Source organism: Comamonas denitrificans, assembly GCF_042654745.1.
Taxonomy (GTDB): domain Bacteria; phylum Pseudomonadota; class Gammaproteobacteria; order Burkholderiales; family Burkholderiaceae_C; genus Comamonas; species Comamonas denitrificans.
On sequence record NZ_JBHSEY010000038.1, the window covers coordinates 54,833 to 111,168 of the forward strand.

Sequence of the window (56,336 nt, forward strand, 5' to 3'; positions counted from 1 at the left end):
GCCTACTTTGAGTGCCTGCACGAACTCAAATTGATCGTCGATTTGATGTACGAAGGCGGCATCGCCAACATGAACTACTCCATCAGCAACAACGCTGAATACGGCGAGTACGTGACCGGCCCCGAAGTCATCAACGAAGAGTCGCGCAAAGCCATGCGCAAGGCCTTGAAGCGCATTCAGGATGGTGAATACGCCAAGATGTTCATCCAAGAGGGCAAGACCAACTACCCCAGCATGACCGCCCGCCGTCGCCAAAACGCCGAGCACGCCATCGAGCAAGTGGGCGGCCAACTGCGCGCCATGATGCCCTGGATTGCCAAAAACAAACTGGTGGACCAAACCCGCAACTAAGCAAAGCCCCCTGCTTTGTGAAGAAAGGCCACTGTGGTGGCCTTTTTTACGTTTGGCCAGTTTGTGTGGCCCAAGCCAAAAGCCTGCTGCGTAGAATAAGCCGGTTTTAACAACGGCCCTTGCCGGGTCGTTTTCTAGAGAGAAAAATTCTATGCAAGACAGTGATCGCGCCGCTGACATCATCGTACGCAAGCGCCGCAAGGGCATTTACATCCTGCCCAATCTGTTTACCTTGGCGGCCTTGTTTGGCGGGTTTTACTCTATCGTCATGGCCATGAATGGCAGTTTTACCCTGGCGGCCTACGGGGTGCTGTTCGCTATGTTGTTCGATAGTTTGGATGGCCGCGTGGCCCGCATGACGAATACGCAAAGCGCCTTTGGCGAGCAGATGGATTCGCTCTCGGACATGGTCTCCTTTGGCGTGGCCCCGGCGTTGATCGCGTATATCTGGGCGTTAAAAGGTTTGGGGCGTTGGGGCTGGATTGCTGCCTTTGTTTACTGCTCATGCGCTGCGCTGCGGCTGGCGCGGTTCAACGTCAATACCGGGGTGGTCGATAAGCGTTGGTTCCAGGGCCTGCCCTCGCCAGCAGCGGCCGCTTTGGTGGTGGGTTTTATCTGGGTGATGGACGATTACGGCGTGGTGCGTGGCCAAGATGGCACGATTACTTGGTACGCCATGAGCTGGGTGATGTTTGCGCTGACCTTGTATGCCGGGCTGACGATGGTGACCAATGCGCCGTTTTACAGCTTTAAAGACATCAACTTCAAGCGCAGCGTGCCTTTTGCGGTGGTGGTTTCGATCCCTTTGGTGATTGCTTTAATCAATATCCATGCGCCTTCGGTGCTGTTTGCGGTGTTTGCGATTTATGGTTTTAGTGGTTATGGCGTGTACCTGTGGCGCAAGGCCAAGGGCCAGCCTACCAGTGTGATCAGCACCTCCAAAGACGAACCGGACGAGCGCGGTCTGCACCAGTAACGCAGCGGCTAAGGGGGTATTGAAATGCGTATGCAGCTTGCGCTAAGCGCGTTGGCAGCGGCCTGGGCAGATATGCTAGAGTGCAGACCATGTTTACGCAGCAAATCACCCTACTACTACGCATGTCCTTTGGGCAGAGCTAGTAGCGCACGCGTTTTCATTCCCCTACTTTCTTGCGGCCCGTAGCTTTTAGCGACGGGCCGTTTTTGTTTTTTCGGGCCACAAGCCCTTTTTTCACCAGAGAGACACCACCATGTTGCACAACCCTGCTAGCAAATACCGCCCCTTTGCCCCCGTGAACTTGCGTGACCGCACGTGGCCCGATGCGCAGATCACCCACCCACCCATCTGGTGCAGCGTTGATTTGCGCGACGGCAACCAGGCCTTGATCGAGCCGATGGATGTGGAGCGCAAGATTCGCATGTTCGAGCAGTTGGTGAAGATTGGCTTCAAGCAAATTGAAGTGGGCTTTCCCTCGGCCTCGCAGACCGAATTTGACTTCATGCGCAAGCTGATTGAGGAGCAGCGCATTCCCGAGGATGTGACGGTGCAGGTGCTGACCCAGGCCCGCGAGCATTTGATCCAGCGCACCTTTGAGGCGTTGGAGGGGGTGCCCCGTGCCATCGTGCACCTGTACAACGCCACGGCCCCGGTCATGCGCCGTGTGGTGCTGAATATGAGCGAGGATGAAATCGTTGATTTGGCCCGCACACACGCGCAGATGTTCAAAGATTTTGCGGCCCGCTACCCGCAAACCCAATGGCAGTTTGAATACTCGCCCGAAATGTATTCGGACACGGAGTTGGAATTTTCCACGCGCGTTATCGATGCCGTGACCGAAGTCTGGGAAGCCTCGCCCGAGAAGAAGTGCATCATCAACCTGCCTACGACGGTGGAGCATTCCAGCCCCAACGTATTTGCCGACATGGTCGAATGGACCTGCCGCAACATCCAGCGCCGCGATGGTGTGATTGTTTCGGTACACCCGCACAACGACCGGGGTACGGGCACGGCAACGGCGGAATTGGCTTTGATGGCCGGGGCCGATCGCCTGGAAGGCTGTTTGTTCGGTAACGGCGAGCGCACAGGCAACCTGGATATCGTGAACGTGGCGCTGAATATGTACATCCAGGGCGTGAGCCCAGGCTTGGACTTTTCCAACATTGATGCCATTCGCGCCACGGTGGAGTATTGCAATCAGTTGCCTGTGCATCCACGCCATCCGTATGTGGGCGATTTGGTCTATACCTCGTTCTCGGGGTCGCACCAGGACGCAATCAAGAAAGCCTTTGCGGCCCGCAAGGAGGGCGATATTTGGGACATGCCCTACCTGCCCATCGACCCCAAAGACCTGGGTCGCAGCTACGAGGCGGTGATTCGCGTGAACAGCCAGTCTGGCAAGGGCGGGATTGCCTACCTGCTGGAAGCCGAATACGGCGTGCAATTGCCGCGCCGTTTGCAAATCGAATTCAGCCAGGTGGTGCAGCATGAAATGGATGCCCTGGGCACTGAATTTGCCGCTGCTGATTTGTGGAAGATTTTTGAGAAAGAGTACCGTCTGTTCAACGACCACGGCTTGCAGTACGCCATGCAGCAGGAAAAAGGCTTGGTCAAACTGCAAGGCAGCTTGCAGTGGCAAGGCCAGACCGTATCGTTGCAAGGCAGTGGCAATGGCGCGATTGATGCCTTTGTGCAGGCGCTTTCCAATGGCTTGGGCTGCACTTTGCGCGTGCAAGATTACAGCGAGCATGCCATTGGGCAAGGGGCCAATGCCCAGGCGATGGCCTACGTGGAGCTGCGCGTGAATGATGACCAAACCATTTATGGCGTAGGGACTGATGCGAATATCGTCTCGGCCTCGATGCACGCTATTCTTTCGGGCTTGCAGCGCTCCAAGCTGCAAGTGGCAGAGACCGCGTAAATTTAAGTCCATCGCGCAGCTTGTGCCAAGCAAGTCTTGCGCAATGGTGGTAACACGATGGCCCACCAGGGCCAAGGAGTTGGTATGGGCAGCGAACGTTTGATTATTTTTGATACCACCTTGCGCGATGGCGAGCAATCGCCCGGCGCATCCATGACGCGCGATGAAAAAGTGCGCATTGCCCGCCAGCTCGAACGCTTGCGGGTGGATGTGATTGAGGCGGGGTTTGCAGCGGCATCCAATGGCGATTTTGAATCGGTGCAGGCCATTGCCCGGGCGGTGAAAAACTCGACGGTGTGCTCGCTCTCGCGGGCCAATGACCGGGATATTTCCCGCTCTGCCGAGGCACTGAAGGATGCCAGCCGGGCGCGCATTCATACCTTTATTGCCACCAGCCCGCTGCACATGGAGAAAAAACTGCGCATGAGCCCCGAGGAGGTGCTGGAGCAAGCCAAGCGCAGCGTGCGTTTTGCCCGCAATTTGCTCGATGACATCGAGTTCAGCGCCGAGGACGGCTACCGCAGCGAACCGGACTTTTTGGCCCGCGTGGTTGAGGCGGTGATTGCCGAGGGGGCCACCACCATCAACATCCCGGACACCGTGGGCTATGGCATTCCGGAGCTGTACGGCAACTTCATCAAAAATCTGCGTGAGCGGGTGCCCAATTCGGACAAGGCCATCTGGAGCGTGCACTGCCACAACGACCTGGGCATGGCCGTGGCCAATAGCTTGGCAGGCGTGAAGATTGGTGGGGCGCGGCAGGTGGAATGCACCATCAACGGCCTGGGCGAGCGGGCGGGCAATTGCGCCCTCGAAGAAGTGGTGATGGCCATCAAAACCCGGCGCGATTATTTCAATTTGGACGTGAACATCGCCACCGAGCACATCGTGGCCAGCAGCCGCATGGTCAGCCAAATCACCGGCTTTGTGGTGCAACCCAACAAGGCCGTGGTGGGGGCCAACGCCTTTGCGCACGCCAGCGGCATCCACCAAGATGGCGTGCTCAAGGCGCGTGACACTTACGAAATCATGCGCGCCGAAGATGTGGGCTGGGCCGCCAACAAAATCGTGCTGGGCAAGCTCTCGGGGCGCAATGCCTTCAAGCAGCGCTTGCAAGAGCTGGGCGTGGCGCTGGAGAGTGAGGCGGCCATCAACACGGCGTTTGCCAGCTTTAAAGAGCTGGCCGATCGCAAGAGCGAAATTTTTGACGAAGACATCTTGGCCCTGGTGCAAATGGAAGGGGCCAAAACCGCCAAGGATATTTTTGACTTCGTCTCCCTGTCCCAGCACAGCGAAACGGGGGAGCCGCCGCACGCGGAAGTTGTCTTTCAACACCAGGGGCAAGAGGTCAAAGTCTGCGCCCTGGGCAATGGCCCGGTTGATGCCTGCTTTAAAGCCATTGAAAGCCATGTCAATAGCGGGGCAGAAATGCTGCTGTTCTCTATCAACGCCATCAGCACCTCGCCAGAGAGCCAGGGCGAAGTCACCGTGCGCCTGCAACGGGCTGGGCGCGTGGTCAATGGTGTGGGGGCGGATCCGGACATCGTCGTGGCCTCGGCCAAGGCGTATTTGAATGCCCTGAATCGGTTGTTTACCCTCAGCGAAAGTGTCGCGGCACAGGACGGGGCCGCCATATAATTTTCAGCCGTGCCGCAGCCTGCGGCACTTAGTATTTTCTCGTGGGGCGATGATGGTTTCAGGGAGTTGTGCGATGGGGCGTGCCAAGCGGGTAGGAATACCGGGGATCGGGCGCAAGCTCGGGCAAGTGTTGGCGATGGTGGTGCTGGGGGGGGCGCTGTTGGCCCCCAGCGCCTATGCGGCAAAAATCAAGACTGCTGCCTCCGCAGCGGTAGCGGCCAAAAAAGCTTCGGCCAAAAAAGCTTCGGGCAAAAAAGTTGCCACGCAGCGTGCCACGGCCAAAAAAGCAGCGGCCAAAACCCCGGCAAGGCGCAAAGCGGCAGTGGCCAAAGCGGCGAAAAGGCCCACAGGGCGACGCGCTGCGGTGGCCAAAGCTGCTGCAGCGGGCGTGGCCGTAGCAGCGGTAGCGCGGCCCTCGTTCGCGCAATTGGCGGGTTTGGACAAGGTGAGCGATCCGCTGGCGTTGGAGTCCAGCGTGGCCTTGGTCATGGACCAAGACACCAAAGAGGTGCTCTTGAGTAAAAACGAGCAGGCCGTGTTGCCCATTGCCTCGATCTCCAAACTCATGACCGGTTTGGTGGTGGCCAACGCCCAGCTGCCTTTGGATGAGGTGATCACCATCACCCAAGCCGATGTGGATACCGTCAAAGGCAGCCGCTCGCGCTTGGCCGTGGGCACGCAGCTGACGCGGGGCGAGTTGCTGCACCTGGCGCTGATGTCCAGTGAAAACCGCGCTGCCCACGCGCTGGGGCGCACCTATCCGGGCGGCATGGACGAGTTTGTCAAGCAAATGAATGTCAAAGCCAAGCTGCTGGGCATGACGGCCACGCGCTTTGTGGAGCCTACGGGCCTGTCCAGCGGCAACCAATCGAGTGCCCGTGATTTGGCCGCCTTGGTCAATGTGGCGCATGCAGAGCCCCTGCTGCGCTCGTTCTCGACCTCGCCCGGCGCAGAGGTCGAAGTGGGCAAGCGCACCTTGCAATTCAATAACACCAACCGCTTGGTCAAAAACGAAAATTGGGCGATCGGCTTGCAAAAAACCGGCTACATCTCTGAGGCCGGGCGCTGCCTGGTCATGCAAACCGAGGTGGCCGGGCGCAAGCTGATCATGGTGTTTTTGGACTCGGTGGGTAAATACAGCCGCTTGGGCGATGCCCAACGGGTGCGCGAGTGGGTGGAATCGAGCAACCACCATTTGTAAGCTACGGGCTTGAGTGCTTCTTTTAAAGGAGCTGTATCCGTTTATTTAAAGCTGTTTCAATGTTAAAAATGCATTGAAATCCTTTAAATTAAGCGGATACAGCTCCTTTTTTATTGAATAGACAATGCAAGCCTTTTCCGCCACGGCATTGCCCGTGCGCTAAGAACGCCTTTTGTCGTTACCCACAGGACAGACCATGGATAACCCGATTCTTACGCTCGAAGAGCGCGAGGCCATTAACGCCGGGCGTTGGTTCTCGACCCTCTCGCCCACGTTGAAACACGATATTTTGCGCTGTGCTTACGTCAAACGCTTCAAAGATGGTGCCTTGATCTGCGCCCGGGGCGAAGCCCCTGAGGATTGGATTGCCTGCGCCAAGGGCGCGGTGCGCGTCAGCTCAACGTCAATCTCAGGCAAGCAAATTACGCTGACCTATGTGGAGCCGGGCGTGTGGTTTGGCGAGGTGTCCATCTTCGATGGCGACCGGCGCACCCACGATGCCTATGCCCACGGGGCCACCACGCTTTTGTGCGTGGCCAAGGCCGACTTCAAGCGCATCTTGAGCACCCATGTCGAGTTTTACGAAGCCATGCTGTGGCTGCAGGCGCGGCGCATTCGGCAGTTGTATGGCTTGGTGGAAGACCTCAACACCCTGCCGCTGCGGGCGCGTTTGGCCAAGCAACTGCTGCACTTGGTGCGCAGCTATGGCATTCCGTGCCTGGAAAACGGCAAGGAGGTGCGCATTGGCCTGCAACTGGCGCAGGAGGAGTTGGCCCAGCTGCTGGGGGCCTCGCGCCAGCGCGTGAACCAAGAGCTCAAAGCCATGGAGCGCGAGCAAGCCATCCGGATCGAGCCCGGTGGTCTGGTCGTGCGCGATAGCGCTGCGCTGCTGGGCATTGCCGGGGCTGCAGCGTAGTTCTCACCAGCTGGCGCTGGGACGCGGCGCGTGGGTTCTGCAGGTCTCCAATCCGTAAAATCCCTTGAATACGAACGGCCGTGCGTGTTTTACGATGCGCGGTTATTCCCGTCGGGGATGGAGCACCACTAAGGAGACGCTGAATGCAAGGTTTGATGCAAAACCAACCGCTGTTGATTTCTTCCATGATCGAATTTGCGGCCCACTACCACGGCACGACCGAAGTGGTCTCGCGCCGGGTGGAGGGCGATATTCACCGCACCACCTGGGCCGCAGTGCGCCAGCGCGCTAAGCAATTGGCGCAGGCGCTGGATGCCTTGGGCCTGCCCCATGGTGCCCGGGTGGCCAGCATTGCCTGGAACGGTTACCGCCACCTGGAGATGTATTACGGCGTGAGCGGCTCGGGCCGGGTGCTGCACACCATCAACCCGCGCCTGCACTTTGAACAGGTGGCCTGGATTGTGAATCACGCCGAAGACGAGGTGCTGTGCTTTGACCTGAGCTTTTTGCCCCTGGTGCAAGCCGTGTACCGCCTGTGCCCCACGGTCAAGCAGTGGGTGGCGCTGTGCGATGCCGACAAGCTGCCCGCCGACAGCGGCATCCCCGGCCTGGTCAGTTACGAAGCCTGGATTGCCGCCCACGATGGCCGCTACCACTGGCCCCAGTTCGATGAAAACACCGCTTCCAGCCTGTGCTACACCAGCGGTACCACGGGCAACCCCAAGGGGGCGTTGTATAGCCACCGCTCCAGCACCCTGCACGCGTATGCCGCCGCTTTGCCTGATTCCATGGGCCTGTCGGCGCGGGATGTGATCTTGCCCGTGGTGCCGATGTTTCACGTCAATGCCTGGGGCATTCCGTACACCGCCGCGCAAGTGGGGGCCAAGCTGGTGCTGCCTGGCCCGGCGCTGGATGGCAAATCCCTCTATGAATTGATGGAGGCCGAAGGCGTTACCTTTGCCGCCGGGGTGCCCACCATCTGGCAAATGCTGCTGGGCCACGTGCAGCCGCAGCAGCTGCGCTTTAGCAGCTTAAAGCGCACCGTGATTGGCGGCGCAGCCTGCCCGCCGGCGATGATTGCGGCCTTTGAAGATGATTTTGGCGTGCAGGTGCTGCACGCCTGGGGCATGACCGAAACCAGCCCCTTGGGCGCAGTCTGCACTTTCAAGGCCGGGCAAATGGCCCTGCCGAAAGAGGAGCAGCGCAAGATCAGCGCCAAGCAAGGCCGGGCGATTTATGGGGTGGAGATGAAAATCGTCGGTGGCGATGGCCGCGACCAGCCCTGGGATGGCAAGACCTATGGCGATTTGCTGGTGCGCGGGCCGTGGATTTTGCAGCAGTACTACAAAGGCGAAAGCCCGCTGGTCGTTGATGAGGCGGGCCTGGGCTGGCTGCCCACGGGCGATGTGGCCACCATTGATGCCGATGGTTTCATGCAAATTACCGACCGCAGCAAGGACGTGATCAAGTCCGGCGGCGAGTGGATCAGCTCGATTGACATCGAAAACATCGCCATGGGCCACCCCGCCGTGGCCGTGGCCGCCTGTGTTGGCATGGCGCATCCCAAATGGGACGAGCGCCCCATCGTGGTGGTAGCTACCAAGCCTGGGGCCAGTGTTACGCGCGAAGAACTGCTGGGGTTTTACGAGGGCAAGTTGGCCAAGTGGCAAATTCCGGATGACGTGGTGTTTGTCGATGCCATTCCGCTGGGCGCTACGGGCAAGATGCTCAAAACCAAGCTGCGCGAAGTGCTGGTGGGCTACCAATTGCCCGATTTGCGCTGACATGCCCCCTGTGCGCTCATCCATCAGCCGCTAATGGGTGCAGCCCTGGACAGCGGCAGCCCCAGGTGGAGCGGGTAGCCTAGGCTGCGGATGGCGTGGACCGAGGCCAGGCGCTGCTGGTTTGCCGATGCGTTGTGCGCAGTGTGGGGCTGCGGCGGGCGTTGCATAAAGCCGTGGGTGGTTTGCTGCTGGCCATCGTCAAACATCAAGGTGCGCTCGGGCCAGCGCAGGGCGGCCAGCTTAAAGCCGTGGGTGGCTTGCTCTTTTTTGCGGGCCTGGGCGCGGGCACCGACCGAGTAATCCACGCAGAAAACATTCTGCCGCTGGCCGTGCCAGGCGAAGGGGGCCACGTCGGCAAACAAGCCTTCTTGGGTGCAATGGTGCGGGTCAATGCGCCGCCAGTAGTGGCCAATGACGACGGGGGTGGCTTCGGTGTAGTGCTCCCACCATGCCTGGCGCTGCACAAAGCGCCATTTGTTGCCAGCAAAAAAGGGCTCGGTCGCGGGGTCTTCTAACCCGCAGGTCAGCACTTTGAGCGGGTTGAAGGTGGATTTGTTGAGCTCGTTGTCGCAATGGGCCTGCAAGAAGGGGGGGCGGTGCTCGCCGTGCTCCAGATTGTGCGGCCACAGTTCGCGCTCTTGGGCCATGCGCTCGGTAATACGCTGGGCCTGGGCGGCCTGGGCGGCTTGCGCCTCCCATTGGTCGTAGGCAGCGCGCAGGCCCCCCAAGGGCTGGCGGCGGGCTTGCTCCACGGCTGCGCTACTCCAGGCGGCGTGGACGATGCGTAGGTCTTCGCGCTCCAGCGCCACGGGCAGGTCGCGCAAAAAGTGCACGATGGCGCTGCGCTCGGCCGGGTCGTGCGGGCGGGCAAAACAGGGGTATTTGCGCAAATCGCTTTGCAGGCGGGCATCAAAAAACCAGCCCGAACCATCTTTGGGGTCGTTGCGCAGCAGGTTGATCTCGTGGTTGCCCGCAATGGCCACGGCTTTGCCGCTGGTGACCAGCTGGTGGACGATACCGATCACCCCAGGGCTGTCCGGGCCGCGATCGACAAAATCGCCCAAGAACACCAGAGTGCGACCTTCTGGGTGATTGCCTCGGGCGTCATAGCCGAGGTGACGCAGTAGCTGCAGCAGTGCCGCTTGCTCGCCATGGATATCACCGACGATATCCAAGGGGCCAGACGGTAGAGTTTGTACCAGGCTCATGGACAGTCCTCAATAAGACTTAATGTTGCACTGCAGCATACTCTTTTTTGTTGCTATCTGAAACACTAGGGGTATGGGGAACTACCTAGAGTTTTTACTAGTGTAGTCACGCAAGCGCTCGTAACGGACAAAGCGCAGGGGCCAGCCTTGGGCGCTGGTGGCATCGCGGTGCTGGACGGCGTGCCATTCGGGGCCCAGGGTGGGGGCAAAGGCATCACCGTCAAAGTTGTGCTGGATGTGGGTGACCTCGACCGCATCGGCCAGCGGCAGCGCCTGGGCGTAGATTTGCGCCCCGCCGATGACCCAGACGGTGGCGCTGTGCCGGGCCGCTTCGGCCAGTGCCTCGGGCAGACTGTGGGCCGCGATGGCTCCGGCGGCTTGCCAGGCGGGGTTGCGCGTGACGACGATGTTGGTGCGCCCTGGCAGGGGGCGAAAGCGCTCAGGCAGGCTGTCCCAGGTGGTGCGGCCCATGACGACGGCGCAGCCCTGGGTGCGCTGGCGAAAATGCGCCAGGTCTTCCGGCAGGTGCCAGGGCATGGTGCCGTCTTTGCCAATCACTGCGTTGGCGGCTTGGGCGTAGATTAAGCAGATGGTCATAATTTGCTAGCTGTTTGCGCTTGTGTTGTCTTGGATTTAAATAAAAAAGCTTATTTTTCTCTTTATTTATCAGCGCAAGAAGCTTTCTTTTTATACAGCTACCGGGGCTTTGATGGGGGCGTGGTGCTGGTAGTCGGCCACCACAAAGTCTTCTAGGGTGTAGTCAAACAGGCTCTGTGGGCGGCGCTGGATGTGCAGCGTTGGGTAAGGGTAGGGGGCGCGGGCCAGCTGGGTTTGCACTTGCTGCAGGTGGTTGTTGTAGAGGTGGCAGTCGCCGCCCGTCCAGATGAAGTCGCCCACCTGCAAATCGCACTGCTGGGCCACCATGTGGGTGAGCAGGGCATAGCTGGCGATGTTGAAGGGTACGCCCAGGAAAATGTCGGCGCTGCGCTGGTAGAGCTGGCAGCTTAATTTGCCAGGCTCGCCCGCCGCCTGCGATGGGGCCACGTAGAACTGGAACAGCGCATGGCAGGGCATCAGCGCCATCTGGTCGAGCTCGGCCACGTTCCAGGCGCTGACCAGGATGCGGCGGCTGTCGGGGTTGGTTTTCAGGGTGTCGATGACCTGCTGGATTTGGTCGATGTGCCCGCCGCCGGGCGTGGGCCAGCTGCGCCATTGCACGCCATAGACGGGGCCGAGGCTGCCGTCCTCGGCCGCCCATTCGTCCCAGATGGTGCAGCCGCGCTCTTGCAGCCAGCGCACGTTGCTGTCGCCGCGCAGAAACCACAGCAGCTCCAGGATGATGCTTTTGAGGTGGACTTTTTTGGTGGTGACCAGCGGAAAACCTTCTGCCAGGTCAAAGCGCATTTGGTGGCCGAACACGCTTTTGGTGCCGGTGCCGGTGCGGTCGCTTTTTTCAGCACCATGGAAATAGACGTGGCGCAACAGGTCTTCGTACTGGTGGCGCACGGGGCGGGCGGTGGGGAGGGAAGTTGCCGTCATCACAGTCCCTTTAGTCTTTGGCCAGCATGCAGCCGGGGTTCATGATGTTCAGCGGGTCCAGCGCTTGCTTGATGGAGCGCATCAGCGACAGGGCCACGGGCGACTCGTACTGCTCCAACTGGGGTGTTTTGAGCTGGCCCACGCCGTGCTCGGCAGAGAATGAGCCGCCAAATTGCGCCACCGCGTCGTACACCAGGGCATTGACGCGTGGCTCTTGCTCGCGCAGGAAGGCTTTGCCATCGGCCCCTTCAGGCGCTTGCACGTTGTAGTGCAGGTTGCCGTCGCCCAAATGGCCAAAATTGACCAGGCGCACGCCGGCAATCTCGCGCTGCAGCAGCGCATCGGCGTGTTCCACGAAGGCGGGAATGCGCGAGGTGGGCACAGAAATATCGTGCTTGATGTTCAGCCCCTCCTGCGCTTGCGCCAGGGGAATGCTCTCGCGCACATGCCACAAGTCGTGCGCTTGGCTGAGGTTTTCGGCCACCACGGCATCGAGTACGCAGCCGTCTTCAAAGGCCAGCTCCAGCAGGCTTTCAAAGCGCTGGCGGGCGTGCGCTTCGGATTCGCTGTCGCTGTTTTCCAGTAGCACGCAGTAGGGCGCACCGTCCATCCCGGCAAAAGGCACGCGCAATTGCGGCATGTGTTTCACCACCAGGGACAGGGCAAATTGCCCCATCACCTCAAAGCCCGTCAGCCCGGCCGACAAATGCTGGTGCGCCAGCCCCAGCAGGCGCACGGCAGCCTGCATGCTGGGCACGGCGGCAAAGGCGGTCAGGCGGGCCACGGGCTGGGGAAAGAGTTTCATCGTCGCGGCGGTGATGATGCCCAGGGTGCCCTCGCTGCCGATAAATAAATTGCGCAGGTCGTAGCCGGTGTTGTCCTTGCGCAGGCCGGTCAGGCCGTCCCAGATGTCGCCCTGGGGGGTGACCACTTCCAGCCCCAGGCACAGCTCGCGCGCATTGCCGTAGCGCACCACCTGGGTGCCGCCCGCGTTGGCGCCGAGGTTGCCGCCGATGGTGCAAGAGCCCTCGGCAGCCAGCGACAGCGGGAACAAAAAGCCCGCCTGCTGCGCCGCCTGCTGCAGGTTTTGCAGGATGCAGCCGGCCTCGGCGGTGATGGTCAGGTTGTCGGCATCCACCGCGCGGATGGCGTGCATGCGCGTCAGGCTTAGCACCACCTGGGTGCCGCTGGCATCGGGTGTGGAGCCCACCGACAGGCCGGTATTGCCGCCCTGGGGAATGATGGCCACGCCAGCGGCCGCGCAGACCTTGACCACGGCGGCCACTTCCTGGGTAGAACCTGGGCGCACCACGGCCAGCGCCTTGCCCTGCATGCGGCCGCGCCAGTCGCGCTCGTAGGCGCTTAAATCGCCGTCGGTCAGAACATGCGCGGCACCAACGGCTTGGCGCAGGGTGTCAAGAATGGCAGTCGTCATAAAAATTATCCGTAATGAGGGAGGCCGTACTAGCAAATAAGTGAGCTGTTCACGCTTGCTGTTGCATGGTTTTAGCAGCTTTAAGGCGCAAACGTATATGCAGGGTACACGCAGTAAACAACAAAATACATAGCACCACTTCGGCCCAGGCGTAGTAGCTGCTGGGGGCGGTATCGCTGGTGGCGCGCACCAGGCCTTCGGTGCAGTAAAGCCAAATCATCAAACTGAGCCAGCGGTAGGTGTACATGCGCCGCTTGAGCAGTCCGGGCAGCGGCAGCACCAAGGGCAGGGCCTTGAGGGCCAGCAGCGAGCCACCGGGGCGCACTGGGGCCAGCCACAACTCCCAGGCCACGCACAGCACAATCAAGGCGACCAAGCTGCTGACGGCCGCTATCTGGGTGACTTGGGCGTGGCGCGGCAGCGCGGAAAAAGGGGGGGGAGCAGAAGAGGTCATGGAGGGTGCAGATGCCATGGGGGTGGCATCATAGGGCCTATGCCCATGCCTTTCCTGCGCCGCCGCGCATTACCTACTGGTTTTACTGCTTCTGAATTTTCTTGGGGCAATACCTTGCGCATGCTGCGCCAGCGTTTTGCCAACGACCAATTGGGGCTGACGGCCAGCAGCCTGACCTACACCACGCTGCTGGCCATCGTGCCGTTTTTTACCGTGTTGTTGGCGGTGTTCACCGCCTTTCCCAGCTTTGCGCGTTTGCAAGAAAACCTGCAAAGCTGGCTGGTGCAAAGCCTGATTCCTGAAGCCATCGCCGAGCAGCTGATGGGCTACATCTTGCAGTTTTCCAGCAAAGCCAGCCAGTTGGGGGCGGTGGGCCTGGGGTTTTTGGTGGTTACGGTCATTCAGCTGACGCTGACCATGGACAAAACCTTGAACCACATCTGGCGTGTGCAGCGCCTGCGTCCGCTGGGCCAGCGACTGCTCATTTACTGGGGGGTGCTGACCTTGGGGCCGCTGCTGCTGGGCATGAGTGTGGCCACTACGTCTTACGTGGTGTCGGCCTCGCGCGGGCTGGTGCAGGCGCTGCCCGCTGCGGTGCAGTGGGGCTTTAATTCGCTGGAGCTGCTGCTGATGGCCGCTGCCATGGCCGCGCTGTACCACTTTGTGCCCAATACCCCGGTGCGTTGGCGCCATGCCTGGGCGGGGGGAATTTTTGTCTCGCTGGGCCTGGCGCTGGCGCGCAAGCTGCTGGGGCTGTACCTGGCGACGGTGCCGACCTATTCGGCCATTTACGGCACTTTTGCCACGCTGCCGATTTTGCTGCTGTGGATTTACATCTGCTGGGTGATTTTCCTGCTGGGGGCGATTGTGGCGGCGTACTGGCCCAGCCTGCGCTCCGGGGCCAGCCGGGCACTGGATGGCCCGGGGCGCGATTTTGCTTTGGCGCTGGAGGTGCTGGCCGCCTTGGCCCCACTGCGCAATGACAGCGAACGGGGGCTGGCGGGCAGTGCTTTGGCCCAGCAATTGCATGTCGATCGCCTGCAGATTGAACCGGCCTTGGCGGCGCTGACCGCTTTGCGCTGGGTGGGGGCGATGCCCGAGTCGGCCACTTCTTATTTGGAAGAGGGCGAGCCGCGTTATGTGCTGCTGGCCGATCCGCAAACCACCGCCCTGGCCCCGTTGCTGGAGGTTTTGCTGCTGCGCCAAGAGGGGGCCACAGCGCCATTGTGGGAGCGCAGTGGCTGGGCGCAGCACACGGTGGCGCAGGTGCTGCCCACCCATCGGACGGCTGGCGCGGCTGTGAACGTCAATGGCGCAGAAGAGGGCGCTGCAATTTAGCTGCGCACAAAGTCGGCCAGTGCCTGCACCATCGCGGGGGTGGCATCAAGCATGTGCTGGTGGCCGCAGGCCAAAGTGACCACGTGGGTGGTGGGCGCAGTGCCTGCTGGGGGGCGCGGCTTTGGGCGGCAGCAATCAGCGGCTGGGCAGCCGCAGCGGGGGTCATGCGGTCGTATTCGCCGGTCATGAACAAGGTGGGGGCGGTCACTTGCTGCATGGCCACGGGGGCTTCGTGGTAACTGTTGCACGCGGTCAGCCCGCAGTGCAAAAGATTGGTGGCAGGGTTGCTGGCCAGCACCGCGTGGCCCAGTGCTTGGCCATCAAAATCAGCCGGAGTGATGGGGCTGCGGCTGTATTTGTCGATCAAGGCAATGGCTTGTGCCGGGTCGTTTTGGGCCAAGTCCAACAGCGCCGGTGCCACGGTCATCGGGCTGGCCGTGCCGATTAAAACCAGATGTGAAATGCGTTGCCCTAATTGCGCGGCGGCCGCCAAGGCAATCAAGCTGCCCCAGCTGTGGCCCATCAGGATGACGCGGGGCAGCTGCATGGCCTGGACCAAAGCGACAATCCACGCGGCGGCCTCTGGCGCATTGTGGGGGGCTGGGCCGCTGCTGCGGCCATGGCCCGGCAGGTCCAGCGCTGCCATATTCCAGCCCAGGGCGTGCAACCCTGGGGTGAGGGGCTGCCATACGCTGTGATCGCACAGCACACCGTGAATTGCCAAAACAGTCGGGTGCGGCGCTGGCCCAGGGTGGGCAGTATTCTCTGCAGTGTTATCTACATACAGACGGGCAGTTTGGGTTTGGGCTGCCGAAGAAGGAAGGTGAATGTCGAAATACATGGCGCTTTAGTCTATTTAGGCATTGAAAATAGTTATTGATGTCAAAACGTCATAAAAGATGGCGGGAGGATTACGCTATTATTTAAAGCTTAAGTGCTTTGGTAAGTGAAAATTTTGCAGAAAAGGGCAATACCATGAAAGTTAGCGATATCTTGCGCGTCAAAGGCGGCACCCTGTACGTCGTCAAGCCGGACGATAGCTTGGCCCAAGCCATGGCGACCATGGCCGAAAAGGACATGGGCTCGCTGGTGGTCGTTGAAGGCGGCGCTGTCGTGGGGATGCTGACTTTTCGCGAAGTCATTAAAGATGTTGTCAAGCACAACGGCCAAGTGGCCCAGGTGACGGTGCGCGATGCCATGGAAAAACAGCCGCTGCTGTGCACGGTCGATACCGAGATGGACGAGGTGCGGCGCATGATGCTGGAGCGCCATGCGCGCTACATGCCGGTGATGGATGGCAGCATGCTGATGGGCGTGGTCAGCTTTTACGACGTGGCCAAGGCCGTGGTGGAAGAGCAAAGCTTTGAAAACCAATTGCTCAAAGCCTATATCCGCGACTGGCCGCAGGCTGAAAATGCCACAGATAACGCAGCGGGTTAAATAAAAACAGCCAGGTCGCCTATACCAGCGCCTGGCTATCTATGGTGGTAAATGTTTTAACGGGGGCGTGTCAGCCCCCGTTGGTTTATTTATTTGGGTGCCAAGCGAATGGCACCATCCAAGCGAATGACTTCGCCATTGAGCATGTCGTTCTCAAAAATATGGCGCACCAGTTTGGCAAAGTCTTCCGGCTTGCCCAAACGGCTGGGAAAAGGAACGCCAGCGGCCAAGGCATCTTGCACTTCCTGGGGCATACCAAACAGCATCGGCGTGCCAAAAATGCCGGGGGCAATCGTCATATTGCGAATGCCGCTGCGGGCCAGGTCACGGGCAATGGGCAGGGTCATGCCGACGATGCCCCCTTTGGAGGCGGCGTAGGCGGCCTGGCCAATTTGCCCGTCGTAGGCAGCAACGCTGGCCGTGGAAATGAGCACGCCGCGCTCACCGGTGCTTTCAGGTTCATTTTTGCCCATGGCTTCGGCGGCCAGGCGCATCATATTGAAGCTGCCAATCAGGTTGATGCTGATGGTTTTGCTGAAGTTGGCCAGGCTATGGGCTCCGTTTTTGCCAACGATTTTTTCGGCCGGGGCCACGCCCGCACAATTGACCAAGCCCATGAGCTTGCCCAGTGCCGTCGCTTGCGCGATCACGGCCTGACCATCCGCTTCGCTGGTCACATCGCAGCGCACAAAAACACCGCCAATGGCTTGGGCCACAGCCTGGCCTTTTTCTGCTTGCATGTCGGCGATCACGACTTTGCCACCAGCGGCTGCCAGCATGCGGGCGGTGCCCTCACCCAGTCCCGATGCGCCGCCTGTGACGATGAAAACTTTGCCTTGTATCTCCATGGTGCTCCTTTAGGTTGTCTTTTACGTAAACGTCAATTATGTGAATTATTTTTTGTTTTGCCTAGCAGGCGGCTGAAATACTCTCTGCCTGGCACCCCGGCGGTTGCCCAGCCACGGCCATCGTCACAGGTCACAGGTCAGCGGATACCGACACCCTGTTGCGGCCGTTGCGTTTGGCTTCATAAAGCGCTGCATCCGCCGCCGCGATGAGCGCTTCAGGGGTATTTGCGCTGCTCGGTTGCATGACCGCGACACCGATGCTCAGCGTCACGCAGCTGGCGGTGGGCGAGTCAGCGTGGGCAATCCCCAGCGCCGCCACGGCCGCGCGCAACTCTTCAGCCTTGGTCTGGCCGGCAGGATGGTCGCACTCGGGCATCAGGCACACGAACTCCTCGCCACCGTAGCGCGCTACCAGGTCTTGCGCGCGCTTGAGGCCAGCCTTGAGGCCAGCGGCCACTTGCTGCAAGCAGGCATCGCCGGCTTGGTGGCCGTAATGGTCGTTGTAGCGTTTGAAATGGTCGATATCAATCATCAATAGCGTCAATGGCTTGTTGCTGCGCCGGCAGCGGTGCCACTCGATCTGCAAGACTTCGTCAAAGCGGCGGCGATTGGCAACGCCAGTCAGGCCATCGATAAAAACCATGGAGTGCAGCAAATCGGTCTGCGCCTTGAGCGTGAGATGGGTTTTGACGCGCGCGCGCACCACGACTGGATTGACCGGCTTGGCAATGAAATCCACCCCGCCTGCGGCCAGGGCAGCGACCTCGTCGGCTGGCTCGGAGTGGGCCGTGACAAAAATCACCGGAATATCCGCCAGCGCCGGGTTGGACTTGAGGCGGCGACAGACTTCGATGCCATCCATACCGGGTATGACCACATCCAGAAGAATCAGATCAGGGGGTAGGTTGTCACGGCAAAAAGCCAGCGCCTGCTCGCCGCCTGTGGCCATGAATACTTCGTGATCAGCGTGAAAAATCTGGTACAGCGTTTGGATGTTGATTGGCTGGTCGTCCACTACCAACAGGCGTGGGCGCTCAGGCAGCGCGGCCAGCGTCCGAAACTCCGGCGGTAAATTGTGGGCAGGCATCATGGCGACAGTATCTCTTTCAAATTGGCGATTGTTGTGCGTGCAGCGGCAAAGTCGAGCCTGAGCAGCGCCTCGTCGAGGGCGTTCAGTGGGTCGGCCAGCGCTTCGCCCGCATCACCCACTTCGCGTTGCAGCGTGGCAAAGACATCCAGCGCACGCATGTTGTTTTCCAGGAGCAAGGCATCCAGCTCGGCAAGGCATTCAAGCAGTCGCTGCTTGTTGAGCGGCAGGCTTGGCACGGGCTGCGCAGGATCGAGTGCGTCGGCCACGGCCCTGAAGGTGGCATCACTTGCCGCAATACCCGATGCCAGTTGTGCAAGCGCTGCTGCCTCGTTGCTGGTGCTGCGTGGTGCCTTGAATGTGGCTTCTAGCTCAGCGGCTTGGCGCGCCAGTGCGGTAGCGCCCAGCGTTGCAGCCAGCCCTTTGAGGGTGTGCATTTCGCGTGCGACGGCGGCGCGGTCCCCGTGCTGGAGTGCGATTTGTGCCGCCTCCGCCAGGGCTGCGCAATCTTTGCCAAAGCGCCGCGCCAGGCTGGCAAACAAGGCGCAATTGCCACTTAGGCGTGCCAGCGCAGCCGCAAAATCGAAGCCTTCTGGCTGAGGGGGCAACTGCGCTGCAGGGGGGGCAGCCGCTGCTACAGGCACAGCAGCCGGTGCTAGGGGGCAGGGCGGCAATGGCGCAGCACCAGAGCGGTCAGCTCGCGGGCATTGATGGGCTTGCCGATATGGTCAGACATACCGGCGGCCAGGCAAGCCTCGCGGTCGGCTGGCAGGGCATTGGCGGTCATTGCGATGATCGGCGTAGCAATCTGCATCTCCTGGCGCAGCACCCGGGTGGCGGTGTAGCCGTCCATTTTCGGCATCTGGATGTCCATCAGGATGGCGTCGTAAGGCAGCGAGGCACGCCGCACGCAGGCGATGCCCTGCTCACCATCGCTGGCAACCTCGATCTCTGCCCCCGCATGGCTAAGGAGTTCGCGCGCGACTTGCTGGTTAAGGGGGTTGTCCTCTACCACAAGGAGGCGCAGGCCGGCCAGCGGCTGCTCGATGGGCAAGTTGGCGGGGGTATGGCCCTCTACCGTGATCGAGGCCCCACGCGTGGCCTGCGCTACGGCATCAAACAGCATCGACGGGGTGACCGGCTTGATGAGGAAGCCGTCAAGGGGGTTTGTTTCCTCGCCCAGCCGCTCAGCGATCAGCTCGCGGCCATGGGCGGTGATCATCAGGATGGCAGGCAGATGCCCCGCATCACGGGCACGAATGTGCTGGATGGTTTCCCAGCCGTCCATGCCCGGCATGATCCAGTCCACACAGAGGATGTCGAATGAATGACCTGCAGCGGTGGCCGCTTCCATCCGTTGGATAGCTTCGGCACCACTCGTTGCCGTTTCGGCCTGCCAGCCAAAGGAGGTGACCATGGCAGCAAGCACTTCGCGGGCCGTGGCGTTGTCATCCACGATCAGCACACGCAGGGCAGCGTGTTGGTCATTTTCTGCCGCCGCCATGCGTTCGAATGCGCTGGTTTCTGCATCGCGGCGAAAATCAACGGTGAAATGAAAGTGGCTGCCCTGTCCGGGTGTGCTTTGCACCTGCAGCTCACCGCCCATCAGGCGCACCAGGCGGCGGCTGATGGCCAGGCCCAGACCGGTGCCGCCAAACCGCCGCGTGGTGGAGGATTCGGCCTGAGTAAAGCCCTCGAATATGGCAGCCAGGCGGTCGGCTGCAATGCCAATGCCGGTGTCGCGCACTGAGAACTCGATGCGCACACTATCTGACGTGGAGTCAAGCAGCTTGAGCCCAATCACGACCTCGCCACGCTGGGTGAATTTAATGGCGTTGCCCGCCAGATTGAGCAGCACCTGCTGCAAGCGATGGCCGTCACCGCGCAGTGCGCGCGGCACGGCAGGGTCCAGCTGAAAGAGCACTTCTACCGCCTTGTGCTGCAAGGTGGAAGACAGCACGACCGAGAGGTTGCGCAGCAGTTCATCCAGACGAAAAGGCGTATCGTCCAGTTCCAGCTTGCCGGACTCGACCTTGGAAAAGTCCAGGATATCGTTGAGGATGGCCAGCAAGGCACGTGCCGCCCCTTCCGCCTTGTGGACGTAGTCGCGCTGGCGTGCATCCAGCCCGGTGCGCTCCATGAGTTGCAGCAAGCCCAGCACGGCGTTCATCGGCGTGCGAATTTCGTGGCTCATGTTGGCGACAAATTCGCTTTTGGCGCGACTGGCCGCTTCCGCCTCGACAGTGCGCTGTGCCAACGCGGCGTGCGCGGCCTGGGTTTGTGCATCTGCCTCGCGGCGGCGGCGCTGGGTCAGGTACAGGCCGGGCACCGTGATAGCGATGAGCAGTGCGTAAATGCCGCCAATCAGGCTGGCTTCGCTGCGCCAACGCGTGTACATCGCGTCCAGATCGCGGCTGATGGCAACCACAATGGATTTGTCCATCTTCAGGGCGGCAGGCTGCACGGTATGCAGCGCCACCATGCTCCACGCACCGGTCAGCAGCACCCGGTCGGTCATGATGTTGGTCGCTTTGCCGCTTTCTTGGTGGCGCAAGAACAGGGAGCCAGGCTGGGCCAGATCCACCCCCAGCAGTTGCTCTTGCAATGGGGCAATCAGGAACAGTTTTCCATCACCATGGGCCAGTGCGGCCCAGGTATCCGGGGCATAACGCACCGATTCGAGCGTGCGCGTTAGCTCGTCTGGACTGAGGGTGGCGCTGACAATGCCGGCGAATTCGCCGTTTGGGCCGCGCACCATGCGCACCATGTTCATTCCGAAAGCACCCAGGGCGGTTCTGAAAGGCGGGGCCAAATAGAGTGTGTCGATGTTGGGGTTGCGTGCAGCAACCTGAAAGTAATCGCGCTCAGCGAAATTCTTGCCCAGAAGCGTGTCTTGGTTGGACGCTAGGACGTTACCTTGGGCATCCAGTATCGATAGCGTGCGCACGGCGGGCATGGCATCGGCAAAAGCCTTGAGCCTGCGTTGAGCCTGCGCCATGCCATCCGATTCAGAGCGCCAGTACGGCAATTCGTCGCGAATGCCGACCAGCGTGCGGTTAATGGTGTCGATCTGCCGCTCCAGCGCATCGTGAATCACGCGTGCCTGCACCGTGAGCCGATCGCGTTCGCGCGTCTCGATGTCTTTGCGCATCTCGGACATAAAGTGGCCGATGATCAGCCCCACCACCAGCAAAGCGCTGCCCAGCAGCAGCCACTCGATACCGTAGCGGGAAACAGAAAAGGCGCGTTGGGTGTTTGGCATGGCAATTTAAGTGCAGCTTGATGTATCAATCCACCACCGCAGCCGCATACCGCTTGACTTGGGCCAGCAGCTGTTGGGGGGAGTAGGGTTTGGTCAGATAGGCTTGCGCTCCCATGTCCAGGGCTTGCTGGCTGACGGGGCCCGCTTCGTGGGCCGTGAGCATGACGACGGACAGCTGCTGCCAGCGCGGTTCTTGCCGCAGGCGGCGCAAGAGTTCGAGGCCGTTCATACCGGGCATTTCAATATCGACCAGCATGACGCTGGGTTGCAAGCCCTCGTGCAAGCGCTGCAGGGCGGCCAGCCCGTCGGCCGCGGTTTCCACTTGCCAGCCGTGGCTGATCAGCAAATGCTGGGCTAGGCGGCGCACGCTGATCGAATCATCCACCAGCATGACCAGGGGGCGCTGGGGTTCTTCGGCCATGGCCTCGGGGGGGGCCAGGGGGGCCGGGTGGGCGCTGTGCTGGCGGTTTTCGTGGGCGGCGATGACGGGGGCGGGTTCATACACTGGCACCACTTGGCCACTGGGCAGGCTGGCGGTGCCCAAGAGGCCGGCAATCGGGGTGGCCAGCCCGGTGGGCGGCTGCAGCAGCACTTCTTGCGTGGGCTGCAGGCTATCGACCCACAGGCCCCAGCGCTGGGTGGGGCTGCGCACGATGAGGATGTGGACATGGCCATCAAGCGGGGGCAACTGGCTGCAGGCCGATTGCTGCCACAGCGCCCCGGCCCAAAACAGGGGCAGCGGCCCGCGGGGGTCGCCGTGCAGCATGCCGCGCTGCAGGCCCTCTTCGGCCAGGCTCAGGGGGATGCGCAGCACACCCTCAATCCACTGGCTGGGCAGGGCCACTTGCCAGCTGCCAGCGCGCAGCACCTGGATGGGCAGCACCGCCGGGGGCGCAGGCAGGGTGATGGTGGTGGTGCAGCCCTGGCCGGTGCGGCTGGCAATGTGCAGCTGGCCGCCCAGGGCCTGAATTTGGGCCTGCACCGCATCCATGCCGATGCCGCGCCCGGCCGTTTCGCTCAGGGCTGCGGCGGTGGACAGCTGGGGGTGGACGATGAGCTGCGCCGCTTGCTCGGCCGTGGGGGGCTCAGCACCCTGCCACAGGCCCAGGCGGGCGGCTTGGCGGCCAATGGCATCCAGGTCCAGGCCCGCGCCGTCGTCACTCAGGGTGAGGATGTGCTGGCCATTGGCTTCGCGCAGCGCCAGGGTGATTTGGCCGTGGGCGGGCTTGCCAGCGGCGCGGCGCTGGGCGGGGGTTTCGATGCCGTGGGCCAGGCTGTTGCGTAGCAGGTGCTCCAAGGCCGGGGCCAGGGCTTGCAGGGTGGTTTTTTCCAGCAAGATGGCCTCGCCCTCGAGGTGCAGATCGGCTTGCCGCTGGCAGTCGTGTTCCGCCAGGCGCAGGCATTCGGCCAGGCGCTCTTGGATATGCCCCAAGGGCTGCAGGCTGGCGTAGAGCAGGCTGTGCTGCAGGCCTTGCAGGTAGCCGGTTTGGGTGGCCAGGGCGTGGGTGCTTTCCTGGTGGTGGTGCTGCAGTTGTTGTTGCACGGTGCCCAGGTCGTCGGTAGCGCTCAGCAGCCCGGCCAGCAGGTCTTGCAGCTCGCTGTGCCATTCGTAGGACAGCTCCATATCGCCATACACCATCAAGGTGTTGGCCCAGACTTTGCAGTCTTGCACCAGCGTGTGCAGGCGCTGCAGGCTGGCGGCCATTTCTGTGATGGCGCTTTGGCTTTGTGCGGTGGCTTCCTGGGCTTGGGTGTGGCTGATCCACAGCGCTTGGGTGTGGCGCTGCAGGGTCTCCAGCGGTTGTTGCTGGCTGGGCGCTTGCGGCGCGTGCAAGGCCATTTCTTGTTGCAAGGCGGCAAAGCCCAGGCGCAGCGCTTCAATGGGTTCGGCCAGGGCCTCGGGGCTGCTGTGGGGGGCAAAGGCCAGGGTTTCCAGGGCATGCACTTGCCGTGCCCAGGCGGCGGCACCGGCCAGGCGGGCGCTGCCTTTTAAGGTGTGCAAGGCCCGCAGCAGCGCCGGGGGGCAGGCGCTGCCTGGGGGCCAGCTGTGCAGGGCGGCTTGCAGCTGGGGCCACTGGGCTTGCATTTCTTCTTCTAAAACGCTGAAGTGCAAAGTTTGTAGCTGGTTGCGCTCTTCTTCTATAGGATTTTGATTGTTTTCTTGTTTATCTGTTGTACTTTCAGCGGTTGCAGCTTCTGATTCTGATTCTGATGCTTCTGCGCTTTCGTGTACGGCGGCGGGCGCAGGCAATTGCTGCACGGCGTGTTCCAAAGCCTGCACGATCTGGGCTTGGGCGCGGCGGGTGTGGCCTTGGGCCAGTTGTTGCAGCAAGCGCTCGATTTCGGTGGTGCCGTGCTGGCAGGTGGTGCGCAGCGCGGCGGGCCACGGCGTGGGCGCACGCTGGGTGATGCGCTCAATAAGGTGGGCCAGCATGGCGATTTCCGCCCAGCCTTGCTCCCAGGCGTAGCGGGTGAGCTGCGCGGCGCTGGTGCGGGCATCGGTATCGGCATCGCCCTCGGCCTTAGCCTCGGCATTGTTCGCTGTGCCGCCACCTGCTTCACAGGCCGGCCCTGGATCGCGCCCATCGCTCAAGGCCGTGTTCAGGGCGTGCACCAGGGTCTGCGCTGGGGTGATGGCGCTGGCTTTGGCCGGGGTTTGGGGCTGGCCAGCCAGTCCTTGGGTGAGGGTGGCCAGGGGTTGGAGCTCCAGCACAGGGGCCGCGTGCCCAGGAGGCAGGGCTGGCTCGGGCAGTGCGGTGGGCGCTTGTTCTGCTGCTTCTTTTTGAGGAGCTGTAGGCGCTGGTATTAATTCATAAACCAAGCATATTGCTGAAAAAATTGGCGCTGAATCAAGCGGGGCGTGCTGTAGTTTTTGCACCCCCTGGGCGCAGAAAAACCGCAGCTCATCCAGCAAGGGGGTGGTGGCGGCGCTGGCCCCTTTGAGCTGCTGGCCGTAGAGCATCAGCACCCGGGCCGCCAGGCGCTTGGCGTAAATATCGGGCGGCAGCAAGGCGGCCGCTTGCGCATCCCACCAACCGGCCACCAGCTGCCAAGCGCAGCGCAAGGCGGGGGTGGGGGCGCTGTGCGCCAGCCCCAGGCTGATGTGGCACAGGGTGGCGGCATGCCCTGGGGCCGGGGCTTTGACCCAGGCGAGCACGGCCTGGTCCAGCTCGGCACGCACGGCATCGCAGGGCACCAGGGTGGGGTAGCGGTTGGTGATTTCAGCGGGCAGCTCGGCCAGGGCGGCATGGTCTGGGCGCTGCTCCCACAGATCAGCGGGGTGGGCGCTGTCTTTGCCACTGAGGCGCACCAGGGCGCGGTAGCTGTCAAAGAGCTGGGCGGTATCGGCAGGCTGCTGGTGGGCGATGGCCTCCAGGTAGCGCAGCAGGTCGCTGTACGCCAATTGGCGCAGGGCGGGCAGGTGCTGGGCGGTGTCGGTGGTTGGCAGGGTGGTGCTGCTTGCATGCCGCTCAGGCGCAGGCGCAGGCGGCTGGCATGCTTGTTCTAGGCTGCGCACCAGTTTGGCCGGGGCCAGCAGGTGTACGCTGTCCAAGGCCTGGGCAATTTGGGCCAGCAGGTGCACGGTTTGCGCTGTGGGGTGCTCCAGTTGCGTGGCAACGTCGGCCAGCATGGCCAATACCGAGGGCAAAACCAGTTCGCGGGGATCAAAAGGTGGCGGGGCAATCGCAGACATCAGGGCCAATCAGAGCAAAGCAGTCACAACACGAAAAACTGTCAAGTCTGCATGAAAAACACCAGAAAAACGCTATAACCGCGCCCATGGCAAAAAAAGATAAATCCCACGTCAGCGAAACCCCGGCCACCCAGCTGCTCAAGGCGCACAAAGTGCCGTTTACCGAGCTGGTGTACGACTATGTCGAGCACGGAGGCAGCGGCGAATCGTCGCGCCAATTGGGGCTGGATGAGCATTTGGTGGTCAAGACCTTGATCATGCAAGACCAGGATGCCAAGCCGCTGATCATCCTGATGCATGGCGATTGCACGGTATCCACCAAAAATCTGGCCCGCGAAATTGGTGCCAAAAGCGTGCAGCCTTGCCCGCCCGAGGTGGCCAACCGGCACAGCGGTTACTTGGTGGGCGGCACCTCGCCCTTTGCCACCCGCCGGGCCATGCCGGTGTTTATCGAGGCGAGCATTCTGGATTTGCCGCGCATCACCATCAACGGCGGGCGGCGCGGTTACTTGCTGCAAATAGATCCGCAGGTGTGCGTGCAGCTCTTGAATGCCCGGCCTGTGCACTGCGCACTGGCAAAATAGCGCTCTTTTTAGTTTGTGCTCGCCGCTTGCGGGCAAGGATGTTGCGTTGAACGTTTTCGCTCCTGTGCTGGCCGCTGTGCTGGCGTATTTGGTCGGTTCGCTGTCGTTTGCAGTGATTGTTAGTCGCGCCATGGGCTTGCACGACCCGCGCTCTTACGGCAGCGGCAATCCGGGGGCGACCAATGTGCTGCGCTCGGGCTCCAAAGTGGCCGCCGTGCTTACGCTGCTGCTCGATGCCCTCAAAGGGCTGATTCCCGTGCTGGTGGTCAAAACCTGGGGCCCGCAGTGGGGCCTGGGCGATGGGGCGCTGGCCCTGGTGGCGCTGGGCGCGTTTGTGGGGCACTTGTTCCCGGTGTTTTTTGGCTTCAAAGGCGGCAAAGGCGTGGCCACCGCCTTGGGTGTGCTGCTGGGCATTAGTGGCTGGCTGGGCCTGATCGTGCTGGGTATTTGGCTGGTGGTGGCGTTTGTCTCGCGCTATTCCTCCATGGCCGCGCTCTTGGCCAGCCTGGGCGCACCGGTGGCGTATTTGATTTTGGATGGCAGCCTGTGGTCGGTAGAAACACCGCTGCTGGTGGCCATCATGGTGATGGCGGCCTTGCTGGTGTGGCGCCACCGCGAAAACATTGGCCGCTTGATCCGCGGCGAAGAAAGCCAAATTGGCGGCGGCAAGAAAGAGAAACAGCCCGTGAAACCGGCCCTGACCATCCGCAAGACCAAGCCCAAAGCCGCGCCCAAAAACGCCGCCCAGGTGATGGCCGAAATGGGCGCAAAAGCAGAGCGCAAGCCGCGCTCTACCAAAAAGAATAAGCACAAAAAATAAAGCTTACGCTTGTTGTGCAAGCGTAAGCAGCTATTAATTTTGCTTCAGCCACTGACCGCGTGGTCAGTGGCCAGGGCCACAAAGCTTTATTTGGCTTTGCTGGTTTTGGCTTTTTTGGCCTTAGCGGCAGGCTCTGTAGCAGGTGCTGTAGCAGGCTGGGCCACGCAATCGGCGTAGAAGCGCACCTCGCCGTGCTCGTCTTCTACTTCCACCAGGCCGTGGATGTCGGTTTCAAAGCCAGGGCACAGCTTGGAGAACTCGCGCGCAAACAGCAGGTAATCGACGATCTTCTGGCTGAACACTTCGCCCGGGATCAGCAGCGGAATGCCGGGCGGGTAGGGCGTGATCAGGCCCACGGTGATGCGCCCGGCCAGCTGGTCGATCTCCACGCGCTCAGTCTTGCGCTGGGCAATGTGGGCGTAGGCATCGGCCGGCTTCATCGCCGGGGTCAGGTCGCCCAGGTACATCTCGGTGGTCAGGTGCGCGATGTCGTACTTGGCGTACATCTCATGCACGTGCTGGCACAGGTCTTTCAGCCCCATGCGCTCGTAGCGGCGGTGCTGCTGGACAAACTCGGGCAGGATGCGCGCCAGCGGCTGGTTGCGGTCGTAGTCGTCTTTGAACTGCTGCATGGCCGCCAGCAGCGTGTTCCAGCGGCCCTTGGTGATGCCGATGGTGAACATGATGAAAAACGAGTACAGCCCGGTCTTTTCCACCACCACGCCGTGCTCGGCCAGGTATTTAGAGACGATCGAGGCGGGGATGCCCGTCTCGGCAAAGTCGCCATTCAAATCCAGCCCCGGCGTGACGATGGTGGTCTTGATGGGATCCAGCATGTTGAAGCCGTCGGCCAGATCGCCAAAGCCATGCCAGTTGTCGATGTCTTTGCTGTCTTCGCGGTTTTTGCGCGCCGCGCGTTTGGGGGCGGCATCCTGGCCACGAATCACCCAGCTATTGGCCCGGCCAATACCGTCGGCCACCAGCTCTTGCGGGCCCCAGACTTCAAACCACCAGTCGTCGTCGCCAAACTCGTCCTCCACCTTGCGCATGGCGCGACGAAAGTCCAGCGCTTCCAGGATGGACTCTTCCACCAGCGCTGTGCCACCGGGCGGCTCCATCATGGCGGCGGCCACGTCGCAGCTGGCAATGATGCTGTACTGCGGGCTGGTCGAGGTGTGCATCAAATACGCCTCGTTGAACAGGTGGTGATCCAGTTTTTCGGTCTGCGAATCCTGCACCAGCACGTGCGAGGCCTGGCTGATACCGGCCAGCAGTTTGTGGATGGACTGCGTGGCATAGACCACGGAATGCTCGGGCCGCGCGCGCTTTTTGCCCATGGCGTGGTAGCTGCCATAAAACGGGTGGAAAGCGGCGTGCGGAATCCAGGCCTCGTCAAAATGCAGGTTGTCCACGTAGCCGTCGAGCAGGCCCTTGATGGTTTCGGTGTTGTAGAGCACGCCGTCGTAGGTCGATTGCGTCAGTGTCAGGATGCGTGGCTTGACGCTGTGGGGGTCCACGCCCTTGAGCAGCGGGTTGGCGGCAATCTTGGCGCGGATGGTCTCGGGCTCAAACTCGCTTTGCGCAATCGGGCCAATGATGCCGAAATGGTTGCGCGTGGGCTTCAAAAACACCGGAATGGCCCCGGTCATGATGATGCTGTGCAAGATGGATTTGTGGCAGTTGCGATCCACCACCACCACATCGCCCGGTGCCACCGTGTGGTGCCAGACGATTTTGTTGCTGGTCGAGGTGCCGTTGGTCACAAAGTAGCAGTGGTCGGCATTGAAGATGCGCGCGGCGTTGCGCTCAGACTCGCCAATGGCACCGTTGTGGTCGAGCAACTGGCCCAGCTCTTCCACGGCGTTGCACACGTCGGCGCGCAGCATGTTCTCGCCGTAGAACTGGTGGTACATCTGGCCCACCGGGCTTTTCAAAAACGCCACGCCGCCCGAGTGGCCGGGGCAGTGCCACGAATACGAACCATCCTCGGCATAGTCCAGCAGGGCTTTGAAAAACGGTGGCTGCACGCCTTCCAGATAGCTCTTGGCCTCGCGGATGATGTGCTTGGCCACAAACTCGGGCGTGTCTTCAAACATGTGAATGAAGCCGTGCAGCTCGCGCAGGATGTCGTTGGGCAGGTGCTGGCTGGTCTTGGTCTCGCCATGCAGGTAGATCGGCACATCCTCATTTTTGCGCCGCACCTGGCCGATAAAGCTGCGCAGGCTGTGGATCACCGGGGCGGTGTCTTCTTCCAGGCCGAACTCTTCATCGTCAATCGACAAAATAAAAGCGCTGGCCCGGCTTTGCTGCTGGGCGAACTGGCTTAAATCGCCATAACTGGTGACACCCAGCACTTCAAAGCCTTCGCTTTCAATGGCATCGGCCAGGGCACGAATGCCCAAGCCCGAGGTGTTGTCTGAGCGGTAATCTTCGTCAATGATGACAATGGGAAAGCGAAACTTCATGGGCACCCTCTAAAAACTGGGCATGATGGTAGGGGGAAAGAGCCGCGCAGTGTAATGAATATCTGCGCTTACCAAGGAAGAACTATGCAAGCAAGCACCATTTGGTGGGTTTTGACCGGCGTTGTGATTGCCACAGAATTGGCCACGGGCACGATTTACCTGCTGATGATCAGCGTTGGCTTGGCCGCTGGGGCCATCGCCGCCCATTTGGGCCTGGATTTGCCGGTGCAAATCTCTTGCGCCGCCGTGGTTGGCATGGTCAGCATTTTTTTGGGCCGCCGCATTCGCCGCCGCCGCGCCCCGCAACTGCCCGCCCAGGCCAATCCGGATGTCAATTTAGACATTGGTGAGACCATCACCATCGAGCAATGGGCCAGCGATGGCACTGCCCGCGTACCCTACCGGGGCAGCCAGTGGAATGTCGCCCTGCGCCCCGGCAGCCTGCCCAGCCCAGGCCTGCACCGCATCATTGAAATACAAGGCAACCGTTTGATCGTGGACAAGGCCTGAGCCTGGCGGATTTGCCCTTTACACTGCCCCATCCCTTCCTCAGCTTTAGAAAGGTTTGACCATGGAAGTCGCCATCGTTTTATTGGTTGTAGCCATCGTATTCATTACCCAGGCGGTTAAAGTGGTGCCCCAGCAGCACGCTTGGATTCGGGAGCGGTTGGGCAAATACGCCGGCACCCTGACCCCGGGAATGAACCTCATCATTCCGTTTGTCGATCGGGTTGCGTACAAGCACAGCTTGAAAGAAATTCCACTGGATGTGCCCAGCCAAGTTTGTATTACCCGCGACAACACCCAGTTGCAGGTGGATGGCATTTTGTACTTTCAGGTCACCGACCCCATGCGGGCCAGCTATGGCTCGAGCAACTACATCATGGCCGTCACCCAACTGGCGCAAACCTCGCTGCGCAGCGTGATCGGCAAGCTGGAGCTGGACAAAACCTTTGAAGAGCGCGACATGATCAATGCCCAGGTGGTCAATGCCATTGACGAGGCCGCGCTGAACTGGGGAGTGAAGGTGCTGCGCTACGAAATCAAAGACCTGACCCCGCCCAACGAAATCCTGCGGGCCATGCAGGCACAAATCACCGCCGAACGCGAAAAACGTGCCCTGATTGCCGCCTCGGAAGGTCGCAGACAAGAGCAAATCAACATCGCTACCGGCGAGCGCGAAGCCTTCATTGCCCGCTCCGAAGGTGAAAAACAGGCCGCTATCAACAAAGCCCAAGGCGAGGCCACTGCTATCGTGACTGTAGCTAGTGCCACAGCACAAGCGCTGGAACGTGTTGCCAGCGCCATCGAAAAACCCGGTGGTGCTGATGCTGTGCAGTTAAAAATTGCAGAAAGCGCCGTCCATGCTTACAGCAAAGTGGCGCAAGATGCCAACACCACTTTGATCGTGCCGAGCAACATCTCGGAAGTCTCTGGCCTCATCGCCTCGGCCATGCGCGTGGTTCAGCAAGGAAATACAAAATAAGCCGAAAAATCGGGAAACCAGTATTTTCCTAGGCTACAATACTAGCTTCACCGCCGGAGAGGTGGATGAGTGGCTTAAGTCGCACGCCTGGAAAGCGTGTGTAGGGTAAAACCTACCGAGGGTTCGAATCCCTCCCTCTCCGCCAAAATACCAATAAGCCGTTAATTTTTAATAAAATTAGCGGCTTATTTTTTTGTGCCTCCCACTTCCGCTGGCTGTTGCTGCCGCAGAATCTCCGTCGCTCTAGCTGCAGCCCAAGGTGTGCCGAGTAACAGCACTGCCTGCCTCTGCAGGGCACTGTGGTGGGCCATTGATGCTTGCGCCAACATTGCCTTTGCATGCAGTTTGCGGGTATTTTTCAGGGCATGGAGGGCGTTGGCACAGCGTTAAATGCCGTCGAAATGTGCGATTGCACGCAGCTTGCCCATCACCATCGACAAAAATTTTTCGTCTTCAAGGTGGTTTTTGCCTTGCTGGATGCTCGGCGCAAGGCGCTGTATGGGGGATTTGGAGCGGGCGAAGGGAATCGAACCCTCGTATGAAGCTTGGGAAGCTGCCGTTCTACCATTGAACTACGCCCGCGTATAGATGCTTTTTATTTTTTTGATGCGTTAAGCAAACACAAAAATTCTAAGCGATTTTTTAACGTTTTTTTCTTAAATCTGCGGTTGCTTGCACCGATGGATTAAAAAAAGTAGGTCTCTTAATGCAGCACAACATCATTGTGATGTGCATAACTGCTGGGCAATGGATGGCGCGGTTGGGTTGATGAACAAACAAAAAAGGCGATTCCTTTGAAGGAATCGCCTTTTTTGAGCCTACCTGCATGCAAGAATTGCATTAAGCAGGCTTGTTGTGGTGCCCGGGGCCGGAATCGAACCGGCACGCCTTGCGGCGGGGGATTTTGAGTCCCCTGCGTCTACCAATTTCACCACCCGGGCTGTAAATCAGAGAAGCCGCAATTATGGCACATTTATGGCTATGAAAAAGAAATACCCAACAATTGAATCGACGATTGGTGCCACCCCATTGGTGGCGTTACAGCGCATTGGTGCGCAAGACAATGCCCAGCGTGGCAATGTGCTGCTGGGCAAGCTGGAGGGGAATAATCCGGCTGGCTCGGTTAAGGACCGGCCCGCGCTGTCCATGATTGAGCAGGCTCAGGCACGAGGCGAAATTCACCCAGGCGATACGCTGATTGAAGCGACTTCCGGCAACACGGGAATTGCTTTGGCGATGGCGGCGGCCATCAAAGGCTATCGCATGGTGCTGATCATGCCGGAGGACTTGTCCATCGAGCGGGCGCAAACCATGAAAGCCTACGGAGCCGAGCTGGTGCTGACGCCCAAGAGTGGTGGCATGGAATATGCCCGGGATTTGGCCGCGCAAATGGTGGCCCAGGGCAAGGGTGTGGTGCTTGATCAGTTTGCCAACCCGGACAACCCCCTGGCCCACTACACCGGCACCGGGCCGGAACTGTGGGCGCAGACCGAAGGGCAGATCACCCATTTCGTCAGTGCCATGGGGACAACCGGCACGATCACCGGCGTGGCAAAGTTTTTGAAAGAGAAAAATCCGGCGATTCGCATCATCGGGGCTGAACCTGCAGAAGGTTCTCGCATTCCGGGGATTCGCAAATGGCCCCAAGAGTACCTACCAAAAATTTATACCCCTAGTCTGGTTGATGAGCTGGTTACGGTCGTGCAGGACGATGCCGAAGACATGGCCCGCCGCTTGGCCCGTGAGGAGGGGATTTTTGCCGGTATTTCAGCCGCTGGTGCTTGCTGGGTGGCCCAGCAAATTGCGCAGCGCGAGACGAATGCAACCATTGTTTTCGTGGTGTGTGACCGAGGTGATCGCTATCTTTCGACGGGGGTCTTTCCGGTATAAAGCGGCATTCAAATACAGCAAAGGTTGATAAACATGGACATTCATCAAGAAGTTGATGCGCGGGGACTGAACTGTCCGCTGCCGATTTTGAAGGCGAAAAAGGCCTTGGCCCAGATGCAAAGTGGCCAGGTGCTGAAGGTGCTCGCCACGGACACTGGGTCGATGGCCGACTTCAAGGCTTTTGCCACCCAAACCGGCAATGAGCTGCTGGAACAAACATCTGAGGGTGGTGAGTTTATCCACCTGCTGCGCCGCCGTTAAAGCCGTCCGCCTGCTGCTGGGTTGTGCATGCGGCCCAGCAGCAGGCAGTGGATAGCTTGCCAAGCTATAGGCAAAAAAAGCCCAAAAAAAAAAGCCCAGTGAGGTACTGGGCTTGAAGGGATCCAGAAACAGTGTTTCAAGAGGATCCAAGGAGACAACCGAAAACTTGCATGTGCAATGCAACAGGGGGGATTATAGGGTAAACCCTTTTGGGTGTTATTACCCCCCTTTTTTAAGGGATTAAGCCTTGCCTTTAGGGGCAGCGGTGGTGGCCGTGGTCACGGCCTTGATATTGGCTTCGGCCATATCGGAGGCTTGCTTGACGGCTTTTTGTACCGACTCAAAGGCGTTGTTGGCAGCAGAGACAGCGCTCTTCATCATGGCCACGGCGGTTTCAGAACCGGCAGGCGCATTTTTGGCGGTAGCTTCGATCAAGCCGTTGAAGCTTTGCTGGTACTGACCGGCTTTGTCTTCCAAGGCTTTTTGCAGTTCGGTGCTGGTGCTGCTGGCAATGTTGAAAATATGCCGGTTGTAAGCAGCGGCTTTTTCAGCCAAAGGTTGGAAGAAAGCGGTTTGCAGGTTTACCAAGTCTTGGACGTCTTTGGCGGCGGCCAAGGCTTGGCTGTGGGCTGCGGCTTCAGTCAGGGCAGCACGCGAAGCGTTAACGTTCAGCTCGATCAGCTTTTCCACGCCTTCAAAGGCTTTGGTGGTCAGGCCGAAAATAGTGTCGATGTTGGCTTTGTGGGCGCTCAGGATTTGTTCGGGGGTCAGTGCCATGGTGATTTCCTTTAAAAAAAAAGAGAAGGGACAAGGGTGCTGCATGTCATGGAACACTTATGTTGCAGTGCAGCATGAAGCGTATTGTAATCGGCTGTGGCTGATATGCAAGTGTTTTTTGTTGCAGTGCAGCAAAAAAAATCTTGCAAGTTGCGATGCGATGCGGATGTCGCTGCAAAAGAGGGCAAATTTTTAAAAAACAAGAGCGCAATACCTTTGTGCGCCTTAGGTTTTTTCCTAATTTTCACTCTCCAACCCCTGAATATGTTCTGAAAAACCGTACACTTGTAAAATTTTTTGCGTTGGCCAGATGGCAGGTGTAAGCGAGCACTGCTTGAACGACCAAAAAAACCTTTAACGCCAAAATAAGGAGCAATGTTTTGTTGAAAAAAACACAGTGGTTAGCACTTTTGATGGGGTTGTTTTTCCTGCCTGGCGTTGCCAGTGCAGCTGACATTGATGGGGCCAACCTGTCGTTGGCTTGGGGGGTGCCGTTTGCTGGGGTGCTGCTGTCGATTGCGGTGATGCCCTTGGTTGTGCCCAATGTCTGGCACCACCATTTTGGCAAGATCACTGCGGGCTGGGCGTTGGCTTTTTTGCTACCGTTTGCTTTTTATTTTGGCATACACGCTGCATGGGTAAATTTTATACATGCTTTATTGGCTGAATATATGCCGTTTGTCATTTTGCTGACGGCTTTGTATGTAGTGGCTGGTGGCATTTATATCCGAGGAAGCTTGCGTGGCACGCCGGTACTCAATACGGCAATTTTAGCCATTGGTGCGGTGCTGGCCAGTTTTATGGGAACCACCGGGGCTTCGATGCTGTTGATTCGTCCGATTATTCGGGCCAATGCGCAACGCTCTAGCATGACCCACGTGGTTGTATTTTTTATTTTTATTGTTTCTAACGCAGGTGGTTCTTTAACGCCCTTGGGTGATCCGCCATTGTTTTTGGGGTTTTTGAAGGGTGTGCCGTTTACTTGGACTTTTCAGCATATTTGGCCAGACACTTTATTTTTAGTGGTTGTTTTGCTGGGTTTGTTTTTCGTGTGGGACACCTGGGCATACCGCCGCGAACCCGCCCAGCCGGCCAAGGTGGAGGCTACTGAGCATGAGCGCTTGGGGTTTGATGGGAAATTCAACTTCGTTCTCTTGGCGGCTGTGGTGGCCCTTGTCTTGATGAGCGGCATTTGGCAAAGCCCGGTGGTGTTTGACATTGCAGGCACCGAAGTGGGGTTGCCCGGCTTGCTGCGTGACTTGGGTTTGGTGGTGGTTGCGGTGATCTCGCTGGTAACGACTTCGCACCGGGTGCATACGGCCAATCAGTTTGGCTGGGATCCGATGTTTGAGGTAGCCAAGCTGTTTGCGGGGATTTTCCTCACCATTATTCCTGTCATCGCCATGCTCAAAGCGGGCACAGAAGGGCCATTTGGCCCCATCGTGCGGGCAGTGACCAATCCTGATGGTTCACCAAATCCAGCGATGTATTTCTGGGCCACCGGTGTTTTGTCGTCCTTTTTGGATAATGCGCCGACCTATTTGGTGTTCTTTAATACCGCTGGCGGTGATGTGCTGCAGCTCACCACAGAAATGGCAACGACTTTGGCAGCAATTTCTGCAGGGGCGGTATTTATGGGGGCGAATACTTATATTGGCAATGCGCCGAATATGATGGTGAAAGCCATTGCGGAAGACCGTGGTGTGCGCATGCCCAGCTTCTTTGGTTACATGCTGTGGTCGGTGGGTATTTTGATTCCATTGTTTGTCGTAATGACATTTATGTTTTTTTAATGAGTAAAAGGTTGGCTTGATGTCCCGTCCCCATATTTTGATTGCCCGTGCCATTGCCCCGCAGGTGGTGGATTTTTTACGCCAATCGTGTGAGGTGCAGGACAACCAAGCCGATATTCACTGGAGCCAAGAAGCGCTGATCGCCCAATTGCAAGGGAAAGATGGCCTTTTGGCTACCGGTATTCAGCCAGTGGATGCTGCTTTGCTGGCGGCCTGCCCCCAGCTCAAGGCGGTGGCCAATATGACCGTGGGCTATAACAATTTTGATGTGGCCGCGCTGACTGCTGCGGGGGTGCAAGCCAGCAATACCCCGGATGTGCTGACCGAGACCACCGCCGACTTTGGCTTTGCCCTGCTGATGGCCACGGCCCGGCGGATTACGGAAGGCGAGCATTTTCTGCGGGCTGGCAAGTGGCAAGAGTGGCAATACCACATGCTGCTGGGCACGGAGGTGCATGGCAGCACCTTGGGCATCTTGGGGATGGGGCGCATTGGCCAGGCCATTGCGCGGCGGGCGGCCAAAGGGTTTGGGATGCGGGTGCTGTACCACAACCGCTCGCGCCTGTCTGAGGCGCTGGAGGCCGATTGCCAAGCCCAGTATGTGGACAAGGAAAGTTTGCTGCGCCAGGCCGATCACTTGGTGCTGGTGCTGCCATTGACTCCCGAGAATTACCACACGATTGGCGCTGCCGAGCTGGCGCTGATGCGCCCCAGTGCCACCTTGATCAATATTGCGCGTGGCGGCATTGTGGATGAAGTGGCGTTGGTGCAGGCGTTGCAAACCGGTCGCCTTGCGGCCGCTGGCTTGGATGTGTTTGAGGGTGAGCCCCAGATTTACCCCGGCTTGCTGCAGCTGCCCAATGTGGTGCTGACCCCGCACATTGCCAGCGCCACGGCGGCCACCCGCTTAAAAATGTGCCAACTGGCCGCCGATAACCTGCTGGCGGTTTTACAGGGCAAGCCCGCTTTGACCCCAGTGAATACCCCCGATCCTGCCGCCCAGGCACAGCGCTTTGCTTATAAAAAATAATAGCTTTAAGCGCTTTTTAAATAAGGCTTTCAAGGTTAAAAAGCCTCAAAACACTTGATTGAACAGCGGTAGAAGCTCTCTTTATGAATTGGTTGGACATGGTGGTGGTGGGCGCTTTGGCCCTGGTGGTGGTTTTGCAGTGCGTGCAGTTGTGGCGCAGCCGGGCCACCCCCTGGACCGAGCTGGAACATATTTTGCTGCGCCAAGAAGGGCAGGCCCAGGCCTTGGCCCAGCAATTGCAAGCGGTGGTGCACACCTTGGGCCAGAACCAGCAATTGCATGCCGATGGCTTGCGGCAATTGGTCGAAGCCCATTTGGCCCAGGCTTTGCAAGAGGCCCGTGCCAGCCGCCAAGAGCTGCAGCAGCATCTGGCCACGGTGCAGCAAGCCCTGGCCGAGCAGGCGCATCGGCACCGCAGCAGCAGCGAGCAACAGGCCGATCAGTTGCGCACCAGTTTGCATGAGCGCCTGAGTGCGATTCAAAAAGACAATGCCAGCCAGCTGGAGGCGCTGCGCCGCACGGTGGAAGAGCAGCTGCACCGCCACCAGCACAGCAGCGAGCAGCAGGCCGAGCAGCTGCGCACCACCTTGAACGAGCGCCTGGGCGCGATTCAAAAAGACAACGCCACCCAGCTGGAGGGCCTGCGCCGCACCGTGGATGAGCAGCTGCACCGCCACCAGCACAGCGGCGAGCAGCAGGCCGAGCAATTGCGCATCACCTTGAATGAACGCTTGGCCGCCATTCAGCAAGACAACGCCGCCAAGCTTGAAGACATGCGCCGCACGGTCGATGAGCAATTGCACGCCACGCTGGAGCAGCGCCTGGGGGCCTCGTTTGCCCTGGTCAGCGACCGCCTCGAACAGGTGCATAAGGGGCTGGGCGAGATGCAAACCCTGGCCGCCAGTGTGGGCGACCTCAAGCGCGTGATGACCAATGTGAAAACGCGCGGCACCTGGGGCGAGGCGCAACTGGGGGCGATTTTGGACAGTGTGCTCACCCCGGAGCAGTATGGGCGCAATGTGAAAACCGTTCCGGACAGCAATGAGCTGGTTGAATTTGCCATCCGCCTGCCCGGCCAAGGTGAGCAGCCGGTGTGGTTGCCCATTGATGCCAAATACCCGGTGGAAGACTACCAGCGCCTGCAAGATGCCTGGGAGCAGGGCGACCGTCTGGCCATTCAGGCGGCTGCGCAGGCGCTGGAAAGCTCGGTGCGGGCCGAGGCAAAAAAAATCGCCAGCAAATACCTCGCGCCCCCGCACACCACCGACTTTGCCCTGATGTACCTGCCCAGCGAAAGCTTGTTTGCCGAAGTGCTGCGCCGCCCCGGCTTGGTCGAAGCCTTGCAGCAGCAATACCGGGTGGTGGTTACGGGCCCGGCCAACTTGGCGGCCATGCTCAATAGCCTGCAAATGGGCTTTCGCACCTTGGCGATTGAAGAGCGTTCGGCCCAGGTCTGGGTGGTGCTGGGGCAGGTGAAAACCGAATTCACCAAGTTTGGTGCGGTGGTGGAGGCTACGCGCAAGTCGCTGGATGCGGCTGCGAAAAAGTTTGAGCAAGTCGATGTGCGCACCCGCGCCATTCAGCGCAGCTTAAAGGGCGTGCAAAGCTTGCCCAGCCCTGAGCAGGGCAGTGATGCGGCGGCTTTGCGCTTGGAGCTTGGCGCGCAGGGGCATCAGGACGAGGAGGCCTGAGGTGTCCACCCTGGCGCGTGACCTGCCCCGGCTGATTGCGGCACAAATCTCCATCCACGCCGGCATGACCGGGCTGCGCATGGCCACGCCCTTGCTGGCCTTGTCACAAGGCCATAGCCCCGCAGCGGTGGGGGTGTTGTTGGCGCTGTTTGCCTTGACCCAGGTTTTTTTGGCCTTGCCCGCTGGCAGCTATGCCGATCGCCATGGGCTGCGCCGCCCGGTGGCCTGGAGTGTGGGCGTGGCCACGGTGGGCACAGGCTTGGCCGTGCTGTGGCCGATTTTTCCGGTGTTGTGTCTGGCCGCCTTGTGTACCGGCGGGGCAGCGGGCACGGCCTTGATTGCCCTGCAGCGCCATGTGGGGCGCAGTGCGCACGATCAGGTGCAGCTGCGCAAAGTGTTCAGCTGGTTGGCCTTGGGGCCAGCGATTTCTAATTTTCTGGGGCCCTTTGCGGCAGGGTTGCTGATTGACCATGCCGGTGGACAAGCGGGCAGTGAGCTTGGCTTTCGGGCGGCGTTTTTATTGCTGGCGCTGCTGCCATTGGCAGCGTGGTTTTTTCTGCGCAGCGTGAAGGACTTGCCGCCGGTTGCCACCCCTGCAGGCCCGACCCCGGCCGCGTGGGATTTGTTGCAAGACCAAAGCTTTCGCCGCCTGTTGCTGATGAACTGGGCGCTGTCCTCGTGCTGGGATGTGCATACTTTTGTTGTCCCCATCCTTGGGCATGAGCGTGGGCTGTCGGCCTCGGTGATTGGCAGCATCTTGGGCGGTTTTGCCATTGCCGCCATGGTCGTGCGGCTGGTGTTGCCGCTGCTGGCCAAGCATTTGCGCGAGTGGCTGGTGGTGTGGTGCGCCATGCTGGGCGCTTGCCTGCTGTTTATGCTGTACCCGCTGATGCCCGGCCCGTGGAGCATGGCCGCGTGCTCGGTGTTGCTGGGCCTGGTGCTGGGGTCGGTGCAGCCGATGGTGATGAGCATGCTGCACCAAATCACCCCCGAGGCGCGCCATGGCCAGGCCTTGGGCTTGCGCATGATGGCGATCAACGCCTCGAGCGTGATGATGCCGATGATGTTTGGCAGCCTGGGGGCGGTGCTGGGGGTGTCGGCCCTGTTTTGGGGGGTGGGGGCCATGGTGGGGGTCGCATCACGCCTGCCCTGGCTGCTGGGGCGTGATACGTTTGCAGACCGGTAGCGCTCAGTCTTTGAGCTGGTAGAAGTCTTTGAAAATTTGCCAGGCTTCTTCGGGGGTGTCGGCGTATTGGAACAGTGTTAAATCTTCAGGGCTGATGACCCCTTCTTCGACGAGCAGTTCAAAGTTAAACAAGCGCTTCCAAAATTTGGAGTCGTACAGCACGATGGGGACGGGTTTGATCTTAGTGGTTTGCACCAGGGTGAGCACTTCAAACAACTCATCCATGGTGCCAAACCCGCCGGGGAATGCCACCAGCGCCTTGGCCCGCATCAAAAAGTGCATTTTGCGCAGGGCAAAGTAGTGGAATTTGAAGCTCAGGCCCGGGCTGATGTAGGGGTTGCCGTGCTGCTCGTGGGGCAGCAGGATATTGAGCCCGATGGTTGGGGCTCCGGCATCGTAAGCGCCCCGGTTGGCCGCTTCCATGATGCCTGGGCCACCGCCAGTGCAGACGTACACGCGTTGATTGGTGGGGTGGTGTTTGCTGTACTGGGCAACCAAGTAGGCAAAGCGACGGGCGGCCTCGTAACGCTGGGCATTGCGCATGTCGCGCTCAGCCAGGGCCAGGGCTTGGGCATCGCCACTGGCCTGGGCTTGCTGCAACGTTTGGGTGGCCGCCTCTAAATCTACAAAGCGGGCACTGCCATACACCACAACCGTGTGCTCAATGCCCATGGCCTGCTGGTCCAAATCGGGTTTGAGCAGTTCCAGATGAAAACGAATGCCCCGGGTTTCACGGCGCGCCATGAATTCTGGATCGGCAAAGGCCAGGCGGTAGGAGTCGGGCTCGGTGGGGTCGGCGGTGCTCAGATCACGGGTAGCGTTGGGGCCTTCCAAGGGGGCTAAATCTTCTAATAAGGAGCGTTCGTAGAGTGCAGGAGTCATTTTTTTTAATCCTTTTGAGGCATTTGCCCTTGTTGAGCAAGCGTTAGCAGCTATGCTTAATTTTAGACTGCAGATCCGCTGAACTTTGCCAACCACGCTTGCGCACAGTACCAGCCGGCAGCCGTTAAAGTGATGGAGGCCAATAGATGGGCGGCCGTCCACAGCAGGCCCACCATCCAACGCCCGGTATGGAGCAGGTGAAACACTTCGGCGCTATAGCTGGAAAAAGTGGTCAGTGCCCCTAAAAACCCAGTAATAAAAAATAAGCGCCAAACCGGATCAAGCTGCGGAAACACTTCTAGGCAGGCAATGGCCAAGCCGATCAAATAACCGCCAATGGCATTGGCCCACAGTGTTCCCCAAGGCAGCTGCCCGGGGGCACTGAGCCACAGGCCCAGGTGCCAGCGCGCCAAGGCACCGATTGAGGCCCCGGCACAAATGGCGATCACTTGCAGCATTTAAGACAACTTTGCCGGGGGCGGTGGTGGTGTACGCGCCAGGCTGGTGCTGCTGATGCTGGGTGGCACGGCACGGTGGGCACGGCGATCACGAAACAGGGCGGCCCGCATCAAGAAAATGGTTGAAATGGGCACGGTGACAGCCACAAAAACCGCAATTAATAAGGTGGCAAAAGTCGGCCCTGTATCGGAGGCTAAATAAAACGCTGTGCTGGCCCACATGATGAGCCAGCAGCCCATGGTGGCAATGATGGCAGGGGCGTGAACGCGCTCGTAATAGGTTTTCAGCCGCAACAAACCCCAGGAGCCAAGCAGGGCCACTGCGGCACCGAGCAAGGCGAAAATAGCAATCAGCCACTGCAGCCAGAGCGGAAAATCGGTGGCGCTCATTCAATCACCTCGCCACGCAGCAAAAATTTGGCCATGGCCGTGGTGCCTACACAACTGAAGGTGGCGATCAGCAAGGCGGTTTCAAAGTACACATCCGAGGCGTAATGCATGGCCAGCACCAGCACCAGCAGCATGCCGTTTAAGTACATGCAATCGAGCGCCAGTACGCGGTCTTGTGCTGTGGGGCCATGCAGCATGCGCAGCAAGGTGAGCACCATTGCCAGCGCCAGCAGCAAGATGGCTGCTGGCAGTGCCCAAGTCAGTGGGGCAGAGAGGGCAGCGGTCATTCAAAAATCTCCATCAATGGGCGTTCGTAAGCACTTTTCACGTGCGCGGCAATTTTGGCGGCATCGTCCACTTCCAGCACATGCAGCATCAACATGCTGCGATCGCGCGAGATTTCGGCCCAGGCGGTCCCTGGGGTAATGCACACAATCATTGCCAAGACGGCCAGGCCATTGGGGTCGCGCAAATCCAGGGGAATCAGCACAAAATCTGCCGGATGGCGGCGGTAGCGTGGGAAGAGTAAAAACCGCACAACATGGAAATTGGACATCGACGTGTCGTAAACCACTTGCAGGGCCAGCCGCAAGATGGTGCCTGGGCGGCGTACACGCACCGGCAAAGGCCGCAGGCCGCGTGTCAGCAGCGGAATGGCCCAGCCCAGCAGCGCCCCCAGTGTGATGTGCCCAATGCTGGTGCTGTGATTGAGCAACAGCCACAGCCCAAACAACGCCAGCGAGAGCAAGGGCGCAGGCAGAAAGCGTTTTCTCATGGGGCTTTCTCCTCGGGGCTTGTAGCGCCCGGGTTGGGGATGGGCCGCGCCTGCAGCACTGCATCAATATAGCCCTGGGGATTGTGCAAATCGGCGGCGGTGCTGCTGGTGTAGTGCAGGGCGCTGGGGGCATGAATGGTGAGCGCCAACACCAAGGCGGTTAAGGCGGCAATGGCCAGGCCTTCAGTCAGCCGAATCTCAGGGGCAGCGCGCTCATGGGCGGCCCAAAAATGGCGAATCCCAGCACGGGTGAGGGCAATCAATGCCAAAAGCCCTGTCCCGATGAGCAGGGCAAAAAAGATCCAGGTGCTGGCAGTGGGCAGCAGCAGCGGGCTGCCCACGGCCGAGGTCAGTGGCAGCAAGGCGGTGAGCATGGCCAATTTCCCCAAAAACCCCGACAGTGGCGGCAGGCCCGCGACCACCAAGGTGCACAGTAAAAACGCCAGGCCTAAAAACGCTGCGGCAGCCGGAATGGGGCGGCCAATCAGGGCCTGCTCTTCATCGTCCAAATTCATGTGGTCGGTGACCAGCAATTCGTGGCTGAGGAAGGGCGCTTCCTCGTCATCCAGATCAATTTGGCTGGTGCCGTGGGTGCGCCAGCGGTCAATGGCATCGGCCAGTAAAAACAAAATGGCCACGGCCAAGGTGGAGCTGGGCAGGTAATACAACAGGCCAGCCAGCAGCGCCGGTTCACCAAATCCGGTGGCGGCCAGCAAGGTGCCCGAGGAGGTGATGGCAGCATATCCGGCCAAATAGGTCAGGCGCGTGGCGGCCAGCATGCCGATGGCCCCGACCAGCATGGTGACCATGCCCCCCACCATCAGCCATTGCCCACCAAATAACGCCGAGGCTCCAGCGCTGCTGGAGAACATCAGCGTCCACAGCCGCAGCAAGGTGTACACGCCCACTTTGGTCATCAAGGCAAACAAGGCCCCCACCGGCGCAGTGGCGGCGCTGTAGCCGGGCACCAACCAGAAGTTCACGGGCCAGACGGCCGCTTTAATCAAAAAGGCGGTTGCCAAAATTGCCGCAGCCGAGTGCAGCAGGGCGCGATCGGCTTCGACCACCAGGGGGATTTGTTGGGCCAAATCGGCCATATTCAGCGTACCCGTCAGGCCATACAGCATGGAGGTACCGATCAAAAGCAGCGAAGAAGCCACCAAATTAATCGCAACGTAGTGCAGCCCCGCTTGCACCCGCAGCCTGCCGGAGCCATGCAGCAGCAGGCCATACGATGCGGCCAGCATGATTTCAAAAAAAACAAATAGGTTGAACAAGTCCCCCGTTAAGAAGGCCCCGGCCAAACCCATGAGCTGGAACTGAAACAGCACATAAAAATGCACCCCCACCTTGTACCAGCGGGCCATGGCAAACACGCTGGCGGCCAGGGCAATCGCATAGGTCAGCACCAGCATCAGGGCAGAGAGGCGATCCAACACCAAACTAATGCCAAAGGGCGCAGCCCAGTTGCCCGACAGGTACACGCCGGGGGTGGGGTGCTGGCTGCTCCAGTGCAGCAGGGCGATGGCTACCACCAGCCCCAGCACGAGCGAGAGGGTGCTGAGCATGATTTTGCTGCGCTGATGCTCTTCTTTTAAGAGCAACATCAACGCCCCGGTTGTCATGGGCAGCAGGATGGGGACAAGCATGAGGTGGGGCATCCAGGTGCCCAGCCAGAGCCAGAGGTCGGGCATCAAAGCATCTCCTGCGCATCTTGCGCTTTGATGCCATCGACATGGTCGGTGCCCGCCATGCCGCGCGAGGCCAGCAGCACCACCAAAAACAGCGCCGTCATGGCAAATCCGATGACGATGGCCGTCAGTACCAGCGCCTGGGGCAGGGGATCAGCGTAGTTGCTGAGGTTTTCCGGCACGCCCAGGTGCAGCACCGGCTCTTTGGCAATGGCCAAGCCTTTGCGCCCCATGCTGAAGATGAATAAATTGACGGCATAGGACAGCAGGCACAGGCCAATGATCAATTGAAACGTGCGCGGGCGCAGCAGCAGCCAGACCCCTGATCCGGCCAGCACCCCAATGGCTAAAGCTAAAACGGTTTCCATGGTGAATTAATCCTTGGGCAGCACAGACTCTTCGAGTAAGCGCGAGTGGTAGCGATGGGCTCGCACCGATTGGTGGGCCAGCGCCGTCAAAATCAGCAGCGTCGCCCCTACGACCAGGGCAAAGACACCCAGGTCAAAAAAAGTGGCGCTGGCCAGGTGTACTTCACCCAATACCGGCAGCGTCCAGTGAAAGCTGTGGCTGGTGAGAAAAGGGTAGCCAACGGCAATAGAGCCCAATCCGGTGGCCACCGCCAGCAGCAAGCCCACCCCAATCCAGCGGCGTGGGAACAGTGGCAAGTGCGCCTCCACCCATTGCGTGCCCGAGACGATGTACTGCAGCAGCAAGGCCACGGAAAACACCAAGCCAGCGACAAACCCCCCACCGGGCTCGTTGTGCCCGCGCAAAAAGATGTACACGGCCACCATGGTGGCAAAGGGCAGCAGCAGGCGTACCAGCACAGCCGGCACCATCAGGTAGCCGATGGCAGTGTCTTGGGCATTGCGCGGGTTGAGTAAATCGGTTTGCAAGTCACCGGCCAAAAAGCGTTGCTGCTCGGGCAAATCCATGGTTTCACGGGCCGGGCGAAAACGCCGCAGCAGCGCGTAAATGGTCAGCGCCACAATGCCCAGCACCACAATTTCGCCAAAGGTGTCAAAGCCCCGGAAGTCCACCAGCATGACATTGACGACGTTGGTGCCGCCGCCTTCAGGCAGGGCCTTTTCTAGGAAAAATGTAGAAGTGCTCTCAGGAAACGGGCGACTCATCATGGCAAAAGCCAGCCAAGCGCAACCCAGTCCTGCGCTAACAGCTATCAAAAAATCACGTATGCGGCGCACTCGGGTGCGGTAGTTGGACTGGGCAGTCAAAGGTGCCAGGGTTTGATCGCGCCGTGGCAGCCAGCGCAGGCCAAGCAAAATCAAAATCGTGGTGACGATTTCTACGACCAATTGCGTCAAGGCCAAATCAGGGGCCGAGAACCACAGAAAAGTAATGCACGTCACCAGCCCCGCACCGCCGAGCATGATCAGTGCCGCCATGCGGTGGTATTTGGCTTGCCAGGCCGCGCCCAATGCGCACAAAGCGCCCAGGCCCCACAGCGCTGCAAAGGCGGGTGACAGGGGTAAATCATTGCGCTGCCCCAGCTGCATACCGCGCAGCAGCAGGGGTAATGCCCCAGCCACGAGGGTAAGCAGCAGCAGCCACAGCATCTGCCATTGCAATTGCTGGGTGGTCAGGCCCCGGCGCCAGGCGCGGGCCAGCCAGCTGAGGCGGGCCAGCAAGTTTTCAAATGCCCGCTTGCCACTGAAGCGGTGCAGCACCGGGGTGCGCTGCCCGAGCACGGCGCGGCTGCGCAGCCAGTGCAAACTGCCAAACAAGGCAATGCCGCCCAGCAAGGCAATCACACTCATGATCAGTGGCGTATTGATCCCGTGCCAAATCGCCAAGCTAAATTCAGGGAGCACTCCGCCGACCACCGGCGTGGCCGCAGCCCGCAAAATATCGCCCACGGCCAAGGCCGGAAAAATGCCCACCACCAGGCAAATCAGTACCAGCAGCTCTACCGGCACCCGCATCCAATGCGCCGGTTCATGCGGTTTGCGGGGCAAATCAGTCGCCGCTGGGCCAAAAAATACATCCACCGTAAAGCGCAGCGAGTAAGCCACGCTAAACATGCCGGCCAAGGTCGCTACCAAGGGCAAAAGAATACGCACCCAGGGCGCAGCATCCAGGAAAACGGTTTCGGCAAAAAACATCTCCTTGGATAAAAAACCATTGAGCAGTGGCACCCCGGCCATGGCCGCACTGGCCACGCAGGCCAAGGTGCTGGTCATCGGCATCATGCGCCGCAGCCCTGACAGGCGCTGGATATCGCGCGTACCGCTTTCGTGGTCCACAATGCCGGCCGCCATAAAGAGTGAGGCTTTAAACGTTGCGTGGTTGATGATGTGAAACACTGCGGCCACGGCTGCCAAAGGGCTGTTGAGCCCCAGCAGCAAAGTAATCAAGCCCAGGTGAGAGAGGGTGGAGTAGGCCAGCAGCCCCTTGAGGTCGTTTTGAAACAAGGCGACATACCCGCCCAGCAGCAAGGTGGCCGCACCTGCGCTGCTGACAATCCAAAACCATTCGTCGGTGCCACTGAGAACAGGCCACAGCCGCGCCATTAAAAACACCCCGGCTTTGACCATGGTGGCCGAGTGCAGATAACTGGAAACGGGGGTGGGGGCTGCCATGGCGTGTGGCAGCCAAAAGTGAAAAGGAAACTGCGCACTCTTGCTCAGGGCACCGAGCAGCACCAGCACCAGCATGGGGGTGTACAAGGGGTGCTGGTGAATGCTAGCGCCCGCTTGCAAGATGGCATCCAGGTCGTAGCTGCCCACCATCGACCCCAGCATGAGCAGCCCGGCCAGCAAGCACAAACCGCCGGTGCCGGTCACCGTCAGCGCCATGCGCGCCCCACGGCGGGCATCTTGGCGGTGGTGCCAGTAGCCAATCAGCAAAAAAGAAAAAATGCTGGTCAGCTCCCAAAAGAAAGCCAACTGCAGCACATTGCCTGAGAGCACCACCCCCATCATGGCCCCCATAAAAGCCAATAAGAAGGAGAAAAACCGGGGCACCGGATCGGCCGGGGACATGTAGTAGCGGGCATAAAGCACCACCAAGGTGCCTATGCCCAGCACCAGCATGCTGAACATCCAGGCAAAGCCGTCCATGCGCACCACAAAATCAAGCCCCAGGCTGGGCAGCCACGCAATTTCTTGGCGCAGCACCTGGCCATTGGCAATCTCGGGAAAGAGCAGTGCCGCTTGCACCGTGCAGACCAAGCTGATGATGCCGGCCAAGGTTGATTCCGTATTGCGGGCGTTGGCCGGTAATACGGCTGCGAGCAGGCTGCCGACAAAGGGCAGGATGATCAGCAAAATCAAGGGCATGACAAGCAGGGCAAAAGAGGAGGGAGAAAAAGCGCAACGGCCAGCGCAAAGAGTTTAGAGGCAAAAAAGCCCGCAAACTGCGGGCGATAAGGATAACCGACTCAGAAAAATTTTTACTATTTTTTGGCTGCAGCACTGGGTTCTGCAGCGGTCTTAGCTACTGTTTTTGCTTTGTCGTTGGCTGCTGCCTCGGGGGCGGTTTTAAACGCTTTGCCATCCACCGTCAGGCCGCCTTGAGAAAATTTGTCCGCATTGGCTTGACCAATTCCTTTGACCCGGGCGATGAAATCATCCCAACTTTTAAAAGCACCTTGCTTGCGGGTCTCGACAATGGTGCTGGCAATGGCAGGGCCAATGCCTTTGATTTGCACCAACTCGGCCTCAGTCGCTTTATTGACATCCACTGCAGCCCAACTCCAACTGCAAAACAGGACGAAACACAGGGCGAATAATTTTTTGAGCATCCCAATTTCCTTTACATAGATACAGCACGTGCTGCGGGAATGGATGCTAGATTTTTTATTATCGATAGATACTTAGGATCTTTACGGGGGTGACAAAGCAGCAAACTAAGCCATAGTTTTGCGCGCTTTTTATGCCGGCATGCTGGCGATTTATCTTTTTCGGTAGCAAAAAAGGGCATACAATCGCGGCCTTGGCGGCTGTAGCTCAGCTGGATAGAGTACTTGGCTACGAACCAAGGGGTCGTGGGTTCGATTCCTGCCAGCCGCGCCAGATGCAAAGCCCTGAAGTAAAAAAACTTCAGGGCTTTTTGCATTGGCAAGTATTCATCGCGAAATCTGTGGCCAGACTGGCAAAAAAGTCTTGGAACGCCTTTCCAAGGGAAACCCTTGCTTTGCCAGTCAAGAAAAAAATGATTGATATGGCTCAAATCGCGGTGAATAGTAGAGGGGCATAGTCGGGAATTATGTTGTACCTATCCCCGAATTTTGAACTTTTTGCCAAGACCGAAGTGCTTGGTGCTGGCCAAGTTTTGCGCGCCCGAGGCCAGCCACTGGACTCTGTGCTGTACTTGGACAGTGGCCGCGTGGCTTTTGGCGTGTGTGAAGACGATCAGAAGAAAAAAATGCGCCACCTGTTCTCTTTGGTGGAAGGCCCCGTGTGGCTGGATGCAGCGTTTGCACTGGCACAAACGCCCGCGCCGATGGACATCGTCAGTGATTCCCGGGTGTGGATCAAGCGCGTATCGCTGCAGGATTTTCAAGACAGCTTAAGCGCCTTGCCAGCCTCTGCCCAGGCGCTGGTGCGTGACATGGCGCAAGGGTATTGCCAGCAGGCACAGACCGCCGTCAGCCGTTTAGCCCAAGCGGCCGAGGCACGTTTCGCCCAGTGGCTGTTGCGCCATGCCCAGGCGGTGGGCAATGGCACCTTGTCGGTCACCTTGCACCAGCGCAAACGCTCGATTGCCGCCCAGCTAGGGATTGCGCCTGAGACTTTTTCACGCGTGCTGCGCCAATTGCGCGAGCATGGCTTGATTACCGGCCGGGGCAAGGTGTTGAGCCTGCCTCAGCCCGCTGCACTGCAGAGCATGGCTGCAATGGCGTAGGTGCCGGACTTGGGGTTTTTGCGTACCTCTCAAGGTTTTTCCTAGGCCCTGTCCAAGGGTTCTACCCCTGCAATGCCGCGTTCCCCTGTTTTTATAGTGGGGCGTGGCATTTATTCTTTCCCCTTTTCAGCAATTTCAGCATTGGATGGCGCGCTCCCCCAGGGCCGGTGCCTCTGGCGTGATTGCTGCCGTCTGGCTGGCCATTGTTTTGGCCGGTATTGGCGGGGCGGCTTTGACTTGGCAAACATCGCAGGCGCAGTGGCAGCAGCAACAGCAAAGCCAGCAGCGCTTCATTTTGCAAGCCTGGGCGCAGCAGCTGACCTTGCGTTTGGAGGGCTACCAGCGCGTGCTTTTGGGCATGGTGCATTTGGTGCAAACGCATGGGCTAGAGCGGGTGCAGCACGAGAAAATCTTTGCCGCCGGGTTTGAGTCCGTTTTTTTTGTGCCGCTGGATGGCCCGGCCCAAACGCTGGTGCCCATGCAACCGCACCCCAGCGGCGCAGCCCCGTCGTTTTCGCCCGTTGAGCACCGTTTGTTGCAGCGCGCGCAAGCGCAAGGTGGGCTGGCAGTGGCCGCACAAGCACGGCAGGCCGAATGGGTGCAGCTGACGTGGGTGCAGCCGCTGCGCAATTCTCAGGGGCAGTTGTCCGGGATGTTGCTGGCGCGAACGCAGTTGCCGCCAAGCTTGTTGTTGCCGAATTTTTTGGATTCAACCGAGGGGGCCGCAGACTGGGTGTTTACTGTGCAAGACAAAGGCTCCGGCTGGTCACTGCAGTCACCGAGGCAGGATGGGGTGCAAAAAACCGCACCTGCGCTGGCGGTAGAGACCTTGGCTTTGGCTGCGCCGGCTTGGGTGTTGCAAAGTCAGCTTACGGCAGCAGCACCGGCCTTGGCATGGCCGTGGCAGGGGCTGGTGCTGTTAGGGCTGGTGCTGTTAGGGCTGGTGCTGTGCATGGCGGTGGCGTACGGGGTGCGCCGCCAGTGGCGCATCGGCGGGCAGGGGGCCTCAGCGGGCCCCAGGGGGGTGCGGGCACATGCCCCCCCCAAGCGCAATAGTGCGCTGCGCTGGAATGGATTTTTACAAGCCAACCCTGGGGCGATGTGGGTGGTGCAAGGGCCGTTGATTCAAGCGGCCAATGCCCATGCCTGCACCTTGCTGGGCTATGCCCCTGAATTTTTGACCGGGGCGTGGCTGCACTATCTGCTGCTGGAGCATTCCCAGCAACACACCATACAGCAGGCGGTGCTGACCCATGGGCATTACCGTGGCTGGGTGCCATTGCGCAAGGCCGATGGCGCGGCGGTATGGGTGGAGGTTTCGGCTTACCGTTTGGACACGACGGATGATGCGTGCGATGCCACAGCTGCAACCGTATGGCAGTTGTGGACACCTTGGAGTCAGTTGCCGATCTGCACCAACCCAGCCCAGGCGGGGGTCGTGGCGCAGGAGGACTTGCTGCATTGGCTCCAAGCGCACCACCAGCATTACCAGCGCCAGGAGGAGGGAGCGCACCCGCAACCGGCCACGGGTAGCTTGCTGTTCATTGACATTGATTGCTTGGGGGCGCTGAACGAAGCCGTGGACCGCGCTTTTGGCGATCAGGTGCTCGCTTGGATTGGGCAGCTTTTGCGCCAGACAGTCTTGCCCATTGGCCGTGCTGTCCACTTGGGGGGCGATGAATTTGCCGCTATTTTGCCCACCGTGGGGCAGTCCCACGCGCTGATGATTGGTGAGCAGCTGTGCCAGCAGGTTCACGATTGGCAGCCCCAGTGGCAAGGCGAAAAGCACTGGATCAGCATCAGCATTGGGGTGGTGGCGTGGGATGCGCGGCTGCATGACGGGCCCAGCATTTTGCGCGCTGCCGATATGGCTTGTTACCAGGCCAAACGCAAAGGCAAGGCGCAGGTGGTTGTGGGCATGCTGTAAGAACGTGTTCACAATCTTCTCGCGGGTGTGCAGTCGCGGCCTCGGGCGGTCTGCGGCGTTGCAAATCCTCGCCATAGCTACCGCTATGTCTGTGGTTTGCGCCTTGCAGCCCATCCCGATCCGCACCCCGCACCCCTTCGCGCGCAGATCGTGAACACGTTCTAAGCAAACGGGCTTTTCTCGGGCCATACTTAGGGTTTTCAAGAAACCTCACGCATGAAAATTACCCATCTTTGGCAACGTGCTCGCAGTGCTTGGCAGCGTATTGCTGGTACGGTTGCTGGCGCTGGCGCACAGGACGCGGCTCCTAGCGTTGCGCTGGATGCGGTCAAAGAGCGGTTTGCCCAGCTGCAGCTGCCCACCATGCCCGCCGTGCCGGGGCTGCGGCTGCACATGTTGATTAAGTTGGGGCCGATCCCTTTGCCGAGGGCCGTGCGCTGGGAAGGGCATGGCATGTATGCCCTGGCCTGGGCCGGTACGGCGTTGCTGGCTTGGGGGGCTTGGCAGATTCCGGTGGAATGGTTGCTGGAATATGGGCTGGTGGCGGTGGTGGTGTTTGCCGTCTTGTTTCGCCTGGAGGGCCCGCGCACGCGGCATGAGCGGCGCATGCGCCAAGCACAGGTCGAGTTGTGCCGCAGCCATTATTTAGAGGCGGAGCAGCATTTGCAAACCATCTTGCACACACGGTTTGCCGAGCGGATGCAAGCCTTTCAGGCCTTGCAGCATTTGCACGAAGCGGCCAGCCAAGCGATTGCCGCTGTCGAAGGCGCGAATGCGTCGGCGCTGTATGTGCACGACGGTATGCAAACTTGGGAGCAGCAGCTGGCCGCAGAAGTTGAAGACCTGGAAGCCCAAATGCTCGCGCTCGTGCACGAGCTGGAGGCGTTTTCCAGTGTGCACAAAAAAGAAATTGACGATGCCATCACGGCCCGCCATGACGCGCGTTTGGCCTATTGGCAGGCACGCCTGGATGCCTCTTTGTTTACCGGGGAGATGGTGTACCCCGTGCCAGAAGCGCCAGCAGATAAAAAAATATAAGTCTTTTTGGCCTCTAGCGCTTATCCAGCAAGCGTAAACAGCTATGGATTTGAATACTTCTTTTGCAGCATTACGCGCACAATCGCCTGGGCCTGGGCTTGGGCGGCACCCCGGTGTGCTTGGGCAAAGGCCAGCGCGGCTTGGTGGGCGGCATCCAGGGCATCGCTGTCGTACAGCCAGTTCAGGGCTTGGTGCACGCCGTCGTGCATATCGCTGGCCCGCACCGCCGCACCACTGGCGCAGGCCTGCTCTGCCGCTTGGGCAAAGTTAAAGGTGTGCGGCCCCAGCACAATGGGGCAGGCACAGGCGGCCGCTTCAATCAGGTTTTGCCCGCCCAGCGGGGCAAAGCTGGCCCCCAGCAGGGCGGCGTGGGCGCTGGCGTAGTACAGGGGCATTTCGCCCAGGCTGTCGCCCAGCCAGACATCCACATTGTGCGGCGGCAGGCGTTCGCCCCAGTGGCTGCGCCGGGCCACACGCAGGCCCGCGTCGGCCAGCAGCTGCGCGACCGCATCAAAGCGCTGCGGATGGCGCGGCACGATCAGCCATTGCACTTGCTGGGCGGCGGGCGTGCTGCGCCAAGCCTGCAGCCACAGGGCTTCCTCGCCCTCGCGCGAGCTGGCCAGCAGCAGCACGGGGCGGCGACTGGCCGAGCGCCAGGAAGCGCCCAAGGCGAGCAAGGCCGGGTCGGGCTGCACATCAAACTTTAAATTGCCCAACACCGACGGCTGCGGCGCACCCAACTGCCGCAGGCGCTCGGCATCTTGCGTGGTTTGGGCCAGCACGGCGGCCAAGGCGGCGTACGCCGGGCGGGACAAAGCCGACCAGCGCTTGGCCCCGGCAAAGGATTGGGCATTGAGCCGCGCATTGGTCAGCACCAAGGGCACGCCCGCCCGCTGGCAGCCGGCGACCAGGTTGGGCCAGACTTCGGTCTCCATCAGCACGCCCACCAGGGGCTGAAATTGCTGCAAAAAGCGCTGCACCGCTGCCGGGGTGTCCCAGGGCAGCCAGACTTGCACATCGTCTGGCAGCAGCAGTTTTTGCCCCTCGGCCCGCCCGGTGGCGGTGCTGTGCGTCAGCAGCAGGCGCAGCTGCGGCAGGCTGGTGCGCAGGGTGTTGATGAGCAGGGCTGCGGCCCGGGTTTCCCCGAGGGAGACGGCGTGTATCCACACCCATTGCCCCGCCCCATCGCGCCCCAGCGTGTCTGGGCAGTAGTAGCCAAAACGCTCGGGCACGGCCTGGGCGTAGCCCGGCTCGGCCTGGGCCCGGCGGCGCAGTTTGCGCTTGAGCAGCGGTTGGGCTGCCCACGTGAGCAAGCTGTACAAAGTGCGGGCAATCGACATCGGCGGGCGTTTTTCTGTGGGGGCGGGCTTTAGTGGGCGGCTCCGCCAATCTGGGCTTCGGGCTTGACGCGGTGCAGCAGGGCCAGCATTTGCGCTTGGATGCGGGCCAGCGCCTCGGGCGTTTGCCCTTCAAAGCGCAGCACCAGCACCGGGGTGGTGTTGCTGGCGCGGATCAGGCCAAAGCCATCGGGCCAATCGACGCGCAGGCCGTCGATGGTGGAGATCTCCGCCGGGGCGGCAAACGCCTGGGGGGCCAGGGCTTGCAGTTGGGCGGCCAGGGCGTGCGGCTCGCCCTCGGCGCAGGCCACGTTCAGCTCAGGGGTGCTGTGCGAAAGGGGCAGGGCATTGAGCACAGCGCTGGGGTTGGCGTGGGCACTGACAATTTCCAGCAGGCGGCAGCCGGCGTAGGTGCCATCGTCAAAGCCGTACCAGCGCTCTTTAAAAAAGATGTGGCCACTCATCTCGCCGCCCAGCGGGGCGTTCAGCTCTTTCATGCGGGCTTTGACCAGCGAGTGGCCGGTTTTGTACATGTGCGGCACCCCCCCGGCAGCGCGAATGGCTGGGGCCAGTTGCTGGCTGCATTTCACATCAAACAGAATCGGTGCGCCGGGATTGCGCGAGAGCACATCTTGGGCGAACAGCACCAACTGGCGATCAGGAAAGATGTTTTGCCCATCTTTGGTGACGATGCCCAGGCGGTCGCCATCGCCATCAAAGGCCAGGCCGATTTCGGCATCCGAATTTTCCAGCGCGGCCATCAAGTCACGCAGGTTTTCCGGCTTGCTGGGGTCGGGGTGGTGGTTGGGGAAGTTGCCATCGACCTCAGAAAACAGCTCAATCACTTCACAGCCCAAGGCACGGAAAATGCCTGGTGCCGTGGCCCCGGCAATGCCGTTGCCGCTATCGACGACGATTTTCATGGGGCGTTTGAGCTTGACATCGCCCAGGATGCGCTCGCGGTAAGCGGGCAGCACGTCCTCTTCGCGCAGGGTGGCACCGCCTTGCAATTGCCAATCTTGGGCCTGGATGCGCTGGTACAGGGCTTGGATCTCAGCGCCGTAAATTGCCCGCCCAGCCAACACCATTTTGAAGCCGTTGTAATCCTTGGGGTTGTGGCTGCCGGTGACCTGGATGCCGCTGGCGCACAGCGTGCTGGCGGCAAAGTACAGCATGGGGGTGGTGCACTGGCCAATGTCGATGACCGATACCCCCACGTCCATCAGCCCGGCGATCAGCGCCTGGCTCAACGTTGGCCCGGACAGGCGGCCATCGCGGCCCACGGCCACGGTGGTTTGCTGTGCTTGGCGGGCGGCCATGCCAAAGGCCCGGCCCAGGGCGCGGGCCACGTCGGCATTCAAGGTGCTGGGCACGATGCCGCGCACGTCATAGGCTTTGAAGATGGAGGGGGAAATGTGCATGTCAGGGGGAGAGAGTCGGGGCAAAAAAAAGCGGGGCATCGTTGCCCCGCCGCATTGTAGTGGCGCTGTTTCACGCCAACACCGGTAAACGGCTTATGCCGTGGCCAGCAGTTCTTTCACCTGGTTGAGGGCCGTGGGGTCTTCCATAGTGGTTAAGTCGCCCGGGTCGCGCTGTTCGGCCACGGCCTGCAGGGCGCGGCGCAACAGTTTGCCGCTGCGGGTTTTGGGCAGCAGGTTCACAAACAGCACCCGGGCGGGGCGGGCCACCGCGCCCAGTTGGCTGTCCACTTGCTTCATGACTTCGGCCTCCAGGGCGGCTTGTCCCTCCGCCGTGGCCACCTGGTTGGCATCGCGGGCCACGGCAAAGGCCATGGCCACCTGGCCCTTGAGCTTGTCGGCCACGCCGACCACGGCGACCTCGGCAATGCCGTTGTGGCTGCTGATGCTTTCTTCAATCTCCCGGGTGCCCAGGCGGTGGCCGGCCACGTTGATCACGTCATCAGTGCGGCCCAGAATGAAGTAATAGCCATCGGCATCTTGGATGCCCCAGTCAAAGGTGCTGTAAATCTGGCGGCCTGGGATGCTGCTCCAGTAGGTATTAACAAAGCGCTCATCGTCGCCCCACACAGTTTGCAGGCAGCCCGGTGGCAGCGGCCCTTCCATGGCCAGCACGCCTTTTTGGTTGGGCTCGGTCAGCGCTTGGCCGGTGGCCTCATCAATCAGCTTCACGTTAAAGCCGTACACCGCTTTGCCTGGGCTGCCAAAGCGGCTGGTTTGCTGCTCCACACCATTGCACAGCGTAAGAATGGGCCAGCCCGTTTCGGTTTGCCAGTAGTTGTCGATGATGGGCACTTGCAACGCGCCGCTGATCCATTGGGCGGTGGGTTGGTCCAGCGGCTCGCCGGCCAGCCACAGCGCTTGCAGGCTGGAGAGGTCGTATTTTTTCAAATACGCCGGGTCTTGCTTTTTCAGCACCCGCACCGCCGTGGGGGCGCTGAACATGTGGCTGACGCGGTATTTTTCGACCAGGCTCCACCAAATGCCCGCATCCGGGCGGGTGGGCAGGCCCTCGTACATGATGGTGGCCATCCCGGCAATCAGCGGGCCATAGACGATGTAGCTGTGCCCCACCACCCAACCAATGTCGCTGGTGCAAAAAAAGGTTTGCCCCGCCTGGCCCGCAAAGATGTGCTGCATGCTCGATGCCAAGGCCACCGCATAGCCGCCGGTGTCGCGCTGCACGCCCTTGGGTTTGCCAGTGGTGCCGCTGGTATAAAGAATATAGCTGGGGTCGCTTGAATTTAGCCATGTACAGGGCACTTTTGCCTCTGAAAACTGTGGCTGCGTGCGCAAAGTGCTCCATAAATGATCGCGCCCAGCCTGCAGCGGCATGGGGGCCAGGCCGCGATCGACCAGCAGCACCGCCGCAGGTTTGTGCTTGGCCAGCTGCAGGGCTTCATCCAGCAAGGGCTTGTAAGCAATGGCTTTGCCGCCGCGCGAGCCGGCATCGGCGCTGATCACCACCTTGGGCTGGGCATCGTCGATGCGCGAGGCCAGCGAGACCGAGGCAAAGCCGCCAAACACCACGCTGTGGATGGCGCCCAGGCGCACGCAGGCCAGCATGGCAAAGGCCGCTTCGGCAATCATGGGCATGTAAATTTGCACCCGGTCGCCCTTGCCCACGCCAAACGATTGCAGCACGGCGGCCATGCGCTGCACTTCTTCGTGCAGCTGGGCAAAGGTGTAAACGCGCTCGGTGTTGGTCTCGGTCGATACGGCGATGATGGCCGGCTGGTCCGCACGCTGGGCCAAGTGGCGATCAACGGCGTTGTGGCACAGGTTGAGCTGGCCATCGGCAAACCAGCGGGCAAAGGGCGGGTTGTGGTAATCACAGGCCTGCTGGGGCGCTTGGTGCCAGTCGATGGCACGGGCTTGTTCCAGCCAAAATGCCTCGCGAGTGTCTGGCGCAATCGATTGGCGGTAAAAATCGGCGTAATCGCCAGGGCTGGTGGGTTGGGGCATTGCGGGGGTCTCCATAGAGTGTGGTTTTTTTTGCATTCTGGGCGGACAAGGCTTGCGCAAGGCTGACAAGCGCAGTGCCAGCTTGGGAATAGGATGACATTTTTGTGGGTTTTCCCCTAGGAGTAGCTATGTGGTTGTTTTCCGTTGCAGTTCTTTTGGCGGTGCTCAAAGCCTTGGTGCAGCAAGAAATTGTGAGTTTCACCTGGCTGGCGCAGCTGTCTTGGTGGTGGGTGATTGGCATGTTTGGGCTGACCGCCGCGTGGTGGGCCTACGCAGATTTTTCGGGGCTGACCCGGCGCAAAGCGCAAGAGCGGATTGACGAGCGCAAAAAAGAGCGCCAGCGCAAAGCCCGTGAGGCCCTGGGCCATGCCTCCCAACGCCAGCGGCGCTGATGCGGTGTCGCTAATGGCGCAGGCGGCAGCCGCGCCTTGGCAGCAATGCGGGCCAGTCTCCG

At 60.2% G+C, this 56,336-nt stretch carries 50 protein-coding genes and 4 tRNA genes (1 of these 54 cut by a window edge); 27 read left to right on the forward strand and 27 right to left on the reverse strand.

The window, feature by feature from the left end; genetic code table 11:
- The 7 genes from ilvC to ACFO24_RS07860 form a co-directional block, all read left to right on the forward strand.
- Positions 1-351: the 3' portion of a ketol-acid reductoisomerase gene (ilvC, locus tag ACFO24_RS07830; protein ID WP_207575228.1), read on the forward strand. 666 nt of this gene lie to the left of the window's left edge; only the last 351 of its 1,017 coding nucleotides appear in the window; its start codon lies beyond the left edge, outside the window; it ends in the stop codon at positions 349-351.
- 151 nt (positions 352-502) lie between these two features.
- On the forward strand, positions 503-1,327 hold the full coding sequence (pssA, locus tag ACFO24_RS07835; RefSeq protein WP_377737825.1) for a CDP-diacylglycerol--serine O-phosphatidyltransferase: 825 nt from the start codon (positions 503-505) through the stop codon (positions 1,325-1,327).
- A 253-nt stretch (positions 1,328-1,580) separates the two neighbouring features.
- Positions 1,581-3,248 carry a 2-isopropylmalate synthase gene (gene leuA / locus ACFO24_RS07840; protein ID WP_377737826.1) on the forward strand — a complete coding sequence of 556 codons (1,668 nt, stop codon included), beginning with the start codon at positions 1,581-1,583 and terminating at the stop codon, positions 3,246-3,248.
- Positions 3,249-3,332: 84 nt separating this feature from the next.
- Positions 3,333-4,886 carry a 2-isopropylmalate synthase gene (locus ACFO24_RS07845; RefSeq protein ID WP_207575231.1) on the forward strand — a complete coding sequence of 518 codons (1,554 nt, stop codon included), beginning with the start codon at positions 3,333-3,335 and terminating at the stop codon, positions 4,884-4,886.
- Positions 4,887-4,959: 73 nt separating this feature from the next.
- Positions 4,960-6,087 carry a D-alanyl-D-alanine endopeptidase gene (gene pbpG, locus ACFO24_RS07850; protein WP_377737827.1) on the forward strand — a complete coding sequence of 376 codons (1,128 nt, stop codon included), beginning with the start codon at positions 4,960-4,962 and terminating at the stop codon, positions 6,085-6,087.
- Positions 6,088-6,283: 196 nt separating this feature from the next.
- Complete coding sequence (locus tag ACFO24_RS07855) at positions 6,284-7,003, forward strand: Crp/Fnr family transcriptional regulator (protein WP_207575233.1); 720 nt, start codon at positions 6,284-6,286, stop codon at positions 7,001-7,003.
- A 143-nt stretch (positions 7,004-7,146) separates the two neighbouring features.
- Complete coding sequence (locus ACFO24_RS07860; protein WP_377737828.1) at positions 7,147-8,787, forward strand: 3-(methylthio)propionyl-CoA ligase; 1,641 nt, start codon at positions 7,147-7,149, stop codon at positions 8,785-8,787.
- A 23-nt stretch (positions 8,788-8,810) separates the two neighbouring features.
- Here the strand turns inward: ACFO24_RS07860 and ACFO24_RS07865 are convergent, their stop codons facing one another.
- The 5 genes from ACFO24_RS07865 to ACFO24_RS07885 all read right to left on the reverse strand — a co-directional run bounded on the left by ACFO24_RS07865 (position 8,811) and on the right by ACFO24_RS07885 (position 13,423).
- Positions 8,811-9,995, reverse strand: coding sequence for a metallophosphoesterase (locus tag ACFO24_RS07865; protein WP_377737829.1), 1,185 nt, complete (start codon positions 9,993-9,995; stop codon positions 8,811-8,813).
- An 81-nt stretch (positions 9,996-10,076) separates the two neighbouring features.
- Positions 10,077-10,592 (reverse strand): dihydrofolate reductase, encoded by a 516-nt coding sequence (locus tag ACFO24_RS07870; protein WP_377737830.1) that lies wholly within the window; start codon positions 10,590-10,592, stop codon positions 10,077-10,079.
- A 90-nt stretch (positions 10,593-10,682) separates the two neighbouring features.
- On the reverse strand, positions 10,683-11,534 hold the full coding sequence (locus ACFO24_RS07875; RefSeq protein WP_377737831.1) for a thymidylate synthase: 852 nt from the start codon (positions 11,532-11,534) through the stop codon (positions 10,683-10,685).
- A 10-nt stretch (positions 11,535-11,544) separates the two neighbouring features.
- Positions 11,545-12,969: an FAD-binding oxidoreductase gene (locus ACFO24_RS07880; RefSeq protein WP_377737832.1), complete on the reverse strand. Its 1,425-nt coding sequence runs from the start codon at positions 12,967-12,969 to the stop codon at positions 11,545-11,547.
- A 49-nt stretch (positions 12,970-13,018) separates the two neighbouring features.
- Positions 13,019-13,423, reverse strand: coding sequence for a DUF2069 domain-containing protein (locus ACFO24_RS07885; RefSeq protein ID WP_377737833.1), 405 nt, complete (start codon positions 13,421-13,423; stop codon positions 13,019-13,021).
- A 39-nt stretch (positions 13,424-13,462) separates the two neighbouring features.
- Between ACFO24_RS07885 and ACFO24_RS07890 the strand changes: the two genes are divergently transcribed.
- A complete protein-coding gene (locus ACFO24_RS07890; protein WP_377737834.1) occupies positions 13,463-14,761 on the forward strand; it encodes a YihY family inner membrane protein in 1,299 nt (432 codons plus the stop codon).
- Here ACFO24_RS07890 and ACFO24_RS07895 read toward each other — a convergent pair.
- Complete coding sequence (locus ACFO24_RS07895; RefSeq protein ID WP_377737835.1) at positions 14,730-15,485, reverse strand: alpha/beta fold hydrolase; 756 nt, start codon at positions 15,483-15,485, stop codon at positions 14,730-14,732. The two genes, ACFO24_RS07890 and ACFO24_RS07895, sit on opposite strands and share 32 nt — an antisense overlap.
- 251 nt (positions 15,486-15,736) lie before the next feature.
- Here ACFO24_RS07895 and ACFO24_RS07900 point away from each other — a divergent pair, with 251 nt between their 5' ends.
- The gene (locus ACFO24_RS07900) at positions 15,737-16,201 is read left to right on the forward strand and encodes a CBS domain-containing protein (protein WP_377737836.1); all 465 of its coding nucleotides are present in this window, start codon (positions 15,737-15,739) and stop codon (positions 16,199-16,201) included.
- An 89-nt stretch (positions 16,202-16,290) separates the two neighbouring features.
- Here the strand turns inward: ACFO24_RS07900 and ACFO24_RS07905 are convergent, their stop codons facing one another.
- The 5 genes from ACFO24_RS07905 to ACFO24_RS07925 form a co-directional block, all read right to left on the reverse strand.
- Positions 16,291-17,049: a 3-hydroxyacyl-CoA dehydrogenase gene (locus ACFO24_RS07905; RefSeq protein ID WP_207575243.1), complete on the reverse strand. Its 759-nt coding sequence runs from the start codon at positions 17,047-17,049 to the stop codon at positions 16,291-16,293.
- A 130-nt stretch (positions 17,050-17,179) separates the two neighbouring features.
- The gene (locus ACFO24_RS07910; protein WP_377737837.1) at positions 17,180-18,139 is read right to left on the reverse strand and encodes a diguanylate cyclase; all 960 of its coding nucleotides are present in this window, start codon (positions 18,137-18,139) and stop codon (positions 17,180-17,182) included.
- Positions 18,136-18,678, reverse strand: coding sequence for an Hpt domain-containing protein (locus ACFO24_RS07915; RefSeq protein WP_377737838.1), 543 nt, complete (start codon positions 18,676-18,678; stop codon positions 18,136-18,138). The genes ACFO24_RS07910 and ACFO24_RS07915 overlap by 4 nt, the downstream gene beginning before the upstream one ends.
- Positions 18,679-18,791: 113 nt before the next feature.
- Complete coding sequence (locus ACFO24_RS07920; RefSeq protein WP_377737840.1) at positions 18,792-21,398, reverse strand: response regulator; 2,607 nt, start codon at positions 21,396-21,398, stop codon at positions 18,792-18,794.
- Positions 21,399-21,423: 25 nt separating this feature from the next.
- A complete protein-coding gene (locus ACFO24_RS07925) occupies positions 21,424-25,092 on the reverse strand; it encodes a response regulator (protein ID WP_377737841.1) in 3,669 nt (1,222 codons plus the stop codon).
- Positions 25,093-25,178: 86 nt separating this feature from the next.
- Here ACFO24_RS07925 and ACFO24_RS07930 point away from each other — a divergent pair, with 86 nt between their 5' ends.
- Complete coding sequence (locus ACFO24_RS07930; protein WP_377737842.1) at positions 25,179-25,676, forward strand: aminoacyl-tRNA deacylase; 498 nt, start codon at positions 25,179-25,181, stop codon at positions 25,674-25,676.
- A gap of 46 nt (positions 25,677-25,722) precedes the next feature.
- A complete protein-coding gene (plsY, locus tag ACFO24_RS07935) occupies positions 25,723-26,496 on the forward strand; it encodes a glycerol-3-phosphate 1-O-acyltransferase PlsY (protein WP_207576178.1) in 774 nt (257 codons plus the stop codon).
- Positions 26,497-26,582: 86 nt separating this feature from the next.
- Here plsY and ACFO24_RS07940 read toward each other — a convergent pair whose 3' ends face one another.
- A complete protein-coding gene (locus tag ACFO24_RS07940; RefSeq protein WP_377737843.1) occupies positions 26,583-28,961 on the reverse strand; it encodes an Orn/Lys/Arg family decarboxylase in 2,379 nt (792 codons plus the stop codon).
- An 84-nt stretch (positions 28,962-29,045) separates the two neighbouring features.
- Between ACFO24_RS07940 and ACFO24_RS07945 the strand changes: the two genes are divergently transcribed.
- The 4 genes from ACFO24_RS07945 to ACFO24_RS07960 all read left to right on the forward strand — a co-directional run bounded on the left by ACFO24_RS07945 (position 29,046) and on the right by ACFO24_RS07960 (position 30,989).
- A complete protein-coding gene (locus tag ACFO24_RS07945) occupies positions 29,046-29,471 on the forward strand; it encodes an NfeD family protein (protein ID WP_207576177.1) in 426 nt (141 codons plus the stop codon).
- A 61-nt stretch (positions 29,472-29,532) separates the two neighbouring features.
- On the forward strand, positions 29,533-30,447 hold the full coding sequence (locus ACFO24_RS07950) for an SPFH domain-containing protein (protein WP_207576176.1): 915 nt from the start codon (positions 29,533-29,535) through the stop codon (positions 30,445-30,447).
- A gap of 55 nt (positions 30,448-30,502) precedes the next feature.
- Positions 30,503-30,592, forward strand: a tRNA-Ser gene (locus ACFO24_RS07955).
- A gap of 193 nt (positions 30,593-30,785) precedes the next feature.
- The gene (locus tag ACFO24_RS07960) at positions 30,786-30,989 is read left to right on the forward strand and encodes a hypothetical protein (RefSeq protein WP_377737845.1); all 204 of its coding nucleotides are present in this window, start codon (positions 30,786-30,788) and stop codon (positions 30,987-30,989) included.
- On the opposite strand, the gene ACFO24_RS07965 is transcribed toward ACFO24_RS07960, so the two are convergent.
- Together ACFO24_RS07965 and ACFO24_RS07970 are read right to left on the reverse strand one after the other, a co-directional pair.
- Positions 30,956-31,029: transfer RNA gene (locus ACFO24_RS07965), tRNA-Gly, on the reverse strand. The two genes, ACFO24_RS07960 and ACFO24_RS07965, sit on opposite strands and share 34 nt — an antisense overlap.
- A gap of 274 nt (positions 31,030-31,303) precedes the next feature.
- Positions 31,304-31,388 (reverse strand) — tRNA-Leu (locus tag ACFO24_RS07970).
- A gap of 40 nt (positions 31,389-31,428) precedes the next feature.
- Between ACFO24_RS07970 and cysM the strand changes: the two genes are divergently transcribed.
- On the forward strand, positions 31,429-32,337 hold the full coding sequence (gene cysM, locus ACFO24_RS07975) for a cysteine synthase CysM (RefSeq protein WP_207576182.1): 909 nt from the start codon (positions 31,429-31,431) through the stop codon (positions 32,335-32,337).
- A 33-nt stretch (positions 32,338-32,370) separates the two neighbouring features.
- Positions 32,371-32,598, forward strand: coding sequence for a sulfurtransferase TusA family protein (locus tag ACFO24_RS07980; protein WP_377737846.1), 228 nt, complete (start codon positions 32,371-32,373; stop codon positions 32,596-32,598).
- A 240-nt stretch (positions 32,599-32,838) separates the two neighbouring features.
- On the opposite strand, the gene ACFO24_RS07985 is transcribed toward ACFO24_RS07980, so the two are convergent.
- A complete protein-coding gene (locus tag ACFO24_RS07985) occupies positions 32,839-33,375 on the reverse strand; it encodes a phasin family protein (protein ID WP_207576174.1) in 537 nt (178 codons plus the stop codon).
- 413 nt (positions 33,376-33,788) lie between these two features.
- Here ACFO24_RS07985 and ACFO24_RS07990 point away from each other — a divergent pair, with 413 nt between their 5' ends.
- The 4 genes from ACFO24_RS07990 (at position 33,789) to ACFO24_RS08005 (ending at position 39,075) form a co-directional block, all read left to right on the forward strand.
- On the forward strand, positions 33,789-35,168 hold the full coding sequence (locus ACFO24_RS07990; RefSeq protein WP_377737887.1) for a sodium:proton antiporter: 1,380 nt from the start codon (positions 33,789-33,791) through the stop codon (positions 35,166-35,168).
- Between the two features lie 19 nt (positions 35,169-35,187).
- A complete protein-coding gene (locus ACFO24_RS07995) occupies positions 35,188-36,198 on the forward strand; it encodes a 2-hydroxyacid dehydrogenase (RefSeq protein WP_207576173.1) in 1,011 nt (336 codons plus the stop codon).
- Between the two features lie 83 nt (positions 36,199-36,281).
- On the forward strand, positions 36,282-37,889 hold the full coding sequence (locus ACFO24_RS08000) for a DNA recombination protein RmuC (protein ID WP_377737847.1): 1,608 nt from the start codon (positions 36,282-36,284) through the stop codon (positions 37,887-37,889).
- 10 nt (positions 37,890-37,899) lie between these two features.
- Positions 37,900-39,075: an MFS transporter gene (locus tag ACFO24_RS08005; protein ID WP_377737888.1), complete on the forward strand. Its 1,176-nt coding sequence runs from the start codon at positions 37,900-37,902 to the stop codon at positions 39,073-39,075.
- 3 nt (positions 39,076-39,078) lie between these two features.
- Here the strand turns inward: ACFO24_RS08005 and ACFO24_RS08010 are convergent, their stop codons facing one another.
- From ACFO24_RS08010 to ACFO24_RS08050, 9 genes are all read right to left on the reverse strand, one after another.
- Complete coding sequence (locus ACFO24_RS08010) at positions 39,079-39,957, reverse strand: TIGR00730 family Rossman fold protein (RefSeq protein WP_377737848.1); 879 nt, start codon at positions 39,955-39,957, stop codon at positions 39,079-39,081.
- A 62-nt stretch (positions 39,958-40,019) separates the two neighbouring features.
- Positions 40,020-40,415 carry a fluoride efflux transporter CrcB gene (gene crcB / locus ACFO24_RS08015; RefSeq protein WP_377737849.1) on the reverse strand — a complete coding sequence of 132 codons (396 nt, stop codon included), beginning with the start codon at positions 40,413-40,415 and terminating at the stop codon, positions 40,020-40,022.
- Positions 40,416-40,805 (reverse strand): monovalent cation/H(+) antiporter subunit G, encoded by a 390-nt coding sequence (locus ACFO24_RS08020; RefSeq protein ID WP_207575075.1) that lies wholly within the window; start codon positions 40,803-40,805, stop codon positions 40,416-40,418.
- Positions 40,802-41,092, reverse strand: coding sequence for a K+/H+ antiporter subunit F (locus ACFO24_RS08025; protein ID WP_377737851.1), 291 nt, complete (start codon positions 41,090-41,092; stop codon positions 40,802-40,804). Before ACFO24_RS08025 ends, ACFO24_RS08020 begins: the two co-directional genes overlap by 4 nt.
- Complete coding sequence (locus tag ACFO24_RS08030) at positions 41,089-41,580, reverse strand: Na+/H+ antiporter subunit E (protein ID WP_377737852.1); 492 nt, start codon at positions 41,578-41,580, stop codon at positions 41,089-41,091. The genes ACFO24_RS08025 and ACFO24_RS08030 overlap by 4 nt, the downstream gene beginning before the upstream one ends.
- On the reverse strand, positions 41,577-43,274 hold the full coding sequence (locus ACFO24_RS08035; RefSeq protein WP_377737853.1) for a monovalent cation/H+ antiporter subunit D: 1,698 nt from the start codon (positions 43,272-43,274) through the stop codon (positions 41,577-41,579). Before ACFO24_RS08035 ends, ACFO24_RS08030 begins: the two co-directional genes overlap by 4 nt.
- Complete coding sequence (locus tag ACFO24_RS08040; protein WP_207575071.1) at positions 43,274-43,639, reverse strand: Na+/H+ antiporter subunit C; 366 nt, start codon at positions 43,637-43,639, stop codon at positions 43,274-43,276. The genes ACFO24_RS08035 and ACFO24_RS08040 overlap by 1 nt, the downstream gene beginning before the upstream one ends.
- Positions 43,640-43,645: 6 nt before the next feature.
- Positions 43,646-46,570, reverse strand: a complete 2,925-nt coding sequence (locus ACFO24_RS08045; RefSeq protein ID WP_377737854.1) for a monovalent cation/H+ antiporter subunit A — start codon at positions 46,568-46,570, stop codon at positions 43,646-43,648.
- Positions 46,571-46,686: 116 nt separating this feature from the next.
- Positions 46,687-46,974: a ComEA family DNA-binding protein gene (locus ACFO24_RS08050; RefSeq protein ID WP_377737855.1), complete on the reverse strand. Its 288-nt coding sequence runs from the start codon at positions 46,972-46,974 to the stop codon at positions 46,687-46,689.
- A gap of 254 nt (positions 46,975-47,228) precedes the next feature.
- On the opposite strand from ACFO24_RS08050, the gene ACFO24_RS08055 reads away from it, so the two are divergent.
- The 5 genes from ACFO24_RS08055 to ACFO24_RS08075 all read left to right on the forward strand — a co-directional run bounded on the left by ACFO24_RS08055 (position 47,229) and on the right by ACFO24_RS08075 (position 51,102).
- Positions 47,229-47,305 (forward strand) — tRNA-Arg (locus tag ACFO24_RS08055).
- Between the two features lies 1 nt (position 47,306).
- Positions 47,307-47,489, forward strand: a complete 183-nt coding sequence (locus tag ACFO24_RS08060; protein WP_207575068.1) for a hypothetical protein — start codon at positions 47,307-47,309, stop codon at positions 47,487-47,489.
- A gap of 9 nt (positions 47,490-47,498) precedes the next feature.
- Complete coding sequence (locus ACFO24_RS08065) at positions 47,499-48,137, forward strand: Crp/Fnr family transcriptional regulator (protein ID WP_207575067.1); 639 nt, start codon at positions 47,499-47,501, stop codon at positions 48,135-48,137.
- A gap of 145 nt (positions 48,138-48,282) precedes the next feature.
- Positions 48,283-50,064 carry a GGDEF domain-containing protein gene (locus ACFO24_RS08070; RefSeq protein WP_377737856.1) on the forward strand — a complete coding sequence of 594 codons (1,782 nt, stop codon included), beginning with the start codon at positions 48,283-48,285 and terminating at the stop codon, positions 50,062-50,064.
- A gap of 216 nt (positions 50,065-50,280) precedes the next feature.
- Positions 50,281-51,102 carry a hypothetical protein gene (locus ACFO24_RS08075; protein ID WP_377737857.1) on the forward strand — a complete coding sequence of 274 codons (822 nt, stop codon included), beginning with the start codon at positions 50,281-50,283 and terminating at the stop codon, positions 51,100-51,102.
- Between the two features lie 41 nt (positions 51,103-51,143).
- On the opposite strand, the gene ACFO24_RS08080 is transcribed toward ACFO24_RS08075, so the two are convergent.
- From ACFO24_RS08080 to ACFO24_RS08090, 3 genes are all read right to left on the reverse strand, one after another.
- Positions 51,144-52,442: a 3-deoxy-D-manno-octulosonic acid transferase gene (locus tag ACFO24_RS08080; RefSeq protein ID WP_377737858.1), complete on the reverse strand. Its 1,299-nt coding sequence runs from the start codon at positions 52,440-52,442 to the stop codon at positions 51,144-51,146.
- A 29-nt stretch (positions 52,443-52,471) separates the two neighbouring features.
- On the reverse strand, positions 52,472-53,860 hold the full coding sequence (locus ACFO24_RS08085) for a phosphomannomutase/phosphoglucomutase (protein ID WP_207575063.1): 1,389 nt from the start codon (positions 53,858-53,860) through the stop codon (positions 52,472-52,474).
- 93 nt (positions 53,861-53,953) lie between these two features.
- Positions 53,954-55,882: a propionate--CoA ligase gene (locus ACFO24_RS08090; RefSeq protein ID WP_377737859.1), complete on the reverse strand. Its 1,929-nt coding sequence runs from the start codon at positions 55,880-55,882 to the stop codon at positions 53,954-53,956.
- A gap of 128 nt (positions 55,883-56,010) precedes the next feature.
- On the opposite strand from ACFO24_RS08090, the gene ACFO24_RS08095 reads away from it, so the two are divergent.
- Positions 56,011-56,274, forward strand: coding sequence for a TIGR04438 family Trp-rich protein (locus ACFO24_RS08095; RefSeq protein WP_377737860.1), 264 nt, complete (start codon positions 56,011-56,013; stop codon positions 56,272-56,274).
- Positions 56,275-56,336: the final 62 nt, after the last annotated feature.

Bases quoted from the DNA above. Each gene is read 5' to 3' on its own strand.
- ACFO24_RS08095 (WP_377737860.1), top strand. From the start codon at position 56,011: ATGTGGTTGTTTTCCGTTGCAGTTCTTTTGGCGGTGCTCAAAGCCTTG.
- ACFO24_RS08035 (WP_377737853.1), bottom strand. From the start codon at position 43,274: ATGCCCGACCTCTGGCTCTGGCTGGGCACCTGGATGCCCCACCTCATG.
- ACFO24_RS07950 (WP_207576176.1), top strand. From the start codon at position 29,533: ATGGAAGTCGCCATCGTTTTATTGGTTGTAGCCATCGTATTCATTACC.
- ACFO24_RS07860 (WP_377737828.1), top strand. From the start codon at position 7,147: ATGCAAGGTTTGATGCAAAACCAACCGCTGTTGATTTCTTCCATGATC.
- ACFO24_RS07910 (WP_377737837.1), bottom strand. From the start codon at position 18,139: ATGATGCCTGCCCACAATTTACCGCCGGAGTTTCGGACGCTGGCCGCG.
- ACFO24_RS07940 (WP_377737843.1), bottom strand. From the start codon at position 28,961: ATGAAGTTTCGCTTTCCCATTGTCATCATTGACGAAGATTACCGCTCA.
- ACFO24_RS07870 (WP_377737830.1), bottom strand. From the start codon at position 10,592: ATGACCATCTGCTTAATCTACGCCCAAGCCGCCAACGCAGTGATTGGC.
- ACFO24_RS07845 (WP_207575231.1), top strand. From the start codon at position 3,333: ATGGGCAGCGAACGTTTGATTATTTTTGATACCACCTTGCGCGATGGC.
- ACFO24_RS07905 (WP_207575243.1), bottom strand. From the start codon at position 17,049: ATGGAGATACAAGGCAAAGTTTTCATCGTCACAGGCGGCGCATCGGGA.
- ACFO24_RS07855 (WP_207575233.1), top strand. From the start codon at position 6,284: ATGGATAACCCGATTCTTACGCTCGAAGAGCGCGAGGCCATTAACGCC.
- ACFO24_RS07980 (WP_377737846.1), top strand. From the start codon at position 32,371: ATGGACATTCATCAAGAAGTTGATGCGCGGGGACTGAACTGTCCGCTG.
- ACFO24_RS07885 (WP_377737833.1), bottom strand. From the start codon at position 13,423: ATGACCTCTTCTGCTCCCCCCCCTTTTTCCGCGCTGCCGCGCCACGCC.
- ACFO24_RS07925 (WP_377737841.1), bottom strand. From the start codon at position 25,092: ATGTCTGCGATTGCCCCGCCACCTTTTGATCCCCGCGAACTGGTTTTG.
- ACFO24_RS08030 (WP_377737852.1), bottom strand. From the start codon at position 41,580: ATGAGAAAACGCTTTCTGCCTGCGCCCTTGCTCTCGCTGGCGTTGTTT.
- ACFO24_RS07865 (WP_377737829.1), bottom strand. From the start codon at position 9,995: ATGAGCCTGGTACAAACTCTACCGTCTGGCCCCTTGGATATCGTCGGT.
- ACFO24_RS07890 (WP_377737834.1), top strand. From the start codon at position 13,463: ATGCCCATGCCTTTCCTGCGCCGCCGCGCATTACCTACTGGTTTTACT.
- ACFO24_RS08060 (WP_207575068.1), top strand. From the start codon at position 47,307: ATGCAAAGCCCTGAAGTAAAAAAACTTCAGGGCTTTTTGCATTGGCAA.
- ACFO24_RS08085 (WP_207575063.1), bottom strand. From the start codon at position 53,860: ATGCACATTTCCCCCTCCATCTTCAAAGCCTATGACGTGCGCGGCATC.
- ACFO24_RS08020 (WP_207575075.1), bottom strand. From the start codon at position 40,805: ATGAGCGCCACCGATTTTCCGCTCTGGCTGCAGTGGCTGATTGCTATT.
- ACFO24_RS07930 (WP_377737842.1), top strand. From the start codon at position 25,179: ATGGCAAAAAAAGATAAATCCCACGTCAGCGAAACCCCGGCCACCCAG.
- ACFO24_RS07990 (WP_377737887.1), top strand. From the start codon at position 33,789: ATGGGGTTGTTTTTCCTGCCTGGCGTTGCCAGTGCAGCTGACATTGAT.
- ACFO24_RS07995 (WP_207576173.1), top strand. From the start codon at position 35,188: ATGTCCCGTCCCCATATTTTGATTGCCCGTGCCATTGCCCCGCAGGTG.
- ACFO24_RS08025 (WP_377737851.1), bottom strand. From the start codon at position 41,092: ATGACCGCTGCCCTCTCTGCCCCACTGACTTGGGCACTGCCAGCAGCC.
- ACFO24_RS07875 (WP_377737831.1), bottom strand. From the start codon at position 11,534: ATGACGGCAACTTCCCTCCCCACCGCCCGCCCCGTGCGCCACCAGTAC.
- ACFO24_RS08010 (WP_377737848.1), bottom strand. From the start codon at position 39,957: ATGACTCCTGCACTCTACGAACGCTCCTTATTAGAAGATTTAGCCCCC.
- ACFO24_RS07945 (WP_207576177.1), top strand. From the start codon at position 29,046: ATGCAAGCAAGCACCATTTGGTGGGTTTTGACCGGCGTTGTGATTGCC.
- ACFO24_RS08045 (WP_377737854.1), bottom strand. From the start codon at position 46,570: ATGCCCTTGATTTTGCTGATCATCCTGCCCTTTGTCGGCAGCCTGCTC.
- ACFO24_RS07985 (WP_207576174.1), bottom strand. From the start codon at position 33,375: ATGGCACTGACCCCCGAACAAATCCTGAGCGCCCACAAAGCCAACATC.
- ACFO24_RS08000 (WP_377737847.1), top strand. From the start codon at position 36,282: ATGAATTGGTTGGACATGGTGGTGGTGGGCGCTTTGGCCCTGGTGGTG.
- ACFO24_RS08040 (WP_207575071.1), bottom strand. From the start codon at position 43,639: ATGGAAACCGTTTTAGCTTTAGCCATTGGGGTGCTGGCCGGATCAGGG.
- ACFO24_RS07960 (WP_377737845.1), top strand. From the start codon at position 30,786: ATGCAGTTTGCGGGTATTTTTCAGGGCATGGAGGGCGTTGGCACAGCG.
- cysM (WP_207576182.1), top strand. From the start codon at position 31,429: ATGAAAAAGAAATACCCAACAATTGAATCGACGATTGGTGCCACCCCA.
- pssA (WP_377737825.1), top strand. From the start codon at position 503: ATGCAAGACAGTGATCGCGCCGCTGACATCATCGTACGCAAGCGCCGC.
- ACFO24_RS08075 (WP_377737857.1), top strand. From the start codon at position 50,281: ATGAAAATTACCCATCTTTGGCAACGTGCTCGCAGTGCTTGGCAGCGT.
- ACFO24_RS08065 (WP_207575067.1), top strand. From the start codon at position 47,499: ATGTTGTACCTATCCCCGAATTTTGAACTTTTTGCCAAGACCGAAGTG.
- ACFO24_RS08080 (WP_377737858.1), bottom strand. From the start codon at position 52,442: ATGTCGATTGCCCGCACTTTGTACAGCTTGCTCACGTGGGCAGCCCAA.
- crcB (WP_377737849.1), bottom strand. From the start codon at position 40,415: ATGCTGCAAGTGATCGCCATTTGTGCCGGGGCCTCAATCGGTGCCTTG.
- ACFO24_RS07900 (WP_377737836.1), top strand. From the start codon at position 15,737: ATGAAAGTTAGCGATATCTTGCGCGTCAAAGGCGGCACCCTGTACGTC.
- ACFO24_RS08090 (WP_377737859.1), bottom strand. From the start codon at position 55,882: ATGCCCCAACCCACCAGCCCTGGCGATTACGCCGATTTTTACCGCCAA.
- pbpG (WP_377737827.1), top strand. From the start codon at position 4,960: ATGGGGCGTGCCAAGCGGGTAGGAATACCGGGGATCGGGCGCAAGCTC.
- ACFO24_RS07920 (WP_377737840.1), bottom strand. From the start codon at position 21,398: ATGCCAAACACCCAACGCGCCTTTTCTGTTTCCCGCTACGGTATCGAG.
- ACFO24_RS07880 (WP_377737832.1), bottom strand. From the start codon at position 12,969: ATGACGACTGCCATTCTTGACACCCTGCGCCAAGCCGTTGGTGCCGCG.
- leuA (WP_377737826.1), top strand. From the start codon at position 1,581: ATGTTGCACAACCCTGCTAGCAAATACCGCCCCTTTGCCCCCGTGAAC.
- ACFO24_RS08070 (WP_377737856.1), top strand. From the start codon at position 48,283: ATGGCGCGCTCCCCCAGGGCCGGTGCCTCTGGCGTGATTGCTGCCGTC.